54 protein-coding genes (2 of these 54 cut by a window edge) are annotated in these 57,671 nt (G+C 38.9%); 25 read left to right on the top strand and 29 right to left on the bottom strand.

Annotation, left to right across the window (positions count from 1 at the left end; all coding sequences use genetic code 11):
- Positions 1–59, top strand: partial view of a tryptophan--tRNA ligase gene (gene trpS / locus PCNPT3_RS13205; RefSeq protein ID WP_015466350.1) — the end only. 943 nt of this gene lie to the left of the window's left edge; 59 of the gene's 1,002 nt are visible here — the last part of the coding sequence; its start codon lies off the left edge, out of view; its stop codon occupies positions 57–59.
- A gap of 91 nt (positions 60–150) precedes the next feature.
- On the opposite strand, the gene PCNPT3_RS13200 is transcribed toward trpS, so the two are convergent.
- A complete protein-coding gene (locus PCNPT3_RS13200; protein WP_015466349.1) occupies positions 151–1,047 on the bottom strand; it encodes a dihydrodipicolinate synthase family protein in 897 nt (298 codons plus the stop codon).
- Positions 1,048–1,319: 272 nt separating this feature from the next.
- On the opposite strand from PCNPT3_RS13200, the gene PCNPT3_RS13195 reads away from it, so the two are divergent.
- The 4 genes from PCNPT3_RS13195 (at position 1,320) to nanQ (ending at position 4,485) form a co-directional block, all read left to right on the top strand.
- Positions 1,320–2,195: a MurR/RpiR family transcriptional regulator gene (locus PCNPT3_RS13195; RefSeq protein WP_015466348.1), complete on the top strand. Its 876-nt coding sequence runs from the start codon at positions 1,320–1,322 to the stop codon at positions 2,193–2,195.
- A 202-nt stretch (positions 2,196–2,397) separates the two neighbouring features.
- Positions 2,398–3,102 carry an N-acetylmannosamine-6-phosphate 2-epimerase gene (locus PCNPT3_RS13190; RefSeq protein WP_015466347.1) on the top strand — a complete coding sequence of 235 codons (705 nt, stop codon included), beginning with the start codon at positions 2,398–2,400 and terminating at the stop codon, positions 3,100–3,102.
- Positions 3,099–3,962, top strand: a complete 864-nt coding sequence (locus tag PCNPT3_RS13185; protein ID WP_015466346.1) for an N-acetylmannosamine kinase — start codon at positions 3,099–3,101, stop codon at positions 3,960–3,962. The genes PCNPT3_RS13190 and PCNPT3_RS13185 overlap by 4 nt, the downstream gene beginning before the upstream one ends.
- Positions 3,963–4,017: 55 nt before the next feature.
- Positions 4,018–4,485, top strand: coding sequence for an N-acetylneuraminate anomerase (gene nanQ / locus PCNPT3_RS13180; RefSeq protein ID WP_015466345.1), 468 nt, complete (start codon positions 4,018–4,020; stop codon positions 4,483–4,485).
- Positions 4,486–4,536: 51 nt separating this feature from the next.
- Here nanQ and gloA read toward each other — a convergent pair whose 3' ends face one another.
- From gloA to plsY, 3 genes are all read right to left on the bottom strand, one after another.
- A complete protein-coding gene (gene gloA / locus PCNPT3_RS13175; protein WP_015466344.1) occupies positions 4,537–4,938 on the bottom strand; it encodes a lactoylglutathione lyase in 402 nt (133 codons plus the stop codon).
- A 44-nt stretch (positions 4,939–4,982) separates the two neighbouring features.
- Positions 4,983–5,420 (bottom strand): c-type cytochrome, encoded by a 438-nt coding sequence (locus tag PCNPT3_RS13170; protein ID WP_015466343.1) that lies wholly within the window; start codon positions 5,418–5,420, stop codon positions 4,983–4,985.
- Positions 5,421–5,505: 85 nt separating this feature from the next.
- Positions 5,506–6,102: a glycerol-3-phosphate 1-O-acyltransferase PlsY gene (plsY, locus tag PCNPT3_RS13165; protein WP_015466342.1), complete on the bottom strand. Its 597-nt coding sequence runs from the start codon at positions 6,100–6,102 to the stop codon at positions 5,506–5,508.
- Positions 6,103–6,380: 278 nt separating this feature from the next.
- Here plsY and folB point away from each other — a divergent pair, with 278 nt between their 5' ends.
- The 3 genes from folB to PCNPT3_RS13150 all read left to right on the top strand — a co-directional run bounded on the left by folB (position 6,381) and on the right by PCNPT3_RS13150 (position 8,101).
- Positions 6,381–6,734 carry a dihydroneopterin aldolase gene (folB, locus tag PCNPT3_RS13160; protein WP_015466341.1) on the top strand — a complete coding sequence of 118 codons (354 nt, stop codon included), beginning with the start codon at positions 6,381–6,383 and terminating at the stop codon, positions 6,732–6,734.
- Positions 6,734–7,222, top strand: a complete 489-nt coding sequence (gene folK, locus PCNPT3_RS13155; RefSeq protein ID WP_015466340.1) for a 2-amino-4-hydroxy-6-hydroxymethyldihydropteridine diphosphokinase — start codon at positions 6,734–6,736, stop codon at positions 7,220–7,222. Before folB ends, folK begins: the two co-directional genes overlap by 1 nt.
- 81 nt (positions 7,223–7,303) lie before the next feature.
- Complete coding sequence (locus tag PCNPT3_RS13150) at positions 7,304–8,101, top strand: undecaprenyl-diphosphate phosphatase (RefSeq protein ID WP_015466339.1); 798 nt, start codon at positions 7,304–7,306, stop codon at positions 8,099–8,101.
- A gap of 51 nt (positions 8,102–8,152) precedes the next feature.
- On the opposite strand, the gene PCNPT3_RS13145 is transcribed toward PCNPT3_RS13150, so the two are convergent.
- On the bottom strand, positions 8,153–9,379 hold the full coding sequence (locus PCNPT3_RS13145) for a multifunctional CCA addition/repair protein (RefSeq protein WP_015466338.1): 1,227 nt from the start codon (positions 9,377–9,379) through the stop codon (positions 8,153–8,155).
- A 72-nt stretch (positions 9,380–9,451) separates the two neighbouring features.
- Here PCNPT3_RS13145 and PCNPT3_RS13140 point away from each other — a divergent pair, with 72 nt between their 5' ends.
- The 3 genes from PCNPT3_RS13140 to PCNPT3_RS13130 all read left to right on the top strand — a co-directional run bounded on the left by PCNPT3_RS13140 (position 9,452) and on the right by PCNPT3_RS13130 (position 12,648).
- A complete protein-coding gene (locus PCNPT3_RS13140) occupies positions 9,452–11,032 on the top strand; it encodes an AAA family ATPase (RefSeq protein WP_015466337.1) in 1,581 nt (526 codons plus the stop codon).
- On the top strand, positions 11,032–11,721 hold the full coding sequence (locus PCNPT3_RS13630) for a general secretion pathway protein GspB (RefSeq protein ID WP_015466336.1): 690 nt from the start codon (positions 11,032–11,034) through the stop codon (positions 11,719–11,721). Before PCNPT3_RS13140 ends, PCNPT3_RS13630 begins: the two co-directional genes overlap by 1 nt.
- A gap of 555 nt (positions 11,722–12,276) precedes the next feature.
- Entirely contained in the window at positions 12,277–12,648 is a 372-nt protein-coding gene (locus PCNPT3_RS13130) for a hypothetical protein (protein ID WP_015466335.1), read from the top strand.
- 196 nt (positions 12,649–12,844) lie between these two features.
- On the opposite strand, the gene PCNPT3_RS13125 is transcribed toward PCNPT3_RS13130, so the two are convergent.
- The 3 genes from PCNPT3_RS13125 to PCNPT3_RS13115 all read right to left on the bottom strand — a co-directional run bounded on the left by PCNPT3_RS13125 (position 12,845) and on the right by PCNPT3_RS13115 (position 15,536).
- Positions 12,845–13,462 carry a TIGR04211 family SH3 domain-containing protein gene (locus PCNPT3_RS13125; RefSeq protein WP_015466334.1) on the bottom strand — a complete coding sequence of 206 codons (618 nt, stop codon included), beginning with the start codon at positions 13,460–13,462 and terminating at the stop codon, positions 12,845–12,847.
- Between the two features lie 106 nt (positions 13,463–13,568).
- Positions 13,569–14,834, bottom strand: a complete 1,266-nt coding sequence (locus tag PCNPT3_RS13120; protein WP_015466333.1) for an inorganic phosphate transporter — start codon at positions 14,832–14,834, stop codon at positions 13,569–13,571.
- 21 nt (positions 14,835–14,855) lie between these two features.
- Positions 14,856–15,536, bottom strand: coding sequence for a TIGR00153 family protein (locus PCNPT3_RS13115; protein ID WP_015466332.1), 681 nt, complete (start codon positions 15,534–15,536; stop codon positions 14,856–14,858).
- A gap of 220 nt (positions 15,537–15,756) precedes the next feature.
- Between PCNPT3_RS13115 and PCNPT3_RS13110 the strand changes: the two genes are divergently transcribed.
- Positions 15,757–17,259, top strand: coding sequence for a CYTH domain-containing protein (locus PCNPT3_RS13110; RefSeq protein ID WP_015466331.1), 1,503 nt, complete (start codon positions 15,757–15,759; stop codon positions 17,257–17,259).
- Between the two features lie 169 nt (positions 17,260–17,428).
- Positions 17,429–18,619 (top strand): methyl-accepting chemotaxis protein, encoded by a 1,191-nt coding sequence (locus PCNPT3_RS13105; protein WP_015466330.1) that lies wholly within the window; start codon positions 17,429–17,431, stop codon positions 18,617–18,619.
- Between the two features lie 46 nt (positions 18,620–18,665).
- Here the strand turns inward: PCNPT3_RS13105 and PCNPT3_RS13100 are convergent, their stop codons facing one another.
- From PCNPT3_RS13100 to PCNPT3_RS13085, 4 genes are all read right to left on the bottom strand, one after another.
- Positions 18,666–19,043, bottom strand: a complete 378-nt coding sequence (locus PCNPT3_RS13100; RefSeq protein ID WP_051043816.1) for a hypothetical protein — start codon at positions 19,041–19,043, stop codon at positions 18,666–18,668.
- On the bottom strand, positions 19,009–19,656 hold the full coding sequence (locus tag PCNPT3_RS13095) for a hypothetical protein (RefSeq protein WP_015466328.1): 648 nt from the start codon (positions 19,654–19,656) through the stop codon (positions 19,009–19,011). Before PCNPT3_RS13095 ends, PCNPT3_RS13100 begins: the two co-directional genes overlap by 35 nt.
- Before the next feature lie 65 nt (positions 19,657–19,721).
- A complete protein-coding gene (locus PCNPT3_RS13090) occupies positions 19,722–20,405 on the bottom strand; it encodes a PspA/IM30 family protein (RefSeq protein WP_015466327.1) in 684 nt (227 codons plus the stop codon).
- A 12-nt stretch (positions 20,406–20,417) separates the two neighbouring features.
- The gene (locus PCNPT3_RS13085) at positions 20,418–20,831 is read right to left on the bottom strand and encodes a YjfI family protein (RefSeq protein ID WP_015466326.1); all 414 of its coding nucleotides are present in this window, start codon (positions 20,829–20,831) and stop codon (positions 20,418–20,420) included.
- Positions 20,832–21,164: 333 nt separating this feature from the next.
- Here PCNPT3_RS13085 and glnE point away from each other — a divergent pair, with 333 nt between their 5' ends.
- Positions 21,165–24,029 (top strand): bifunctional [glutamate--ammonia ligase]-adenylyl-L-tyrosine phosphorylase/[glutamate--ammonia-ligase] adenylyltransferase, encoded by a 2,865-nt coding sequence (glnE, locus tag PCNPT3_RS13080; RefSeq protein ID WP_015466325.1) that lies wholly within the window; start codon positions 21,165–21,167, stop codon positions 24,027–24,029.
- A gap of 144 nt (positions 24,030–24,173) precedes the next feature.
- Here glnE and lpxL read toward each other — a convergent pair whose 3' ends face one another.
- The 5 genes from lpxL to dnaB form a co-directional block, all read right to left on the bottom strand.
- Entirely contained in the window at positions 24,174–25,097 is a 924-nt protein-coding gene (gene lpxL / locus PCNPT3_RS13075) for an LpxL/LpxP family Kdo(2)-lipid IV(A) lauroyl/palmitoleoyl acyltransferase (RefSeq protein WP_015466324.1), read from the bottom strand.
- A 182-nt stretch (positions 25,098–25,279) separates the two neighbouring features.
- Positions 25,280–26,683, bottom strand: a complete 1,404-nt coding sequence (locus PCNPT3_RS13070) for an AMP-binding protein (RefSeq protein WP_015466323.1) — start codon at positions 26,681–26,683, stop codon at positions 25,280–25,282.
- Entirely contained in the window at positions 26,668–27,624 is a 957-nt protein-coding gene (gene menC / locus PCNPT3_RS13065; protein WP_015466322.1) for an o-succinylbenzoate synthase, read from the bottom strand. The genes PCNPT3_RS13070 and menC overlap by 16 nt, the downstream gene beginning before the upstream one ends.
- On the bottom strand, positions 27,621–28,694 hold the full coding sequence (gene alr / locus PCNPT3_RS13060) for an alanine racemase (RefSeq protein ID WP_015466321.1): 1,074 nt from the start codon (positions 28,692–28,694) through the stop codon (positions 27,621–27,623). The genes menC and alr overlap by 4 nt, the downstream gene beginning before the upstream one ends.
- Entirely contained in the window at positions 28,695–30,095 is a 1,401-nt protein-coding gene (gene dnaB / locus PCNPT3_RS13055) for a replicative DNA helicase (protein WP_015466320.1), read from the bottom strand.
- Positions 30,096–30,736: 641 nt separating this feature from the next.
- On the opposite strand from dnaB, the gene PCNPT3_RS13050 reads away from it, so the two are divergent.
- The 7 genes from PCNPT3_RS13050 to PCNPT3_RS13020 all read left to right on the top strand — a co-directional run bounded on the left by PCNPT3_RS13050 (position 30,737) and on the right by PCNPT3_RS13020 (position 39,449).
- Complete coding sequence (locus tag PCNPT3_RS13050) at positions 30,737–31,498, top strand: substrate-binding periplasmic protein (protein WP_041771314.1); 762 nt, start codon at positions 30,737–30,739, stop codon at positions 31,496–31,498.
- Positions 31,499–31,557: 59 nt separating this feature from the next.
- Positions 31,558–32,184 (top strand): YigZ family protein, encoded by a 627-nt coding sequence (locus PCNPT3_RS13045; protein ID WP_015466318.1) that lies wholly within the window; start codon positions 31,558–31,560, stop codon positions 32,182–32,184.
- A gap of 4 nt (positions 32,185–32,188) precedes the next feature.
- A complete protein-coding gene (locus PCNPT3_RS13040; protein WP_015466317.1) occupies positions 32,189–33,646 on the top strand; it encodes a TrkH family potassium uptake protein in 1,458 nt (485 codons plus the stop codon).
- Positions 33,647–34,180, top strand: a complete 534-nt coding sequence (gene hemG / locus PCNPT3_RS13035) for a menaquinone-dependent protoporphyrinogen IX dehydrogenase (RefSeq protein ID WP_015466316.1) — start codon at positions 33,647–33,649, stop codon at positions 34,178–34,180. It abuts the gene before it with no gap.
- Positions 34,181–34,196: 16 nt separating this feature from the next.
- Positions 34,197–35,645, top strand: coding sequence for a sensor domain-containing diguanylate cyclase (locus PCNPT3_RS13030; RefSeq protein WP_015466315.1), 1,449 nt, complete (start codon positions 34,197–34,199; stop codon positions 35,643–35,645).
- A gap of 158 nt (positions 35,646–35,803) precedes the next feature.
- Positions 35,804–37,612, top strand: coding sequence for a DNA helicase RecQ (gene recQ / locus PCNPT3_RS13025; protein ID WP_015466314.1), 1,809 nt, complete (start codon positions 35,804–35,806; stop codon positions 37,610–37,612).
- Between the two features lie 166 nt (positions 37,613–37,778).
- A complete protein-coding gene (locus PCNPT3_RS13020) occupies positions 37,779–39,449 on the top strand; it encodes a DUF2813 domain-containing protein (RefSeq protein ID WP_015466313.1) in 1,671 nt (556 codons plus the stop codon).
- 8 nt (positions 39,450–39,457) lie between these two features.
- Here the strand turns inward: PCNPT3_RS13020 and PCNPT3_RS13625 are convergent, their stop codons facing one another.
- From PCNPT3_RS13625 to nfo, 3 genes are read right to left on the bottom strand one after another with little or no spacing between them, the layout of a single operon-like run.
- Positions 39,458–39,871, bottom strand: a complete 414-nt coding sequence (locus tag PCNPT3_RS13625; protein WP_015466312.1) for an META domain-containing protein — start codon at positions 39,869–39,871, stop codon at positions 39,458–39,460.
- Entirely contained in the window at positions 39,871–42,015 is a 2,145-nt protein-coding gene (locus tag PCNPT3_RS13010; protein ID WP_015466311.1) for a RelA/SpoT family protein, read from the bottom strand. Before PCNPT3_RS13010 ends, PCNPT3_RS13625 begins: the two co-directional genes overlap by 1 nt.
- 47 nt (positions 42,016–42,062) lie before the next feature.
- A complete protein-coding gene (gene nfo / locus PCNPT3_RS13005) occupies positions 42,063–42,905 on the bottom strand; it encodes a deoxyribonuclease IV (protein WP_015466310.1) in 843 nt (280 codons plus the stop codon).
- A gap of 790 nt (positions 42,906–43,695) precedes the next feature.
- On the opposite strand from nfo, the gene PCNPT3_RS13000 reads away from it, so the two are divergent.
- Positions 43,696–43,947: a DUF3624 domain-containing protein gene (locus PCNPT3_RS13000; RefSeq protein ID WP_015466309.1), complete on the top strand. Its 252-nt coding sequence runs from the start codon at positions 43,696–43,698 to the stop codon at positions 43,945–43,947.
- Here PCNPT3_RS13000 and PCNPT3_RS12995 read toward each other — a convergent pair.
- The 5 genes from PCNPT3_RS12995 to PCNPT3_RS12975 form a co-directional block, all read right to left on the bottom strand.
- Positions 43,919–45,016 carry an anhydro-N-acetylmuramic acid kinase gene (locus tag PCNPT3_RS12995; protein ID WP_015466308.1) on the bottom strand — a complete coding sequence of 366 codons (1,098 nt, stop codon included), beginning with the start codon at positions 45,014–45,016 and terminating at the stop codon, positions 43,919–43,921. The genes PCNPT3_RS13000 and PCNPT3_RS12995 overlap by 29 nt on opposite strands.
- A 1-nt stretch (position 45,017) precedes the next feature.
- Positions 45,018–46,385, bottom strand: a complete 1,368-nt coding sequence (hemN, locus tag PCNPT3_RS12990; RefSeq protein WP_015466307.1) for an oxygen-independent coproporphyrinogen III oxidase — start codon at positions 46,383–46,385, stop codon at positions 45,018–45,020.
- A gap of 17 nt (positions 46,386–46,402) precedes the next feature.
- Positions 46,403–46,882 (bottom strand): DUF2489 domain-containing protein, encoded by a 480-nt coding sequence (locus PCNPT3_RS12985; protein WP_015466306.1) that lies wholly within the window; start codon positions 46,880–46,882, stop codon positions 46,403–46,405.
- A gap of 12 nt (positions 46,883–46,894) precedes the next feature.
- Positions 46,895–47,479 carry a Der GTPase-activating protein YihI gene (gene yihI, locus PCNPT3_RS12980; RefSeq protein WP_015466305.1) on the bottom strand — a complete coding sequence of 195 codons (585 nt, stop codon included), beginning with the start codon at positions 47,477–47,479 and terminating at the stop codon, positions 46,895–46,897.
- A 240-nt stretch (positions 47,480–47,719) separates the two neighbouring features.
- On the bottom strand, positions 47,720–48,322 hold the full coding sequence (locus tag PCNPT3_RS12975) for a c-type cytochrome (RefSeq protein ID WP_015466304.1): 603 nt from the start codon (positions 48,320–48,322) through the stop codon (positions 47,720–47,722).
- 188 nt (positions 48,323–48,510) lie between these two features.
- Here PCNPT3_RS12975 and yihA point away from each other — a divergent pair, with 188 nt between their 5' ends.
- Positions 48,511–49,176, top strand: coding sequence for a ribosome biogenesis GTP-binding protein YihA/YsxC (gene yihA, locus PCNPT3_RS12970; protein ID WP_083900346.1), 666 nt, complete (start codon positions 48,511–48,513; stop codon positions 49,174–49,176).
- A 30-nt stretch (positions 49,177–49,206) separates the two neighbouring features.
- On the opposite strand, the gene PCNPT3_RS12965 is transcribed toward yihA, so the two are convergent.
- Positions 49,207–51,189, bottom strand: a complete 1,983-nt coding sequence (locus PCNPT3_RS12965) for an ATP-binding protein (RefSeq protein ID WP_156801541.1) — start codon at positions 51,187–51,189, stop codon at positions 49,207–49,209.
- 283 nt (positions 51,190–51,472) lie between these two features.
- Here PCNPT3_RS12965 and prlC point away from each other — a divergent pair, with 283 nt between their 5' ends.
- Positions 51,473–53,524 (top strand): oligopeptidase A, encoded by a 2,052-nt coding sequence (gene prlC, locus PCNPT3_RS12960; protein ID WP_015466301.1) that lies wholly within the window; start codon positions 51,473–51,475, stop codon positions 53,522–53,524.
- A gap of 138 nt (positions 53,525–53,662) precedes the next feature.
- Here the strand turns inward: prlC and cobO are convergent, their stop codons facing one another.
- The gene (gene cobO, locus PCNPT3_RS12955) at positions 53,663–54,256 is read right to left on the bottom strand and encodes a cob(I)yrinic acid a,c-diamide adenosyltransferase (RefSeq protein WP_015466300.1); all 594 of its coding nucleotides are present in this window, start codon (positions 54,254–54,256) and stop codon (positions 53,663–53,665) included.
- Positions 54,257–54,371: 115 nt separating this feature from the next.
- Positions 54,372–55,676 carry a Na+/H+ antiporter NhaA gene (gene nhaA / locus PCNPT3_RS12950; RefSeq protein WP_015466299.1) on the bottom strand — a complete coding sequence of 435 codons (1,305 nt, stop codon included), beginning with the start codon at positions 55,674–55,676 and terminating at the stop codon, positions 54,372–54,374.
- Between the two features lie 443 nt (positions 55,677–56,119).
- On the opposite strand from nhaA, the gene PCNPT3_RS12945 reads away from it, so the two are divergent.
- Positions 56,120–57,328, top strand: coding sequence for a DUF945 family protein (locus tag PCNPT3_RS12945; protein WP_015466298.1), 1,209 nt, complete (start codon positions 56,120–56,122; stop codon positions 57,326–57,328).
- A 314-nt stretch (positions 57,329–57,642) separates the two neighbouring features.
- Here the strand turns inward: PCNPT3_RS12945 and PCNPT3_RS12940 are convergent, their stop codons facing one another.
- On the bottom strand, positions 57,643–57,671 hold the end of the coding sequence (locus PCNPT3_RS12940) for an MBL fold metallo-hydrolase (RefSeq protein ID WP_015466297.1). Its footprint extends 601 nt past the window's final position; only the last 29 of its 630 coding nucleotides appear in the window; its start codon lies beyond the right edge, outside the window — the gene reads right to left on this strand; the stop codon is at positions 57,643–57,645.

Below are 57,671 nucleotides of genomic sequence, written 5' to 3'. Positions count from 1 at the left end.
AGCGCGCAGCTAAAACGCTTGCTGTTGTTTATGATCGTATTGGTTTCTTACCTAAATAAGAAGCACTTCGCTGAGCTTTAGAATAGGTTCGCTAAAACATAAAAACGCTATTTAGCTCGTTTTTTGTTTTAGCGAATTAAAGGCCTGCAATTATAGGTTGATAAACCCAGCATCTTGCATGCGTTTTACAACAGTCTTACGCTGCTCTGATGTTAATGGTGTTAAAGGTAAGCGAGGGTCGCCAACGTCTATCCCATGTAAACTCATGGCCGCTTTACCGGCTGCAACGCCACCAAATTCAACCAGCACACGAATTAATTTAATCACTTTGCTCATATCATCAAAAACGGCTTTTTGGTCGCCACGGTTAAAGGCGTCTATGATGTTATAAAAAAGAGGGGCTGCATAATTATAGGTACTGCCAACCGCACTTTTAGCGCCAACGGCTAATGCACCGGGAAGAAATTCATCTACGCCAAATGGGATATCAAATTTTCCATCGCAAACGCGTAAGCAACGTTGATATTCATATAAATCACCGCTATTAAATTTAAGCCCTGATAAATTTGGAATACAGGTATCGGCTTTGAGCAAGAAGGCTTCCATATCAACAGTCACACCTGACATACCAGAATGATAATAATAAAAACCTTTAGATGGAGCGGCTGCTGCGACGACCTTGCAATAATTAACGAGTTCATCGACAGATCCCGGCTTAAAGAAGCAAGGCCCAATAACGGAGGTAGCGAGAATATCTAACGTCTCTGCATGACGCGTTAATTCTAATGTGTCGATAATACTTAATGCACCTGTGTGCACAATAATATCAAGTTTATTTGCACAGGCCTTAACCCATGTTTGTGCAATTTCTTTACGCTCTGCAACCGAGCAATGTATGCCTTCACCGGTTGTTCCACAAATGTATATTCCACTAATTTTATTGGCGATCAGATGCTTAGCAATTTGTTTAATGGCGTCATGATCTACCGTGTTGTCTTTGTTAAAGGGAGTGTGTGGTGCCGCGATTAATCCAGTTAATTTTTTCATAAAAGGTCCTTAATACCCAAAGAGAAATTAAACTCCGTTTTTGGTCTTAAATTTGGAGCTTAGGTTTTCATGGTAAAGGCTAGTATTTTTTTTCACAATCTTAGTTGTAAGTATTTTAAGGAACTGTGATCTTAGTAACCATTATGAGGCGTAGCAGAAGCTTCGACAGCGTCAAATTAACAAACAGATCTTTTGCGCTTTAGGAGAATTTAATAAAAACAAAATATGTGTATACTGCCTATTATTGAGTCGCATATGAATAGGGTTATTAAATGTTAGGATCACAAGAAAAAATTAGAGCGGGTAAAGTACTAGATACTATCAGTAGTTTATATGCCAGTTTAACGCCTTCTTCTAAGCGCATTTCTGACTATATATTAAGTAATGGGAACGAGGCTTGTAAGCTATCCATTGGCGAGATCTCCAAAATAGTCAATGTGGGTGATGCTACCATTATTCGTTTTTGTCGTACCTTAGGCTTTAAAGGCTTTCAAGAATTTAAAATGGAACTGGCAATAGAGTTTTCACATATTAATCAGCAAGATAAGTCTATATTTGATGGGAATGTGACGGCAGATGATGATGTGCAAATGATCAGTCAGAAATTAAAGCGATCGATTAATAATGTGCTGAGTGAAACGATTAATTTACTTGATTTTAATGTCATAGAAGAAATAACCGCACATATAGTAAAAGCCGAAGCTATTTATTTTTTTGGTGTGGGTTCATCAGGATTAGTTGCCGAAAGTGCTAAGCATAAATTTATGCGAATTGGCTTACGAGTCGATGCATTAACGAATAATCACTTTATGTATATGCAGGCTTCCTTGCTAAAAAAAGGCGATATAGTGATCGGTATTAGCCATTCAGGTTATTCGAGTGAAACAATCAAAGCGTTAACATTAGCTAAAGAGGCGGGTGCAGTGATCATTGCAATTACCCATAATCCGCGTTCGACATTAGGTGAATTAGCAGATCATGTTTTGGTCAATGGTAATAGACAAGGGAAGTTACAAGGTGATTCAATTGGCACTAAAATATCACAAATGTTTGTTTTAGATTTATTGTATACGGCGTTTATCAAAGAAGATATAGAGCATGCGGAAGAGAATAAGCTAAAAACAACGCAAGCACTAAAGGCTAATTAATCTATTGAGATACCGTTTTTATCGATGTATCCCATCATTACACCCATCGAAGCTCGTTTATTTCAACATTTCACGCTCTCATCTTTGATTTTATAATGATCTAGTTCTCAATTAAAATATTAAGTAATTGAAGTTTTACTCCAAAGATAACAACATGAAGTAAATATTTACAAGTTGTTCAAATTTTGGAGTTTAACTACATATGAAAGATAATAGCGCTTGTCTTATTGCCTTACAGCAAAGTTTTGTAGCATCATGTCAGCCTGTTGACTTTGGCCCTATGGATGATCCTCGTATTGTTTCTGCTATGGCACAAGCTTGTATCAACGGTGGTGCGAGTGCCTTACGCATTGAAGGCATTGAAAATATTAAAGCGGTTCGCGCCCATGTTGATGTCCCGATTATTGGTATTATAAAAAGAGATCTAAAAGATTCTGCGGTGCGTATTACTCCTTTCATCGAAGATGTGATTGCATTAAAAGAGGCGGGTGCCAATATTATTGCGATTGATGCAACGCATAGGCCTCGCCCGACATCGGTTGCAACCTTGATCAAAGAAATACATGCACAGGGTTGCTTGGTCATGGCAGATTGTTCCGACTTTGAAGACGGTGAACGCAGTCATCAGCTTGGTGCAGATATCATTGGCACGACACTTTCGGGTTATACGGGTAAGGTTATCCCGATTGTGCCTGATTTTTCTTTAGTAACACGGTTTAGTGAACAAGGTTATTTTGTGATGGCAGAAGGCCGCTATAATTCGCCTGGACTTGCTAAACAAGCGATGCAGGCGGGAGCCTCTTGCGTCACGGTAGGCTCTGCTATTACGCGTATCGAACATATTTGTGGTTGGTTTAAAGATCAAGTGCAATTAGGACGTATTACGCCGTGTGGAGATGGCCAATGAAGACTTGCTTAGCGGTTGACATTGGTGGGACAAAAATAGCAGCAACACTTATTCGAGATGGCGTACTAACGCGCAGAATGCAGGTGAAAACGCCAGCCTCATCCAAAGCGGTTGCTTTAGATGGTGCGTTAAAAGAGCTACTTTCGCCTTTACTGAGCGATGCCGATTATATCGCGATTGCCTCTACGGGTATTATTCATAATGGCATTATTAGCGCATTAAACCCTTCTAACCTTGGTGGCTTAAAATCCTACCCACTTAAGAGTAGTATTGAAAAATTTTCAAGCCTCCCTGTTTTTATCTTAAATGATGCACAAGCGGCAACTTGGGCAGAGTTCCAGCATTGTCAGGTACAGAATATGGCCTTTATTACTATTTCAACGGGCGTAGGGGCTGGCATTGTTATTAATAATAAATTATTAACGGGCTATCGTAGTATAGCGGGCCATGCAGGGCATATGCTTGCCGATCCCAATGGCCCCATGTGTGGCTGTGGACGTAAAGGTTGCGTCGAGAGTATTGCCTCTGGTACGGCTATTGGCAATGCCGGAAAGTCTTTTTGGGGCGAGTCATGCGACGGTAAAATGGTAATGCAAAAATGTCAGGAAAATGATCCTAGAGGTATTGAAATTATTGAGAGATCAGCGCAAACCATTGCCAATATGATCGCAGATTTAAGTATTAGTTTAGACATAGAAGTCTTTAAAATCGGCGGTAGTGTTGGCTTAGCAAGCGGGTATATCGGGCGAATTCAAAATCATTTATCGACAATGCCGGCGGCTTTTCACAGTGAGATTCAGCGCGCTGAATATGGTGCGGATGCAGGATTGGTCGGTGTATCACTGTGGGCACAAGAATAAAAAAGATGTTTTTGTTGAATTTTCAATGAGATCACATAGATAAGGAAATAAGCTCATGATATTAGGCCATCGCAATGATGAAGCGTTATATAAGTTATTACCAAGTGCCTTGCAAAGTGCGTTAGATTTTTTAAATAAAACCGATCTAAAGGCACTTTCACTGGGACGCCATGAAATACAGGGTGAAGATATTTTTGCTAATGTCATGTCTTTTGATAGTGTGCCCGCCTCGCAAAAAGAAGCCGAAGTGCATCAACAATATATAGATTTACAATGCTTGATAAGTGGTGAAGAAAAAATTGAATTTGGGCTGGCGGCGCATTATGAATTATCGCAAGCTTATGATAAAGAAAATGACTTTGCTTTAGTTGTGAATATTGAAAATAAAAGTGAAGTGGTTTTATGTGCAGATATGTTTGCTGTCTTTTTTCCCGGACAGCCACATAAACCGGGTTGTATTGTTACTGAGAAGGCTAACATAAAGAAAATTGTGGTGAAAATTCATCGTAAACTATTGGGCTAGTACATAAACTAAAGGTAGGCGATATAGATATATTGCCTACCATTTCTATTTTTAAAGTCCGCTCGCAGCATCTTTTTTATCAATTAGTTCAATCATATACCCATCAGGATCTTTGACAAAAGCGATAACCGTCGTGCCGCCCTTAACAGGGCCAGGTGCACGTGTAATAACACCTCCTAGCTGTTGTATTTTTTTACAGGTTGCATAGATATCGTCACATTCAATGGCAATATGGCCATAGGCATTACCCATATCGTAGCTTGTCGTGCCCCAATTATAAGTCAGCTCTAATACCGTATGTTGGCTTTCATCCGCATAGCCTAAAAAAGCCAACGTATATTGGTACTCTTTGTTTTCAGATTGACGTAACAATTGCATGTCTAAAACTTGGGTATAGAAAGTTATCGACTTTTGTAGATCCGTTACGCGTAACATAGTGTGTAATAAACGCATATATTTTCCCTGTTAGCATCCTTTAAGATGCTTTATATTTTTGTTCAATTCATGTTTTTAGTTAAGAATTTTACCGTATCCGCCATTTCATCATCGCTACAATCCATACATGTGCCTCTCGCAGGCATCGCATTAAAGCCTTTAATCGCATGCTCTAACAATTTGTCCATACCTTGTGCAAGGCGAGGCTCCCAAGCTGCTTTATTACCTTTTACAGGGGCGCCTGCAACACCGGTGGCGTGACATGCGACGCAATAACTATTATAAACTTGCTCTCCAGATCGAGGCTCTGCGGGTTTTGCTGCTATCGTTGCGACATTATGAGTACCTATTTCGCCATCTAAGTAAGCACTGCCTATGGGAGAAATACGATCTCCAATGGCTTCTTGTGCTGTTTTAGAGAGAGATTGTGCCGTCGTAGTAAAACTGAAAATGCTCATCGTTAAGCCGATCAAACAGGTGATGCGTTTAATTAAATACACTAGGTTAACTCCATATATGGCGAGAATGTTGTGAATTTGTTAATTATAACGAGCTTATTAATAACTACCAATGTCTTTATGGCTATTATTGTTTCCAGTTCACTATTTTTTTCTCTTTTCCTGATAATAAGCGTTTTATGTTACTTACATGACGCAATAAAATTAAAATTGAAAGCATTAAAACCGGTAAAGTAAACTCGGGCTTGATCTGTTCAATAATAATGGGCGCTGCAATTGCAGTAATAATGGCAGCTAAAGATGCATAGCCGCTGATGGCTAAGGTCAGTAGCCAAGTTAAGACGAGTAACCCGCTCATATTGGTACCTAAAGGCAACAATACACCAAGACTCGTTGCCACACCTTTGCCTCCTTTAAATTCAAAATAAGGCGGGAAAATATGACCTAAACAGGTGGCGATACCTATAAATCCAATGCACAGCGGTGAAAAACCAAGGAAATAGGCAAGATATACGGGAAGGGTGCCTTTTAAAAGATCAAAAATAAGCACTGCACTGGCAGCTTGCGCATGATGTAGACGCAACATGTTAGTGCTTCCGGGATTTTTTGAGCCCGCTAGGCGGGGATCTTCCCAACCTTTTATGCGGCATAATAAAATCGCACCATTTAGGCCTCCAAGGAGGTAGGAGCAAAAGATAAAGAGTAGACTGATGAGTATAATCATTTGTATTTATTTTTCTCTATCATGTAAAATAAGACGTAATGTTATCTATGTTACATTATGTCTCTTTTTTGTTCAATTGACGTGTTTAATGCGTAATAGCAAAGGAACTAAAAAGTGATCCGTTTTGCTTGTTGAAATTATCCCTACCAGCGTTGTGAGTTTTGAAGTGAGAACAACACTCTCCTGCAATTCACGCCTTGCTAGTGTTAATTTTTCCTGCGCAACATATGGAAGCTAAATTAATTCTTTTGGTATAAGAATATTTTAAAGGATCCAAAATGGATATTGTTTTTATTAAGCAGTTAGAAGTCATTACTACCATCGGTGTCTATGCATGGGAAAAGTCATTACAGCAAAAGCTCTATTTTGATTTAGAGATGGCATATGATAATAAACCAGCCGCCTTAAGCGATGATATTAATTTAGCCTTGAATTATTTTAGTGTCGCCACAGCAGTGAGTGAATTTGCACAGAAAAACCAGTTTGAGCTTTTGGAAACAATGGCTGAAAAAGTGGCGCAACTTATAATGCAAGATTTTGGCGTTAAATGGATAAAGTTAACGTTACATAAACCGGGAGCCTTACCTCAAGCACAAAGTCTAGGGGTGAGTATTGAACGCGGACAGCGTTAGTGGCTCGCGTATTTATAGGTGTTGGCTCTAATCTGCATAGATTAAAGAGTGTGCGCGCAGGTCTTAAGTTATTACAAGCAGAGTTTACGAATTTTAGCCATTCTTCCTTATATGAAAGTGAAGCAGTGGGTTTTAAAGGAGGCACTTTTTATAATTTAGTCGTGGCATTTGATACCGACTTAAGCGTGTCAAGATTGCAGCTAATTTTAAAAGAGATAGAAAAAAAACTGGGACGAAAAGACAACGCAATAAAATTCTCGGCGCGCAAGTTAGATCTTGACCTGCTCCTCTATGATAACTTGGTCGATGTAACGATCAATGTGCCACGTGCAGAAATCACCAGTAATGCGTTTGTTTTAAAACCTTTGAAGGAGCTTGCTCCCTTATTAGTGCACCCGACGTTAAATAAAACATATCAGCAACTTTGGCTTGAATATCCACAACAAAAACAAAAGTTATGGATATTAGAGGTGAACTTAATACAATAATCGTGGTATATACCCATGATATTTTAATATGCAAAATCAGTACACCCACAGTCTTTTTAAATTTTTATGTAAAGGATCGTTATGACCACGTTTCAAATTGTAGTACTTGCCTTGATCCAAGGCTTAACTGAGTTTTTACCTATTTCGAGCTCAGCACATCTTATTTTACCTTCTATTTTATTAGATTGGCCGGATCAAGGTTTAGCGTTTGATTTGGTTTTAAATATAGGCACATTAGGTGCGGTGCTTATCTATTTTCGACGTGACATTGGGCGTATGTGCGGGGCTTGGTGTTATTCGTTAAAAACCAAGCAACAAACGCCAGACAGTAAGCTGACTTGGTGGATTTTGTATGCGACTCTCCCGGCCGCTGTGATTGGATTTTTAGGTAAGGATCTGGTTGAAATGTATCTGCGCAGTGGTTATGTGATTGCTGTGACGACGTTAGTTTTTGGTTTGTTACTCGGTTGGGCAGATTTTCGTGCTAAACGCATCAAAACAGAGCATCAAACAGGTTTTAAAGGTGCCATGATCATCGGTTTCGCTCAGGTTTTAGCCTTGATCCCTGGCACTTCTCGATCGGGTATAACGATCACTGCTGCCTTAATGTTAGGTCTGACACGAGAAGCCGCCGCACGTTTTTCTTTTTTAATGTCAGTGCCTATTATTGCCATGGCATCGGGATACGATCTTCTTAAATTTATATTATCTGAGCAAAGCGTCGATTGGCAGGGGTTATTGATTGGTGCTGGGGTCTCGTTTATTAGCGCTATTTTATGTATTCATGTTTTTTTAATTATTTTAAATAAAATGGGTATGTTGCCTTTTGTGATATACCGCGTCTTACTGGCTGCTCTTTTATTTTATGTGCTGAGCTAAAACAATTATTTAATGAATGACGACACGTTTATAACGTATCGTCATCTTTGCTTATTGAAGGTTATTTTTATATTGTTGTACGGCCTGAATACGTGCAATAAGTAATGCCTGTTTAATTTCTTGACCTTGAAATCCTTGGGCAATGATCTCTTGCACACTGACATCTTTAGCCACTAAAAAGGCTTGCCAAACATGATCTGCACTGGGGTATTCATTCTCTTCAAAACCGAGTCGTCCTTTTGAATCTGCAATACAGCATTCAAGCATTTGTAAGAACCGTGACGGTTTACGCCATGCATCACACTTATCCATAATATTAAGTAATATAGCCGCATCAAGCGTCACTGCGCTGTGTATTAAGGTGTGGTGCTCACTGACTAATAACGCTAAGTCGCGATATTCATTCGGGACTTTTAAACGCTGACAAAAAGCGCGAATCACTTTTAGTCCAAGCTCGCCATGACCTTTATGACTCGGCCATAACTCGGGCGGTGTCAGCGCTTTACCTAAATCATGTACTAAACATGCAAAACGAAAAGCGTTATCATTAGATAGTTTTGTCGCTTGTTTTACGACCATTAAAGTATGGATCCCTGTATCTATTTCAGGATGCCAGCGTTTCGGTGCCGGTACGCCAAAAAGATTTTCTATTTCAGGAAATAAAATACTTAAAGCCCCACATTCGCGTAGTACAGAAAAATATATTTGCGGATCGTCTGTGGCTAATGCTTTATCCGTTTCTTGCCAAACGCGCTCAGAAGTCAAAGATTCGAGCTCACCACTAAGGCTCAACTGGCGCATTAAAGATAAGGTTTCAGAGGCGATACGAAAACCTAAATGATAAAATCGCGCAGCAAATCGTGCAACGCGTAAAACCCGTAAGGGATCTTCACAGAAGGCGGGAGATACATGGCGTAATATTTTATTTTTTAAATCATTTTGTCCATGGTAAGGATCAATGATTTTACCGTCGTCAGAACAAGCCATTGCATTGATAGTGAGATCGCGACGCTGTAAATCTTCGACTAAACTGACATCTTGTCCTGCATAACAGTCAAATCCATGATAACCCGGTGCATTTTTACGCTCGGTACGCGCTAATGCATATTCTTCACCTGTTGTTGGGTGTAAAAAGACAGGGAAATCTTTACCCACTTGCTTATATCCCAGATCTAATAACATTTTAGGGGTTGCGTTGACGACCACATGATCACGATCTTTGACTTTTAAGTCTAATAGTTTGTCACGGAGCGCACCTCCGACTAAAAATATTTGCATTGTTTTCCCCTTTATCAGCTATTTAGTTATTATAAGAGAAATATTCATTCGTCACACGTTTTAGGGTTTTTAATGTATCAACATTTTTTTGCGCTAAAGGAATTGCCTTTTTGTATCGCACCCGATCCAGATTTTCTATTTTTAAGTGAACGCCATAAAGAAGCGTTGGCACATCTTAATTATGGTTTACAAGGAAATGGGGGGTTTGTCCTATTAACCGGCGAAGTCGGCACGGGAAAAACCATTGTATGCCGGGCTTTATTAGAGGCTTTACCTGATCATATCGATATTGCTTGTATTGTTAACCCAGCCTTAAATGAAATAGAGCTGTTAGCGAGCGTGTGCGATGAATTTAACATTGATTATGATGTAGATAAAAACAGTTTAAAATTACTCTTTGATGCAATACGACATTGGATGATGAATAATTTAGCGCAAGGACGACGCGCTATTATTTTGATTGATGAAGCGCAGCACCTTTCCTTTGCAGTATTGGAGCAACTGCGTTTATTAACGAATATAGAATCGAATAATAACAAGCCATTACAAGTTATATTGGTCGGCCAAACAGAGCTTCAGCAAAAATTAAAGTCCGTTGAGTTTAGGCAATTAGCACAGCGTATCACCGCGCGTTATCATTTATTACCGCTTTGCGCTGCACAATGCGCCAATTACATTGAGTTCCGTTTGCACGTTGCCGGTGCACATATGCCGATTTTTGAAAGCATGGCATTACAGCAAATTTATAGATACACCCAAGGCGTCCCAAGATTGATTAATTTATTATGTGAGCGCTGTTTATTGAGTGCTTATTCGCAAAATAAAGAGTCTATCAATACAAGCCTGGTAAAAAAAGCAGCTTCTGAAATGCAGTTTACTGCGAGTAAAACGTTATTTAGTCAGTATGGGAGAGCGTTATTATTCGTTATATTAGGCGTTTTGGTTGTCTTTAATTTGGCGAAGATTAAAAATAATGCAACACAATTTTATCAGCATTTTTCAATGTCAGAAACAGTACCCAATAAGGCTTCAATAAGTAATAACTTTCATTGGTTTTCAGATCATCAAACGCTTGACTTGAATAAAGGGAACTATGCAGTCGCACTAAGCACCCTGTATGCCATTTGGGGATACGAAGTGCCATTAGAGGGTATTGATTGCACACAAGGCGAACGGGTGAGTTTGGTGTGTTTTTCTAGGCGCAGTAATATGAGTGAATTAGCGCGCTTAAATTACCCCGCAATTTTGAAATTAAATAATGCAGATCAAAGCGTTTATGTTGTGTTATATAAAATCAAAGAAGACTACCAGTTACTTTTAGGCTCGCAACTGATCAGCGTATCGGAAGCATGGTTGCAGTATTATTGGGACGGCGACTTAACGTTATTGTGGAAAAGACCTTTCAAGGAGAAAGGAGTGCTTAAATTATCTCAGCAAGGGGAGAATGTGCGCTGGTTAAAACAAACGCTATCGACATTGCAGGCGGTAGATCTCGGTAATGATGATTATTTTGATCCGGCGCTCGCATCAAAAGTGCAACAATTTCAGGAAACGCAGCAGTTAAGCCAAGATGGGATCGTGGGCTCGCGTACTTTAATGCTATTAATGCAAGCGCTTAATCCACAGTCTCCAAAATTACAGGAGGTGCTGTAATGTCGACTATTTTAAAAGCTCAGCAAAAAAAACAGGGTAGAGTAAGCATCCCACTTAGCCATAATACGTTCAAAGGGAAAAGTTGGATCTTATGGGGATTAGTCACTTTTGTTGTCCTTTTGAGTGTTGCTTTGTACGATGCGTTGCATCAAAAACACCTTCCGTTAACAGTCGCAGAGCCCATCCCATTAGAAGAGAAAACGTTTAAAGCCGTCTCTATTGTACATTTTGTAACTCAACCTTTACCCCTGGCCGCCAGCATTGATGTGGCACCTGTTATTTTGAATTCGAAAGTAGTGCCACTACATTCACCAAAAGACACGAAAGAAATTGATTATAAAGGTGTCTCTGTAGGGTTGACGTCACGCTTTAAAGCTGCATTATTAGATCCGAGTGATAATGTAGATATACAGGAAGAAGTGTTTGAGAGTGGTGTTAGCAGCTCAGATTTGAGTGATATGCCCCGTGATTTTCAGCGCTTAGTACCCGTTATTCATTATGATGCGCATATGTATTCCTCGTTAGCCAGTGAACGTTTTATTAAAATAAATGGTAAGCGTTTAAAAGAAGGTATGTTTGACAGTACGGGTAAGTTGCAACTGTTAGAGATACAACCCCAGCTCAGTATATTTAGGGTTAATAACCAAAGTTTTAGTTTGCAATCCTTGGTGGATTGGAAGGGTTTTTAGCGTTTATTTAAAGAGCAATACACCTTCCGCATATCAGTATCTTTAGGGTTAATAACCAGAGTTTTAGTTTGCAATCCTTAGTGGATTGGAAGGGTTTGTAGCGTTTATTTAAAGAGCGATACACCTTCAGCATATCAGTATCTTTAGGGTTAATAATCAAAGTTTTAGTTTGCAATCCTTAGTGGATTGGAAGGGTTTGTAGCGTTTATTTAAAGAGCGATACACCTTCAGCATATCAGTATCTTTAGGGTTAATAATCAAAGTTTTAGTTTGCAATCCTTAGTGGATTGGAAGGGTTTGTAGCGTTGATTTAAAGAGCGATACACCTTCAGCATATCAGTATCTTTAGGGTTAATAATCAAAGTTTTAGTTTGCAATCCTTAGTGGATTGGAAGGGTTTGTAGCGTTGATTTAAATAGCAATACAGCTTCGTCACTAAGTATCTTTAGGGATAGCGCTCAACGTTTTAGTTTGCAACCATTGTTGAGTTGGAATGGTTTGTAACTTATAAATAAGTAGGTTTTTTTAGTATTGTTAGGTATTAAAGAGGAAATAATGAAATATCTCAAACTTGTCTTTTGTTTGGCATTATCAATGACTTACTCAAACGTCGTTATGGCTGATAACTGTGAAAGTGTAAAAATTAAAGTATTAGATGCTTTGGCTAAAACTGTTGATGTTAGTGTAGATGAAGTCGCTATTGATAAAACATTTTATGATCAAAGCTTTTCTGTTGATGTATTAGATATCATAAATGTAGTGGTTGATGTACAAGAGGCTCTTAACGTTGAGCTTAAAGACGAAGATGTTGTCGACCCGATGGTTTATTTTGATGACGTTGAATTTGAGCCTAGGCTGAAAAGCAAGGTAACGGTTAAAGAGTTCCAATATGTTGTCTACAAAGCGTGCGTTAAATCGCTCAGTTAGAAGTTGGTTGTAAAAAAACACCTGATAATTTTTTCAAGAGGGATCCGCAATGCGTGGCATTTTTACTATGCATTGCTCACCCTTTACAAGGCGTTATTTAGCCAGTATTGAGTCTCTTCAAGGTAGAAAACCTGCAATATTTAGTAGATTGCAGGCTTTGTAACGTATCAGCAAGTAGATTGCGGAGTGTTATTATTTACCAGCCACCACTTTTACGTTTTTTGCGACGTGGTAAGAAGGGTAGCAATAAGCCGACTATTAGGCCAAAGAGCAATACCCCACCGCCATTAAGCATCCATTCCATTTGAACGCGATCTTCTTTTGTATCTTGCAGAAGATCTAGTTCTAAATTTTTAGCCTGTAAATCTAAAATTGTCTTTTCAAGTGCGCTTTTATCGTTACGCAAGCTAAGAATAAGTTCATCGAGATCGTTATTAGACTGCGCTTTGACTGCTAAATTATTTTTATTATTTTCAATGGTTGCACTTAATTTATTTTGCGCCGCTAGCAACTCTTTTTTAACGGCTGGAAGCCGTGTTTTAGCGGGAGGGGTAGTTTGTAGTTCATTATTTTTTACCCAACCCTCTCTACCATTCGGCAGTTTTATTTTCATAAATTTGCTGTTGCTATCGTATTTTAATGTTTTCAGTGGTGTACCCACTTTAACAGTACCCGTAATTCGATAGTCTAAGCCAGGACCGGAGTGTAAGTAGATAAAGATATTATCGCTGACATAACGAGTTGCTGCAGATAGACTAAATGAAAAGGTTAGTGTAATTGCGACAAGAAGGTATTTAATTGTTTTCAAAAACATATTTCCTGTTAAACAGTATAAACGAAGCGCTATTCTAAAAGTAATTTCTAAATAGGTATATAAAAAAAAGAGCGTAAACTCTTTTTTTTATAGATAGATCAATCTTTTAGCCAAATACCGCTTTCAGTATATAGAAGAATATAATAGATAGACCCGCCCCAATGGGTAAGGTGACGACCCAAGATATCACAATATTACGGATCACGTTTAAATTTAGTGCCGCAATACCGCGTGCCATACCGACCCCTAAAACAGCGCCTACTAATGTTTGCGTTGTAGAAATAGGTAAACCAGTACCAGACGCAATCACGACGGTAGAGGCGGCAGCAAGTTCCGCTGCAAAGCCACGACTAGGCGTTAAATGGGTAATACCACTACCAATCGTTGCCATAACGCGTTTTCCAAAAATAGCTAAACCCAATACAATACCAACACCACCTAAAGGCAATATCCACCAAGCCAGAGGAGCTTGTTTGGTGATCTCGCCATTTTGACTAACGATACTGACGACGGCTGCAAGAGGCCCAATAGCATTAGCAACATCGTTAGATCCATGTGCAAAGGCCATAGAGCACGCGGTTATAACCATTAACACAGCAAAGATTTTTTCGACATTAGCATAATGCATTTCTTTATCTGCGAGTGGATCAATTTTAACGCGGTTAATAAAGAATTTACCAACAATAGCAACCACTAAGCCTACGATAGCAGCCAGCATAAAGGCTTCTGAAAGCGAAAAATGTAAACCAACATGTTTAAGACCTTTGATGATAGTCACTAAAGACAACATAAAGCCTGCCATAAACATGTAGATAGGCACATAACGTTTCGCGCTAGCAATCGGGTCAGGGGTATTAAAAATAAGTTTTTGTGAGCTTACAAAAATGAGAAAAGCGATCACGCCTGAAATTAAAGGTGTAATGACCCAACTACCAATGATGCCACCCACAGCACCCCAAGATACACTGTCAACACCAACACCCACAGCGGAAAATCCGACAATAGCGCCGACAATCGAGTGTGTGGTAGAAACTGGCCAGCCATAATACGAAGCCACTATTAGCCATGTGCCAGCTGCCAGTAAGGCTGCTGTCATACCATATACGAGTAACTCGGGTTGGTTGACATAATAGCTAGCATCAATAATGCCTTTGCGAATAGTTGCAGTTACTTCTCCGCCGGCCAAGTAAGCGCCAGCAAATTCAAAAATCATTGCTATAATGATTGCTTGTTTAATAGTGAGGGCTTTTGAGCCTACAGAGGTGCCCATTGCATTTGCAACGTCATTTGCACCAATACCCCAAGCCATCAAAAAACCTACGGCGGCGGCAAAAATTACCATCGTGCTACCGTATGTAGAAATAATATCCATAATAAATCCTATTGAATAAAGCTAAGATCGAACTAAAATAAGTTCAAGCTGTGTTCCGATTAGTTCCGCGTGATCCGCGAGTTGTCCTACCCATTCTAAAATTTGGTAAAGAAAGATAATATCAATAGGATCGTGTTGTTTTTCAATTGAGTATAATTGACGGCGCAGTTGGATCTGCAAAGAATCCGTATCATCTTCGATGGATGCAAGCTCTGCGATCATCTCTGTGACAATGCGAACTTCGCGCCCTTTAAAGCCAGTTTCTAATAATTCATCTAATTCATTTATTGCTTTTTTTGCTTGATTAACAGAATCAATACAACGTTGCACATAAGGAATAAAATGCTCACACAGTTCAGCGGGGATCTGTAATTCACGGCCGTACATTCTACCTGCAATATCTTTAACCGTATTCGCAATGCGATCTTGACGATTTACAAGTTCGATTAAATCAATACGTGAAATAGGCATAAAGAGACCTTTAGGTAAGGTCATGCGTAATTCTCGTTTTAAATCATCCGCTTCTTTTTCAAGCGTTGAAATCTGCTTGCGAATTTTTTCGGCTTCAATCCAATCCGCTTTTGCACTTGCGTGTAAAAATGGGATCAATAAAGCGCTACAAGCCGCTACTTTATCAATGTGCAATTGAATCGGTTTAATTGGAGATTTTGCAAAAACTCCAAAGATTGAATTAACTGGCATGGTCGATCCTATTATTTGGTTATATAACCGTATAAATGATCCATTTTATTATTTAAAATAGTAAAATTTATCAATACATATTGAGCGCATGTTATCTTTCTTTTGCACACAATTGAACATGAATTTAGTATAATTGATAAATTATTATGGCATTAGACACATTGTTCTTCGCGGTAATTTTTTTAACTTAATGTAAATAAAGGGTTTTTTGGTAAATATTATGGAAATGGAAATAGAAATAAAGTTCCTTTTTAGTACGGAATTTGAACAAGAATTGGTTGAAACCATCAATCAGTACAATTTTATTTCAACAAATAGTAAAATTTTAAATAATGTTTACTTCGATACGCCGGATTTAAGTCTGCGGAAGATGCACATGGGATTACGAGTACGGCGTAGCGCTGATAGCATCGAACAAACGATTAAATTATCCGGTAAAGCGATGGGAGGTGTACATCAGCGACCAGAGTATAATGAGCCTCTTACAGGCACTCATCCTGTATTAAGTGCTTTCAGAGATAATATTTGGCCTGAAGGCTGTGATGTTAGTGCACTTGAAGCGCGTCTTATCCCTTTGTTTAGTACGGATTTTGAGCGTCGCACTTGGTTACTTGAAATGAGTGATAATACCTTAATCGAAGTGGCCTATGATAAAGGCTCTATCAGTACAAACACCGCTAGTATGGCGCTGTGTGAGATAGAGTTAGAATTAATAAAAGGCAATGTAGAGCAATTATTTGTTGTTGCGCAAAGCATTGCGACCTTACCCCAAACGCGGCTGAGTAACGTCAGTAAAGCACAACGTGGTTATATGCTGGCAGATGATCTTGTTTTTGAATCTTGCGCGTTAAGTTTTACGCCACTTCAGCCTGAAATGTCATTAAAAACAAGTTTACTGAGTATTTTACAACACGGTTTAGCACATATTCAATATCATGAACATTGCTATATGGGCAACACTGACAGTAAAGCACTCGTGGAAGTTTTAAGTGGCATTAAATTTTTACATCAAAATATTAAACTATACCAACCTGCTTTCCCTCATTTATTAAAAGCCAATTGGATTGATGATTTGCATTGGTTAGCACGCTCATTCTCATGGACAGAGTCGCATAAAGTGAATGCAAACCTGTTAGAGAACAAAGCCATTTATCTTCGTAAATTACCAAAATCAAAGCTTTTAGTTAAGCATATTCAGGTGCAAAATAGTCTTTTTCCTGATCCAGAAAAATGTGTGCGCATTTTAACATCGAGTCGTTATGCACAGTTTATTTTAAAGTTAACGCAGTGGTTGCTACAGTTTGAAAAACAACAAATTTCGTCAGAAAATGATGCCACTCTATTACAATTCTCAAGCCAATCTTTGACGACTATTTGGAATGAAATTCATGTTAAAATGGCACATGATCAAGACTTGCCCATGGCGCATTTCATGGATAATAAAGGTTTATTTGAAAGTGCATTATTAACAGATTTAAGTTTTGGTTGTTTATTTAACGGTGAAGATCGCAATAATTATCGAGAACTTTGGTTAGATATTAAACAAGGTATTGATGCACTTGAAATGCTTGAAGTGGTTTCCGATTATAGCGAATATGAGCTAAATAAGGAGATGCAAAGCGAATATATGAAATGGTTGCAACGTAAACAAGATGCATTATTAAATGCATTGCAGCAATCCCAGCAACAAGCGTTATTGAAAGAAGCCTATTGGGTACTGTGATCAGGTAAAAACACAAGCGGAAGTCAAAGGGCGCCTCAGATCACTATATTTTGTTAAACATATGTTTATAAAGAGATTAAAGTATATAAGTAGTTATTATCTAAGTATAATCTAGGGTCAGGTTTAAACACAGCGACGTGTTTGGGTGTCATGCAAATAAGGATGTGAAATGCAGAAAATTAAATTAAATCGAATAGAAAGTCTTATTGGAAACTTTTCCATTAATCAAAAAATAATGGTACTTTTTGGTTTTGCATTTTTTTTGTGGACATCTAAAAACGTAGCCTTGAATTTTTTTGCACAGAATATAAATGAATTAATAATAGACGTTCTTTTTATCGGGTGTTTTTTTCTGGGTGTTTCTTGGATTTTTAATATTGTGAAAAAACAATTGTTAAGTGTCGAGCGTGGTCTTATTGAGGCGATGGCTACGGATAGTTTGAGTGCTTATGAGCAAACATTACCAACAGAAGAAATTGGTAACCTCGGACGCTTTATTTGTTTGCAAGTGGTGCAAGTGGATAACACTTTTAAAACGCAAGTTACAAATGCAACGAAGTTAGTAGAAACAACGGGTCAACTGACAACGTGTATGGAGATCATTAACGATTCCATGGAAGAAGAGTTCGCACAAGTAGAGTTACTCGCTACTGCTATGACGCAAATGACTTCAAGTGTACAAGAAGTCTCACATAATGCGCAGGGGGCATCTTCTGCAACGACAGAGGCTACTGACGTCGCTCAGCAAGGCAGTCAGTTTGTGGATGCGACGATCAAAACGATTAATTCATTATCGCAAAATATTGGCGCTTCTGCACAGGCGGTCAATGATGTTGAATTAAAAGTGGAAGGTATTGGCAGTGTGGTTGATACGATCCGTAGTATTTCAGATCAAACAAATTTACTTGCATTAAATGCTGCCATTGAAGCTGCTCGTGCGGGCGAAGCAGGTCGAGGCTTTGCGGTCGTTGCTGATGAAGTGCGTAATTTAGCTAAACGTACCCAAGATGCAACTATTGAAATTCAAGGTATGATTGAGCAATTACAAAATAGCGCTCAACAAGCTGTCGGCTTAATGGGAAAAAGTGTACATGAGGCGGATACCAGTGTGGAGCAAGTGACTCAAGCGGGTACAAAATTAGCGGGTATTGTTGCAAAAGTACATGAAATTTCAGATATGAATTATCATATAGCGTCGGCAGCTCAAGAGCAAAATACAGTAGTTGCTGATATTAATGAAAATTTAGATCAAGTCAAAGAGGTGGTTGAAGGCTCTGTTGTTATTTTAAAAGAGGTGACTGAGATGACCCAAGAAATGATGGTTTTTGCAGAGCAGATCAAGGTTGCAATGCAACGCTAAATTTTTTGTATTCTAATAAAAAGCACCTTTATAAGGTGCTTTTTGTTTAATCAGGTGTGTGTAAGCTACTGTCTTTTGCAAAATTAGTGAGTTCTTCTATCACTGATTTTTTTATTTCTAGTTGCTCTTCCGCCGGAATATCATAGCGCTTACTGAGCTGTTGGTAATCTTCATTATTAAGACTGACCGTTAAACGAGGGCGTTTAGGCTTTTTATGCGTACTTAGGCCCAATAAAAAACGGATCTGCTCCGAAGGGCTAATGCCTTTATCTAATGCGCTCCGTCGTATGCTGTATTGTAATCGTGTATCCATATCAAAGGCGATTTGCACCGCATTGACCACTTTCACCGATTGTTGCCATTTTTTAGGCAATTCTCTCGTTGGCACGTTATTCTCCTTTTGCCCATAACTCCGCAATTTCATTGATCGGACGTAAATAAGATAAGTATATATCGGTATCGCCATTTTCAAAAATAAAGATCTCAATACTCCGTTTCTCTTCGCCTCCGGTTAATGTGTAATATTCGAATTCGCGTCCGTGCTCATCTTCTGTAAACTGAGGAGGAGGGCTATTACGAAAATCTTGTTGATGATAATAACCCGTGGTCATAAATTCTTGCTGGATATAGGTGTCACTGAGCATGTCTGCATAGCTATGTTGTTTGAGTAAAGAGGTTAAGTGTGCATTACCGGGCGCTTCAAATATTTCTGAAAAATCTTGCATGTCAAACAACGCCTCAACATCAGCGCGTGTTAGTAATAAACTGAGTTGCATTAAATGTTGTGCATTATTAGGAAAGCTAAGATAGATAAGTTGCGCTGAACTGCCTTGTGCGACTATTTGTGAATAATGTTGGTGTTTAAATTCAATACTGTTGATATTGATAACTTGTAGTTGTTGTTTGCGCATGACTTCTGGTAGCGAAAAACTATCACTAAAAGTAAATATATCATTTAGTTGTAGATCATTAGGGCGTGTTAGTTGACGTGTTTCAGGTGTTTTTTTTTTGTTGAAGAGAGAGGTGAAAAAATTCATAGGGGCTCCTAAAATAGAAAATCACACACTAAGATCAGACCTAGTGTGCGATTGAAAAGGCGATTTTATTTGCTCTTTAAACGATCTAAAATAGATTGTGCAGAGGAGGCTTTTGCGCCAATACCGGCTTCTTTTAGCTTGTTTTTGAGTGATTGATCTGTATCTTCTGACTCAAGTTGTTCAGCCGCTTTTAATTTATCATCAAATAGTGCTTGCTTGGCTTTAATTCTTTCTAAAGAATCTTTAGCATTTAGTAACTTAGAGTTACTCGCCGTAAAATTGTCAGTGATAGCAGAGGTCGCTTTTTGAACGCTTTCTGTGGTTTTGATCATGCTTAATTGACGTTTATAGTCCATTAATTGGCGTTCACTTTTTTTGATTAAGTCTTTTAAACGCTGTGCATTTTTCAAATAGCTTTCATTTGCTTGTTGCTGCTCGCTATGGCTCGTTTCGAGTTCACCAATTTTTTCTGCCACTTCGATAGCTAAGGCTTCATTGCCTTGATCTAAAGCTTGTATCGCATAACCTTCATGCTCTTTTATACTGTTTTGTAACTGTGCAAGTTCACGCGCGGTTTGCATTTGTTTCGCCATCACTTCAGTGAGGTTGCGCTTCGCAATAGTGATGTGTTTTTCACTATCACGGATCTCTTGTTCAAAAATACGCGTTGAATTAGCATCTACAATAGCTTCTCCAGCTTCGCGTGCTCCACCTCTAACTGCGCTCATAATTTTTTTAAATATACTCATAAGATCTCCGAATTAATTTAAGTAACTGTCCATGGCGCTTATGACTTCTAAGCTATTATCACTTAAAGTGACGATTTCTAATTCAATATCTTCTAGGCTGGAATGGATAGATAATGCGCCAAAAACGACATATTTATTACCCACTTTAGCAAAAGAAGAAAGGGGCATAGGGATATTCATTTCAAGCATGGCTTCCATCATATTTGCTTTTAAATCAGTTTTTATCTCTTCTTCTCCCCAGAGATAAGCAATACACAATATTTGATTATCACTGATAGAAAGAAAAATAGGGATCTCTTCACGGCCAATCACATCGACTTGTAATACATCAATCTCACCATCAATAGGCGTACAATCAAAATTAAAACCAGTTTCTGTTTTATCTTCTAATTGATTTAGATGAATGGCAATTTTATGAATATTCATAACACTCCTTAATAGCGTTTGACATTAAATGTCTTTACGCTGTTTAATTTAGTATCCTTGGCATTATATGTCAAGTGCTTTGTCGTCTATTTAAGCGCTTTGTTTATACACTTATGTATTCATGGTAATTATTACGCTTTATATTATATACCCATGTTACCTCAAGATGCTTTATCAGGCGCTGTATTTGTGAAGGGTTATTTCTTATGCTGAATCGCTTTATTAATATGAGGCCCCCTCTGCTTTTTTCAATTATAAAATTAACTTATTACTGATCATTTTTAGTGCAACTGTTAAATTAGGTTTTATTGTTTTCTGATTGGATAATTGTCGATGCCTCTATTACAAGCTTGCTCAATAAAGCATTATAAAAACTTGCTGCAAACAACAGATCTTTCTTTTTTAAATCATAATCAACAACTTGAGCTAAAAAAGGTATTAGGCCTTAGTGATTTTATTGCGGATGCTTTATTAAAAGAAGAGGGCTTATTAAGCTCAATTATTGACAGTGGATTTTTAGACAATGTGCATCGCCTTGATCAAATCAAGGCGGAGCTAACACATCTATTGGCGACGGTAAAAGATGAGGTGCAGTTGCACCGCGTTTTACGGAAATTTCGACGTCGGCATATGTTGGTTATTGCATGGCGAGAACTATTACAAAAGTCGACATTAACAGAAAGCTTTATGCATTTGTCTTATTTAGCCGAGCAACTCTTGGAGCAAAGCCTGAACTGGCTGTATTTAAAAATGTGCACAGATTTCGGCGTACCGATGAGTGAAGAGGGCGAACGCCAATATTTGTACATTTTTGTGATGGGGAAACTCGGTGGCAGAGAATTGAATTTTTCGTCTGATATCGATTTGATCTTTTGCTATCCCGAGCGCGGGCAAACAGTCGGTGCGCGTAGAAGCATAGATAACCAACCTTTTTTTATTAAACTAGGGCAGCGTTTAATTGCCGCGTTACATCAAGTAACGGTCGATGGCTTTGTTTATCGCGTGGATATGCGCCTACGTCCTTTTGGAGATTCCGGGCCTCTGGTCACTAATTTTTTATCGATTGAAGATTATTATCAAAGCCATGGGCGTGAATGGGAGCGTTATGCGATGGTTAAGGCGCGCGTGATCGGCGAGTCTGGACATTATAAAGATGAGCTAGAGCGGATGTTAAAGCCCTTTGTTTATCGGCGCTACATTGATTTTAGTGCGATTGAATCGTTACGTAAAATGAAAGCAATGATAATGGCTGAAGTGCGCCGTAAGGGGCTAAAAGATAATATAAAACTGGGCATGGGCGGGATCCGTGAGATTGAATTTGTCGCCCAATCTTTTCAGCTTATTCGGGGTGGCAGAATTAAGGAATTACAATGTCATGGCTTACAAGAAACATTAGCGGTACTGGTAGAAATTGGCGAGTTACCGGCGCTACGAGCACAACACTTACTGGATGCTTATCATTTTTTACGACGTGTTGAAAATATATTACAGGAAATAGGCGACCAGCAGACACAAACATTGCCGGAGAATGAACTCGATAGAGGTCGTTTGCTTGACGTCTTAGGATTTACGCAGTGGGATGATTTTGCTGATCACTTACAAGCATTAATGCGCTCTGTGCATGAAGAATTCAATTGGGTGGTTGGTGAAAGCGAAGAAGATCAAAAAACTCAGGCAGAAGAACTTTTAGAGCTTTGGGCGCACCCTCTTGAGTTATCTGAAATGTGTGCGATTTTAGTTGAAAAAGGTATTGATAATAGCTTAGTTGAGCCAATGGCAGAGCAATTATTAACATTTAAAAAAGAGATGGATAAGCGCCCTATTGGTCCTCGAGGGCAAGAGACGATCGAAAAGCTATTGCCTAAAATAGTGACTAAAGTGTGTACTTATAAGCATGCGATAGAATTGATGCAACGTATTAGGCACTTATTATTAAAAATAATGTGCCGCACTGCTTATTTAGAACTACTCAATGAAAATGAGGGCGCATTAAATCAATTACTGAGATTATGCCATGCTAGCCCTCGAGTGAGTGAGCAATTAGCCTATTATCCCATTTTACTCGATGAATTATTAGATCCTCAGCACCTCTATAACCCCACAGCACTGAGCAATTATAAACAAGATCTTCGCCAATTTATGCTTCGTATCCCGAGTGAGGATATGGAGCAACAAATGGAAGGCTTACGCCAATTTAAGCAGATGCAATTTTTATATATAGCAGCTGCCGATATAGTCGGTGCACTTGAACTTCCTAAGGTCAGCGACCATCTTACTTATTTAAGTGAAGCTTTAATGGAGTATGTGGTGCATCTTGCTTGGGCGCATATGTCTGAAAAATATGGTCTGCCGAGTAACGTTTCAGGCACTGATAGACAAGGCTTTGCGGTGATAGGTTATGGAAAAATGGGGGGCTTTGAATTAGGTTATAGCTCTGATTTAGATATTGTTTTTTTACACGATAGCGAAACTAAGGGTGAAACGGATGGGCAACGCATCATTAGCGATCAACTTTTTTACGTACGCCTAGCGCAGCGTATTATCCACCTATTTAGTACGCGCACCAATGCAGGGATATTATATGAAATTGATATTCGCTTGCGCCCATCAGGCGATGCGGGATTACTGGTTTGCAGTATGCAAGGCTATCAGCAGTATTTGCGCAGTAGTGCATGGACATGGGAGCATCAGGCCTTAGTGCGCTCGCGCGCCGTTTTTGGAGATACGCAAATTATGAATGCGTTTAACAATGTGAGAGGTGAAGTATTAGCACAGCGAAGAGATGTTGATAAACTTGCTCATGAAGTCCAAAAAATGCGCCAAAAAATGCGCAGTCACCTTGATCGGGCGAAGCAGGGTGAATTTGATCTTAAGCAGTCAGCAGGCGCAATGGTTGATATTGAGTTTATTGCGCAATATTTGGTACTTGCTAATGCACATCAGGCAGGGGATGTTTTGTTACGCTATTCTGATAATTTACGTATTTTTGAAGCCTGTCAGAAGCTTGACATATTGAGTGCGGAGCAAGCAAAACTGTTAACGGATGCATATTGTCAATTTCGAGACAGCGCACACCGTTTAACCTTATATAAGCAGACTCGTATCGTAGAGGCATCTTTATTTGAAAATGAAGCGCATGGCGTGCTAAAAATATGGGATCAGTTTTTTAAGCGTGAAGGTATGGAAGGATCTGTTTAAGTAAAACCAAACAGATCATCGCTAAGAGGCGTTCAATAGTAACGCTATTTGAGCTGCTCTTTGTTGTGATTTGTTGTTATAAAGCCTTATTGATACCGAGGAGTGATGCTCAATTGAGCATCACTTGTGTTGCCTTTTGAAGTCTCATAGGTATAAAGACGCTTCACCATCAGGACGCGTTTTGAAGCGTCTGTGCATCCACATATATTGTTCATCACATTCTAAAACCATATTTTCAATCTGTTGGTTCGTTTGTGCTGCGTCTGCTTGTGTATCTTTGCTTGGAAAATTTTCTAGCGCCTTATAAAAGATCAGTTCATAGCCTTGAGATGCCGGTAAGCGTTTTAAAAATACAGGGATCACACAGGTATTTTTAATACGCGCTAAAGTGCTGGTGCCAGAAACTGTATTGGCATTTTCAACAGCAAAAAAAGGTGCAAAAACGTTACTACGATGCGGGCCATAATCATGATCGGGAGCGTACCATAGGGCGTTACCTTTTTTTAGTACGCGGAGCATGGATTTAAAATCAGTGCGATCTAACATGGCTTTATGTTCACGCATCCGACCTTTATAAAACCAATAATCTAATACCGCATTACTATGCGGGCGATACACGGCGTAACTTGGGTGTAATAGACCTAAAGCGCGCGCGCCCATTTCGATCGTTAAAAAATGTGCCCCCATAAAAAGGATGCCTTTATCTTGTGCATTGGCTTGTTGTAGATGCTCAATACCCGTTATCTTTAAGCGTTTATGTACGCGCCACGATGGCCAAAACCACGCCATGCCCATTTCAAAGAGTGCAATCCCACTGTTTTCAAAGTTACGTTTTACTTTTTCTTCTATTTCGAGAGTACTGAGGCTTGGAAAACACAGCGCCAGATTACGCCTTGCTATTTGAGCCCTTTTTTTCACGATAAAATAAGCGCCTCTACCCAGCCATTTCCCTAAAAACAAGAGGCATGAGTAAGGTAATAATGAAGATAAAAAGAGCAGTAAAATAGAGATCCAGGCTAGCCAGAATTTAGGATGACAGAAGCTGAGTTTTAATTTGTATTCGCGCATAGGATCCAACTTGTTTTATGGGATATAAATATTCTACCGAATTATGCGGGAAAAACCTGTGTTGTCTGCATTATTCTTTTATATTTTATATTATATATCCATGTTAGCTCAATATACGGGAGAAACGGCTGTTTTAATATTTTCTTAAGATTGCAGTTTTTTGGTTTTTTTTTACGTTATTGTTACTCTGCTCCTATTTCATTTTTATGCTGCTCTGCGTAGACACGGAGTTCTTTTAATGAAATTTTAAATCCAATTTGAGGAGGTAGTGCAAAGTAATGTATAGGATGTAAAAAAGAGGCTAGTTTGTTTTTTAAGTCTCGTTTGATTGTTTTTGTTGTCGGCTCTTCTGCTCGCCAGGTTATAAAAGCGACAGGGCGTTGCCCAAACTGCAGGTCTGTAATAGGGACAACATAGGCTTGTTCGATATAGGTGAGATTTAACAACAAGGCTTCGATTTTTTCAGGCTGTATATTTTCACCGCCACTGATAAATTGCCTATCTTTACGTCCTAGCACGGTGACGTGATGATTGTTAAGGCTCCCTGCATCTTTGCTTTTAAACCAGACGTTATCGTTAATGAGGCTGCTTGCGACCTGATTTTTAAAATACCCCATAAAACGTGTTTTACCACGTAATAATATTTCATTATTGTCTATTTTCAATTGTCGATACATTAAAACAGACAGATTGGTGTCATTCGTGGATGTGGCTATTTGTGAGCTCATTTCTGTGCTGCCATAACTTAAATGGAACACAAAACCGCGTTTTTTAGTTTCAACTAGCAAAGCGTCAGAAAAAGCACTTCCCCCTAATAAAATATGCTTGATAGATAATCCCTTTTCTTGAAATTCGGGATCTTTTAGTAAGCGATATAATTGGGTGCTTACTAAAGATAAATGGGTTATTTTTTGTTGTTTCAGCAGGGATACTGATAAACAATTAGGGCTTAAAAATAGGGTGGCACCGGCTAATATAGTGCGCATCACGGTGGCATAACCACTAATATGAAATTGTGGTAAAGAAAGATAATTTATATTGGGCGCGCGCAGTGCAATAATGCTTAATGAGCCAAGTGCGCTGTAATAATGGTTTCTGAAATTGTGCATGACCGCTTTTGCTTGGCCACTACTGCCAGAGGTAAAAATAATATTACAAATATCTTCACTGTTGATGTGTATATCATCAAGGGCGGTAGCATTAGCGAGTTCCTTTGAGATCGTGAAGTCTAATAGCAAGGTTGATTGTTGATCGTTAGCACTGGGATCCCATATTTTAGGATTGGCTAAGATATCGACACGTTGCTTGATTTCAAGAGGGCTAAAGCGTGCATTAAGCGGACAAAATATAATGGCATAACGCAGGCAACATAGTTGCAGTATGACTAAGGATAAGGCGTTCTTTTGTATCGCCACCAATCGGTCTCCCGCCCTTACATTTTGCGCTGTTAATTGTAACTGCACACTTTCGATGTAAGCATCTAGTTGTAAGAAGGTCGTTGACTCTTTATCCTCAATAAATGCAATGGCATTAGGGGTTCGTTTCGCCCAATAGCGTACCGGGCAGAGATTTAGTTTTTGTGCCATATACACTCTAAATGTTGTATTTTATTTTCAAGATCTCTATTTTTTGCTAGGGGAGCCGCTTGAAAATATTTTAAGGTGTCGATACCGAGAGAAACGCCTGCTACGCAAGAGGTATTTTCAGCTAAATAACGAATTTGTTGTAGTGCCACGCTCGATTCGAAGCTCGCGCTAAGGTTAATATGCAAGTTATCAGTTTGCGCAATTTTTACCCATTTTAAAATACAGCCGAGTAATGAAGGTTTTAATATTAACGCTTTAATGTAGGGGTGGGGTTGATAAGTAAAACAAGGATCTTGTAACGTTTCATCAAGGGCTAAGGAAATATGATAGGACTGTGCGAGTGCTATATTTTGCTGATGAATTAGTGTGGGCTCTTCAATATAATCTAAGTGTATAAGTGGGATCTGAGTGAAAAACTGGGCTGCTTGAGCATAACTCCACGCTTGATTTGCATCACAACGGATCTGGATGTTGTTATTTAAGTTAATAAGCGCATGAAATAACGCAATATCCTCTGTAAGCGAGGCCCTTGCGACTTTTATTTTGACTAATCGAGGGCAACCAAGGGCTTTATATTGTGCTAGTTGTGAGTAAATATCACCTTGTAACAAGGGCGTTGAGATTATTTCATTATTAGATTGATAACCGAGTGGGATTTTTTGTAAAGCGCAATTTAATGCAAATTTAACACTTGGATAAAGGCGTGCTTGATTGACTAAAGGCGGGATATTCTGCTCTAGTAGGTTTATTATTTGTGTTTTTGCTTGTAGTAAGCTTTCTTGGCTAAAACCGGGTAAAGGGCAGATATCGCCCCAGCTTAGCCGTCCATTTTCGTCGCTAAGTTGCAGTATACAGCCACTGCGCTGGGTTAATAAATGGCCTTTAAAGTCGAGGCTCGAAACAAAGGGAATTTGATAGTGGAATAATTTCCATTGCATCATAAATATTGTAATTCAACGCGCGCTGTTAATTTTGTGATCAGCTCATAGGCAACGGTGCCCATGTGTTTAGAGACCCGTGTCGCCGACAGACCCTCACCCCATAACGTCACATCATCACCAACTTTATCAGTGCAATCAAGGCCTAAGTCGACGGTCAGCATATCCATCGAGACGCGTCCAACGAGAGGCACTATACGGCCATTAACCAGAATAGGCGTGCCTTCAGGTGCCATGCGCGGGTAACCATCTCCATAACCGACAGCGACAACACCGAGTTTAGTGTCTTGAGGGGCTACCCAGTTTGCACCATAGCCAACGGCTTCGCCTTTCTTATGTTCACGTACTGCAATTAAACGTGATTTAAGCGTCATTACCGGTTGTAATGAAAACTCTTCGGCCTCTTTATCTGCAAAAGGAGAGATACCGTATAAAGCAATACCAGGGCGGATCATATCGGCATGTGATGTTGGCCAAGCAAGTGTGGCAGCCGAGCTTGCAAGTGAATTTAAACCACTATCTTCTTGTATTTGCACTTTAAATAATTGAATTTGTTTTTCAGTGATGGGGTTATCGAGTTCATCTGCACAGTTAAAATGGCAAATCAAATTAATAGGTAGTTTGACATTTTTAGAGTGCTTTAATAGTTGATACATCTTTTTGAATTGATGTGCATGAAAGCCTAAGCGATGCATTCCAACATCGAGTTTTAACCAAATGGTTAAGGGCTTATCGAGCGTTGCACTGATCAAGTCTTGTACTTGCTCTTCACTGTGGATCACCGTTTGTAGATCATGTTGTACTAACAAGGGTAAGTTCTCTTTTGCAAAAAAACCTTCTAACAACACAATGGGCGTTTTAATGTGCGCATGGCGTAACACTAATGCCTCATTAAAGCGTGCGACGCCTAAGCCATGAATGTCTGTTAAGTTTTTTGCAATTTCGATCATCCCATGACCATAAGCATTGGCCTTAATAATGGCCAATATCTTACTGTTTGGCGCTTGTTTTTTAAGTACCTTTAAATTGTGTTGTAAGGCCTTAAGATTAATGATTGCACGTGTAATATTCATCTAATCTTCTCCGTGGTAAGCCGTACCCGTATAATCATCAAAACGTGAATAGCGCCCCTGGAAGGTTAAGCGAATTTTACCAATCGGTCCATTACGTTGCTTACCGATAATAATCTCCGCGATACCTTTATCGTTACTGTCATCGTTATAGACTTCATCACGGTAAATAAACATAATTAAATCAGCATCTTGCTCAATCGCTCCGGATTCACGTAAATCTGAGTTAATAGGGCGTTTATCGGCACGTTGCTCTAGACCACGGTTAAGTTGTGACAGTGCTATCACTGGGCATCGTAGTTCTTTCGCCAGTGCTTTTAAGGAGCGAGATATTTCTGAGATTTCTAATGTTCGGTTTTCACTTAAAGATGGGACGCGCATGAGTTGTAGGTAATCGATAACAATTAAGCCGATACCATTATGATCGCGTGCAATTCTGCGCGCTCGCGCACGTAACTCTGTAGGGGTGAGGCCTGAACTGTCATCAATAAACATTTTACTTTTGTTGAGTAAAATAGACATGGTTGAAGATAATGAAGCCCAGTCATTTTCGTCAAGTTGACCAGTCCTGATTTTACCTTGATCAATACGTCCCAAAGAGGCAAGCATACGATTCATGATTTGCTCAGCTGGCATTTCGAGCGAGAATATGAGTGTGGGCTTGTCAGAGTTGAGGGCTGCGTATTCTGCCATATTCATGGCAAACGTTGTTTTGCCCATAGAAGGACGCGCCGCCACAATAATTAAATCGCCAGGCTGAAATCCTGTGGTCATTTGGTCTAAATCATTGTATCCAGAAGAGAGGCCGGTAATGCCATCACGAGGGTTTTTGCAAAGATCATCAATTTTAGCCACGGTGGCTTTTAAGATATCTTTAATGGGCAGTGGGCCCTCACTTTTATTTTGTCTTGCTTCTGCAATTTGGAAAACTTTTGTCTCTGCAAAGTCGAGTAAATCAGCACTATTACGGCCTTCTGTTTCATAACCGGCTTCTGCGATTTCATTGGCGACTCCAATTAATTCTCGGACAATAGCGCGCTCACGAACAATATCCGCATAATTGTTAATGTTAGCGGCACTTGGCGTATTTTGTAATAACTCGGCAAGATAGGCAATACCACCTACTGTTTCTAATACTTGGTTATTTTCGAGTGATTCAGAGAGGGTCACCAGATCAACGGGTACATCTTCACTGCTTAGTTTCTCAATCGTTGCAAATATAGTGCGATGCGCGCGATGATAAAAATCACGTTCAACAACACGCTCCGCAACATCATTCCAGGCATCATTTTTGAGCAATAAGCCACCAATGATCGCTTGCTCTGCTTCAAAAGAATGAGGCACCGTTTTAGTGCTTGATAAGGGTTGCTTCTTTGATGTTTTATAAAGGGCTTTATCTGCCATGTCTTATCCTGATCTAATATTTTAATGATGTGAATGCGAGTGTATTACTATTATTTATCTGTTTCTTAAATACATGAGATGCTTAAGCTTGATGTTAAGTACTTAAATTATAAATATTATGCTGGTGAAAGTAACTTGCAAGGTGTTTATTATCTTAATATATACCTTACAACTGCCCTTTGAGGCGCTAGCTCAAATACCCTTATCTGCGTTGTAACTAATGAAAATGGAATAACCATTAACAAGGGGGGTACCTTGAACTGCTATCAAGCGAGTGTCTAATAACGCATCTTAAGATAACACGGGTATACACCGGCAGTGTGCTCTGCAAAGGCAGAATGATTCGCTATACTCTAACAAAATCACGGCTTAAGATCACGGCTCTTTATGTTCTTTTTTTAGGTGTTATTTTGCATTATATAATGATTTTTTTCAGCACCACTTTTTAATTTTGAAAGGCGTTTGAGCTAATTCTATAATCATTTTTTGTGACGTTAATATTTTAAGAAATTTTAGGCGCCATTAATGTATTAAAAAAACCCAATCATGTTGACAGAATATTTAGATTCCCCTGTCTTTTTTTAGGGTTTAACGTCATGATTAGTACGTTAAATAGGATCAACGGGAGACATGCAGTGAAAATGTTAGCTAATTTAAAAAAGAGTATGCTTTTTCTTATTCTATTTGTTTTTTCCGGACTGACTTGTGCTCAAGATTTCCATGTTGCCATTGCACGTTGGGACCCTTTTATTATGATAACAAAGGGTAAAGCCACAGGAATTAGCATCGATTATGTACGTGAGCTCTGTCGGCGTTTAGGCGTTAATTTGGTGTTGCATGAACTACCATGGTTAAGGGCGATTAGGATGTTTGAAAGGGGTGAGGTTGATGCGATGGTTAACTTATATTTTACGCAAGCGCGCACCTCAACGATGACTTTCGCAATACCTTATTATGAAAATATGAATATGCGTTTTTATACGTATAAAAAGAGTGGTGTGCGCATTAAGCAACACGCAGATCTTTATCAGTATGAAATAGGTGCGGTAGAGTATGCAGCTAACTATCCAAACTTTGATTTAGATGCAAAAATAAAAACGCATGCGACAGCCTCCGATGAGCATGCTTTAAAAATGTTATTACACCATCGTTTTAAATTGATCATCGCAGCAGAAATTCAGATGGATCATATGCTTGATAATAGTGATAATAGCGAGCAAATCGAAAAGCTGGATTATGCGCCGTCTCAAACATCGGCAGTGCACATTGCGTTATCAAAAAAATCAGCATTTATAAAAGAGTTACCGAGAATAAATCAATACACACGTGCCATTCTTGAAGAAGGTTTAATAGAAAGTTATGCAAAAAAGCATATTAGAAAGCATACTAAAGCGCACAAATAATGTGCAAGTATTTATAATGTTGGCTAAGCGCCCTCCTTATCTACTTGGAGCGTATAAGCGTGCTTGATGCTTACCCGATATTAACGCAAGATCTTAGTTATAAAGAAGAGATCAAAAAAAGCCGTTTTATTACCTATTTAATGCATGCACTAGGTAAAGAGCAGGCGATGCTCGCGCTACAGAAAATTAAGCGTTTGCATCCGGATGCGCGTCATTATTGCTGGGCTTATATTGCAGGGAGCCCGAATGACAGTGTACAAATGGGGTGCAATGATGATGGCGAGCCTAAAGGCACCGCAGGAAAACCGATGTTAAGTCTGATACAAGGGGCTAAAATAGGTGAAGTCCTTGCGGTCGTTGTTCGTTATTCGGGAGGAATAAAATTAGGGACGGGCGGTTTAGTACATGCCTATTCAAACGGGATACGCCAATTAATAAAAACAATGCAGGTGCAAGAAAAGTGCTTTTATGCGCAATATAAACTGCAGTGTGATCATGGTCAAATGGCGCTTATCGAAAATGTTTTAAAGGATTATTCTGCACATATTGTAGACATTGAATATACGTATCAAGTGGATGTTATTTTGGCGATTGATGTACGCCAATGTGCCTCTTTTTTACTTAAAATCGCATCATTAACACAAGGGAAAGTGTATGTTACAAAAATTACAGACACAGTGGAATAGCTAGATGGCATTTCGTTCGATAATACGTATCGTAGGTTTACTCATTGGTTTATTTAGTTTAACAATGTTGCCACCCGTCTTCGTCGCGTCTATTTATCAAGACGGTGGTGGGGATGATTTTTTAGCCGCCTTTGCGGTGACGCTGTTTATTAGTTTTTTACTTTGGGCGCCTAATCGGCATAAAAAAACAGAATTAAGAGTGCGCGATGGATTTTTGATCGTGGTGATTTTTTGGATAACCTTAGGCAGTGTTGGTGCCATCCCTTTTTTAATGAGTTCGCGTATTGAAATGAGTGTTGCCAGTGCTTTTTTCGAGTCTTTCTCGGGGTTAACAACGACCGGTGCGACGGTGATTGAGTATTTAGATAGCTTACCTAAATCCATCCTTTTTTATCGGCAAATGTTGCAGTGGTTCGGTGGCATGGGGATCATTGTATTGGCAGTGGCCATTTTACCTATGCTGGGTGTGGGGGGGATGCAGTTATATCGTGCAGAGACGCCGGGGCCAATCAAAGATACTAAAATGACGCCACGTATCGCTGAAACGGCGAAAGCACTTTGGTATATTTATCTGTGTTTAACGGTGGCTTGTATGTTGGCATTTTGGCTGGCGGGCATGAGCCTTTTTGATGCGCTTGGGCATAGCTTTTCGACTGTGTCTATCGGTGGATTTTCTACTCATGATGCCAGTATTGGTTATTTTAACAGTGATATTATTAATACTATTACGGTTGTCTTTTTACTGATATCTGGGGTTAATTACGCGCTACATTTTAGCGCGTTCTCCGCACCAAAATTTTCGTTAAATATATACAAAAGAGATCCTGAAGTGCGTATGTTTTTGTATATACAAATCATATTAACGTCGATTTGCTTTATCACCCTGATGAATCATCAAGTGTATACCTCGATAGAGCGCACTTTTTCACAAGCATTATTTCAGGCTGTTTCAATTTCGACTACCGCAGGATTTAGCACTACGTCCTTTTCTAATTGGCCCTTGTTTTTGCCGGTGTTACTGGTTTTATCGAGTTTTATCGGTGGCTGTGCAGGCTCAACGGGAGGCGGTTTAAAGGTTATTCGCATTCTATTGCTTAATTTACAAGGACTGCGTGAGCTAAAACGCCTTGTTCACCCTAAGGCCGTGTATAAAATTAAACTGGCGAATAAAGCGGTGCCAGATCGCGTCATTGAAGCGGTGTGGGGATTCTTCTCAACGTATGCATTAGTCTTTATTGTGTGCATGTTGGCGCTGGCGATGACGGGTATGGATGAGCTGAGTTCTTTTTCTGCTACGGTTGCTATGTTAAATAATTTAGGACCCGGACTCGGGCAAGTCGCCGTGCATTTTAATGAAGTGAATGAGAGTTCAAAATGGATAATGATCATAGCAATGTTATTCGGTCGATTAGAAATATTTACATTATTGGTGTTATTTACACCTGTTTTTTGGAAGAATTAAATGACAATGAAAACCTTAGTTTTATATTCATCTGTTGATGGACAAACTTTGAAAATAATTAATTATATCAATGAATTTATTGAGGGAGAAAAGGATTTATTGGATATTGATCAGGATCCAGACATTAATTTTGAGCAGTATGACAAGGTTTTGATCGGCGCGTCGGTGCGTTATGGCGATGTGCGTAAAAACGTTTTAACGTTTGTGAATAAACATCACTTAGCATTAGATAAGCTACCGCATGCTTTTTTTCTGGTTTGCTTAACGGCAAGAAACCCAGAAAAAGCGAAAGTTGAAAATAATACGTATATGCAAAAATTTATCAAAAACTCACAATGGCAACCTAAGCTTAGTGCTGTTTTTGCAGGCGCGCTTCTTTATTCTAAGTATAACTGGTGGCAGACCCTGATCATCCAGTTGATCATGAAAATTACCGGGGGCAGTACCGACAGTAGTCAAGATATAGAATTAACAAATTGGTCTACAGTTAAAGTCTTCAGTCAGCAATTTTCTAGGCTGCCTATGCATAAATAATGGCTAAGGAGGGCGGATGAACATTAAACAGAAAATGTTTTTTGGGGTGGTAGCTCTCATTGCTTTTGGTTTTGCCATCAGTGCTTTTTCAAGTTATAAATTTCATCAAGAGCGTGCTTTGCATGCTTTTAAAGATACAATCCTCGCTTTTACGCTAAATTACATTGATGCAGGGATCCGTGTTGAGTTATTAACCCCTATTATCATTTCCTCCTTAATGTCTGAGGATCCTTTTGTGCGACAATGGGCAACGAATCTACCAGAGAATAAAAATAAAATGGTGGCCTATCTTGCGCGGATGAAAAAACGTTATGCATTTACTAATGTTTTTTTTGTCTCTGAAAAAAGTGCTGATTATTTTTATTCTGAGGGCATACATAAGAAAATATCTGAAAAGTCGGATCGGGATAAATGGTATTACCGATTGAAAAATAGTCCTTTCCCATCGAATATTAATATCGATAAATCTATTAATATCGATAAACCGATTGATGGAAACGATGGGTTATATATTTATGTCAATTTTAAAGTACAAGATAAATTTAAAAATCTACTGGGAATTATCGGTGTTGGCGCCAATGTTGATGAAATATTAACGCGTTTTGATCATTACAATACGAAATATGGGTATCATATATATTTGCTTAACCATGAAGGTAAAGCGCTTATTTCTAATCCGAAATCTGAGCGTAATAATTTTGTTTTTCCAGCTGCGCAATTAAAGAAATTTTATCAACAAATAAAAAAAGACCCTAATAGCCCCTTTTTCTTTGAAGATAAAAGCAAAAAACGTTTATTTAGTTTACGTTATATAAAAAAATTGAATATTCTTATTTGCGTCGAAATCCCTACTTATAATATTTACCCTACCTTTATCAATACGTTTACCTTTAACCTAATAAGTAGCTCATTACTATTATTGTTAATTGTTTTTATTGTGATAATACGTATAAATCGTTATCAATCTAACTTAGAAAACGTCGCTTATCGTGATGTGCTCACGGGATTATCAAATCGTTATTTTTTCACCCTGCAGTATCCTATCGAAGTGAGTCGTTTACAGCGCACCTCTCAGAGCATGGTGCTACTGATGATTGATATTGATTTTTTCAAGCAAATAAACGATACGCAAGGACATTTGCAGGGCGATAAAGTCTTAAAGCAATGTGCGAAAGTACTAAAAGATGGCTTACGGCCTACGGATATATTAGTGCGCTGGGGAGGCGAAGAGTTTATTGGCTTATTACCTGATAGTTCACTCGATGAAGGCGTTAAAGTAGCTGAAAGACTACGCTTTTTAGTTGAAAACGATGCACTTTTGATCTCGCTGAGTAAAAGTGTACTTACGGTGAGTATTGGTCTGGCGTTGTATGATCAAGATAAAAGCATGGATGGACATATAAAAATGGCGGATCAGCAATTGTATCTGGCCAAGCAACTAGGAAGAAACCGTATTGCTTATTAATTTGAGAGTAAAGTATCTCCTCAGTGCACCTTAAAAAAGGTGGAATATGAGCATAAAAGAATATTATTTTAATAAATAAAAACGTTAACCTTGTTAAGAAATCGAATTGTCTCTCAATATTGTATACAATATATTTTTTATCGTTAAATGAGTCGTGTGTGAACGTACCTTCATTAGCAAGCGCTGAGCAAATATTATTTGATTGTTTTGGCTATAAGAGTTTTCGAGCTGGGCAAAAAGAAGTCATAGAGCAACTATGTGCGGGTAAAGATGCGTTAGTGGTGATGCCAACGGGTGGCGGTAAAAGTTTATGCTTTCAAATACCTGCTTTAATTCAGCCTGGGATTTGTATTGTGATTTCACCTTTAATTTCACTGATGAAAGATCAAGTTGATACCTTACAAACATGTGGTGTTGCGGCCGCTTATTTGAATTCGAGTCTTTCTTACCCTCAGCAAAATCAAATCCTCAATGATATGCACCAAGGTAAGCTTAAGCTCTTGTATATAGCACCAGAGCGCTTGTTACGTCATGATTTCATGCAACGCTTAAAAACATTAACCATTAACCTTTTCGCGATAGATGAGGCGCATTGTATTTCACAATGGGGGCATGACTTTCGCCCTGAATATGCATTACTCGGACAATTAAAAATACATTTTCCACAGGTGCCATTAGTAGCGCTGACAGCAACGGCAGATCACGCCACACAAAAAGATATCCTTGCACGGTTACAATTTAACGATCCCCTTTTATCTATTCACAGTTTTGATAGACCCAATATTGAATATCTCTTAATAGAAAAGTATCGACCCTTGATCCAGCTGTTTAATTATTTAGCGGAGCATCAACACGAAAGTGGCATTATTTATTGTACGAGTCGCCGGCGCACTGAAGAGATCGCGCAAAAATTACAGGGAAAAGGTTTGAATGCACGTTGCTACCACGCTGGGCTTGAGCTTAGTGAACGACAGTTAGTGCAAGATAAATTTATTAAAGATGAAGTTGATATTGTGGTGGCAACGGTCGCTTTTGGAATGGGTATTGATAAGCCTAATGTGCGTTTTGTGGTGCATTATGAGATCCCTAAAAATATAGAATCATATTATCAAGAAACGGGCCGTGCGGGACGTGATGGACTGCCCGCTCAGGCGATGCTTTTTTATGATCCAGCCGATCCTGCACGTGTACGTGCGATGCTTGAAAAAAATGAGAATGAAGAGCAACGGCGTATTGAATTACATAAATTAAATACAATGGTCGCTTTTGCTGAAGCGCAAACGTGTCGGCGCCAAGTTTTACTGAATTATTTTGGCGAATATAGCCGTAATGCGTGTGGTAACTGTGATATTTGTCTGGATCCTCCTAAGCGTTATGATGCGCTAGAAGATGCGCGTAAGGTTTTATCTTGTGTGTACCGTAGCGGGCAAAATTTTGGCATGCACCATATTGTCGAAGTTTTAAGAGGGGCAAAAACCGCCCGCATCAAAAGTTTAGGCCATGATAAGTTAAGCGTTTATGCGCTGGGGGCAGAGCAAAGTACGGAGTATTGGTTAAGTTTATTAAGACAATTGATCCATTGTGGCTTATTGATGCAAAATTTAACGAGGGGCTCTGCATTGCAATTAACGCCAGCAGCGCGCCCGATATTACGTGCCGAGTTACCTTTACAGCTTGCGGTGCCACGTTTACAAATGGTTAAAAGCAGTAAAAATAAAAAACGTTTAAGTTTGGCTTCGGATAATAAATTATTTGCACGTTTACGCCAATTACGCAAACAGATAGCAGACAGAGAAGATCGGGCGCCATATATGATCTTTAGTGATGTTTCACTGTCTGAAATGAGTGAAATAATGCCGACCAATCAAAGTGAATTTTTAAATATTACGGGGGTTGGTCAGATAAAATTAGAAAAATATGGTGTAGAGTTTTTACAGATAATTAAAGAATATGAGGCATCGTCATAAAGGTTTTACGCACATGTTATATTTTAAACAGATAACATGTGCTATTTAGCGCGAAAAACATATTATTAAGCTAGTCTCATCATATAGTTAACCTTATTGTCATTTTTTCACAAATTCATTAACGTTTATTTTCTTTTAGTCTCGATTGAGATAAAAAGGAGCATCAATGCTACTTGATAAAATAGAAATCGTCGGCTTTAGAGGGATCAATCGTTTATCTTTACAGATTAAGGAGCTTAATGCTTTTTTAGGTGAGAATAGTTGGGGGAAATCGAGTCTCTTTGATGCGCTTTCATTATTCTTATCGGGCAGCAATAAAAGTTATAAATTTACAGCGGAAGATTTTCATCAGCCCCCTAATGAGACACTCGCGCCAGCTAAATCCATCCATTTAGTTTTTACTTTCAAAGAGCAACATCAAGGCGAGTCGTTAGAAAATCGTTATAAAAGTATTTATCCAATATGGAATCAAGAAAAAAAGGGTCTACGTTACATTTATTACCAAGTAGATGCTGAATATAATGCGTCTTCTAACCTTATTACGCGCCGTTATTTTTTAAATAATAAGGGAGAAGAGAAATTTAGCGGTGTAACCGACCTCGCTTCATTAGTAAATGAATTCTTATCTTTTGTGCCGGTGCTGCGCATGGGCGGAGAGCCTCAAAGGGTGCAACAAGATGATTGTGAAGCTACAAGGTGTAGTCAACGAGAGCGCAGTGAAGCGCGCATAAGGCATATCTTTACCAACCTAACACACTCTTCTCAGCAATTATCTGATAATCAGCGAGGGCAGGGCTACGAGGCGCTCGCTTATTTATTTGATCACTATCTCTTTAAACGTTATGCCGGTATTGATCAGCATGGCATCGATTTTAAACATGACATTCAGACGCCACATGGTTTTTCATTTTCCGTTTTAACGGACTTTAATGCGTTGCTAAAATCGGGCAATAAAAAAGATCGTGCGATGCTGCTACTTATTTTAGGTGAATTTTTACAAGCGCGGGGAAATCAGTTGTTACGCCGTGGGGCAACCCCTATCTTATTATTAGAAGATCCTGAAAATGATTTACACCCAGTAAATTTAGCTATCACTTGGCGTTTTTTCTCCTTGTTACCGATGCAAAAATTAGTGTTTACCAACTCGAGTCAATTACTCTCCTTTTTTCCACTAAGTCGTATCCAGCGCTTAGTCCGTTACCCCGAGGTAATTAAAAGCTATGCTTTGAATGTCGAGAACTTTTCGGACTCAGATCTCCGTAAAATAACATTTCATGTGCGAATGAATCGCCCACAAAGCTTATTTGCGCGTGCTTGGTTATTGGTAGAGGGTGAAACAGAAACGTGGTTATTAACAGAGCTTGCTCGCCTTTGCGATCAGCATTTTATTGTAGAAGGTGTGCAAATTATAGAGTTTGCGCAATGTGGACTGTCGCCATTAATTAAATTGGCGCAAGATTTAAACATAGAATGGCATGTTTTAACCGATGGTGACATGGCGGGGCAAAAGTATGCTTCACGTGTCGTTGAAATGCTACATTCGGGGGATCCGTTAACCAATAGACTGACCTTGTTGCCAGCTTTCGATATTGAACATTTTTTATTTGAAAATGGTTTTGCAGATGTTTATTACCAGGCGGCGGGTTTAAACAATAGGGAATTGGGGAGTTTAAGTCGACAAAAAGTGATTTATAAAGCAGTACATAAACACTCAAAACCAGAGTTGGCTTTAGCGATTACGAGTGCGGCTTCTGAGCGAGGAGCAGATTCCATTCCGCCATTATTAAAGCGTTTATTTGCGCGATTGATTGGATTAGCAAGAACGCAGTCAGGTTAAGCTAATGCTTATTTAGACTCGCTTTCAGGGCTACTTAATTGATAAATTAAAGTGTATTTTTCACCACTAAGCGTTAGTTGTGTGCCACTTACTTGTATCTCTGACCAATTGCTTAAGGTTTGAGAAACTTGCATTTCAACTTTATTCACAGGAGGCACACACATTTTACGTGTACTACCCATTTTTTCGATACGGATGTTTTTATCTTGGGTAACGACTTCACCAAAGAAATTATTACACGCCAGTACGCCGTGCGCACGACCGTCTGTATCAATTGATAAATTACTGTGGATCTTACTATTAATACTTTGACCATCAATGCTGCTGAGTGTCCAGTTACTTGGTTGTAATTGAGTAGCCTTATCTTGGCAGGCAAATAATAACGTGCTTGCAAGTAAAGCGACTACATGACGTTTCTTCATTATATCTCTCCTTTAGTTTGTTTTTTTTGATTACTACGTTTGACACTTTTTACGCTCGATAATTTTTTTATCTGGCGCATTATACGTGATAAATGGATGCGATTAATGACAGTGATCGTAATATTAATCGCGTACAGTTCATTAGAAAGCTCAGTTGTTTGTAAGCCTCCCACATTCGCATTACTTTTTGCAATAATGGTAAATAGTTTGGCAAGGCCTGCTTTATGGTTAACCATCAAGATTTTAAGATCGCTGGCATATTCGTATTGATTCATAAAGTTCATATCCCATTCGATAGGGATATATTTATCGCGTTCATTTTCAAATCCTGCCACATTGTGACAATTCTTCAAATGTACGACAAGGCCTTTTCCTGAGCTGGCATGGGCAACAATCGGATCCCCCGGCAAAGGTTTACAACAGTTTGCATAGGTTATCATCATATCTTCAGCACCTTTAATAGCGCTTTGTCGATACGGTTGTTTATGTACAGATTCAGTTAGTTGGTCAGAATTCCCTCGTAAACGACGCGCAATGATCATGCTTAATAACTGCCCTTTACCAATGGCATTTAAGAGACTATTAAAATCTGCAAGGCGATGATCTTTGATCACGCTGTCTATATTTTCTTGTGGAATATCTGCTAAATTCGTTTGATTTAATGCTTGTTTAAGTAAGCGTCTGCCATTGGGAATACTGACATCATCTTCTTGTTGCTTTAGAAACTGGCGAATACTGCTACGCGCTTTATGTGTGGCAACAAAATTCAACCACGTGGCATTGGGCTGTAAGTTTTCACGCAGAATGATTTCTATTGTTTGCCCACTTTCGAGCTTATTACTCAATAAGGAATATTCATTATCGACTTTTGCACCAATGCAGCGATGCCCAACCTTAGTATGCAAGGCATAAGCAAAATCAACGGCAGTGGCATGGGCCGGCAGTACCAGTATCTTGCCTTGTGGCGTTAATACATGGATCTCATTGTTACCCAGTTCAGCTTTAATATTTTCAAGTAAAATGAGTGAGTTCGTTGAGTTCTCATCAGGTTCACTGAGTCCTTGAAACCAATTTCTAGTTTGTAATTGGGCGATGATATTTGAATCACCTCCACCATTTTTATAACTCCAATGGGCAGCGATCCCTTGTTTAGCGACCATATCCATATCGTGTGTTCTAATTTGGATCTCAATATTAACGCCATGATGGGTTATCAATGTGGTATGTAGCGATTGATAGCTATTGGCTTTTGGTATGGCAATATAATCTTCAAAAAATTCTAATTTAGGCTGATATAAATGGTGCATTTGCCCTAAAACGCGATAACAGGTATCGAGATCTTTAACGATAATACGAAAAGCATAAACATCCATCACATCGTGGAACTGGCAACCTTTTTTACGCATTTTTCGATAAAGACTATATAAATGCTTTTCCCGGCCAACGACTTTGGCTTCAATACTTATATTATCGAGTTTGAGTGATATTTCATCACAAATACGTTGAATAAAATCTTTGCGGTTACCACGTGCTTTGCTAATGGCCGCTTTTAATACGTAATAGCGACTGGAATTAGAGGCTTTAAAAGCCAATTCCTCGAGTTCATTTTTTAAGAAGTGTAGTCCGAGTCGGTCCGCTATCGGGGTAAATATTTCAAATGTTTCACGCGCAATGCGTTTACGTTTATCGGGACGTAAAGAGTCTAAGGTGCGCATGTTGTGCACCCGATCGGCAAGTTTTATTAACATCACCCGAAAATCTTTCGACATCGCGATCAACATTTTACAAATATTCGAGGCTTGTGCTTGTTCGCGATTTTTAAAGTTAATTTTATCGAGTTTGGTGACGCCTTCAACTAATTCGGCGACAACAGGGTTAAAGTTATCGCTTAATTGTTGATAGGTAGCGTCTGTATCTTCTAGGACATCATGTAATAATGCAGCTGCCAGCGCATCCGGATCTAGCTTCATGGAGGCTAATATACTGGCGACAGCAACCGGATGAGTAATATAAGGCTCACCGCTTGCGCGAGTCACGCCTTGATGTGCTTTTGCTGCGAAATGATAAGCGCGCTCAATGAAATCACATTCATCAGGCGTTAAGTAGGTTTGTATCACATCATGCAAGGCATTAAAAATCAGCATTATTGACTCTAAGTTAAAGGAATGAGCGTGGCGAAGTAAACATTATGTTATTTCGCCCATTGTTGTAATTGTCGTATTTCATCAGCCCAAATGTCGGGGTTTGATGTCTCTAAAACCATTGGTATAGCGTCAAAACGACTATCTTTCATAATATACTCAAAACAAGGCCAACCAATTTCGCCTACGCCGAGAGAGGCATGTCTATCTACGCGACTACCTAAAGGCACTTTACTATCATTGATGTGCATCGCACTTAAATACTCAAAGCCAACAATATCAGAAAAGGCTTGGAACGTATCTTCACAGGTTTGTGTCGTTCTTAAATCATAACCGGATACAAAAGTATGGCAAGTGTCTAAACATATGCCGACACGACTTTTATCTTCTACATGTTCAATAATGGTGGCTAATTGTTCAAATTTATAGCCTAAGTTGGTACCTTGGCCTGCTGTGTTTTCTATGACAGCTTTGACATTTTCGGTTCGCTCTAATGCCCAGTTGATGCTTTCACTTATACGTAGTAAACAATCATTGACAGGTATTTTTTTAAGGTGGCTACCGGGGTGGAAATTAAGCAGTGTGAGTCCGAGTTGTTGACAACGTTGCATTTCATCGACAAAAGCAAGACGTGATTTTTCTAAGGGCTCAACTTCGGGATGCCCTAAGTTTATTAAATAGGAATCGTGTGGCAAAATTTGCTCGGCAGAATAGCCATAGAGTTTACAGGCAGCTTTAAATTTTTTAATGCTGTCTTCATCAAGTGGCTTGGCTTCCCAGCGACGTTGATTTTTAGTAAATAACGCAAATGCAGTCGCGCCAAGATCATGAGCATTTTTTGGGGCATTAAAGACCCCCCCTGAAGCACTGACATGTGCACCGATATATTTCATTGAACATCCTTACTAACGTTAATGCATTTACTGATCTTAATTTTGGATAACGATCATACCTATTTATATTACAGCAACAGATAAAGTCAACCGCCTCTTTATAGGTAGGAACGTAAAAAAGCGTATAGGTATGTGTCTATTTTATACCTTTTTTTGTGATCGTTGCACCTTTTATGCACTGTAAGCTGGGTATATAAATGTTTTATTAAGTCTCGCTTATGACAGGGAGCCAGTATATATAACCATTATCAATCAAGATACTTTACCGTGTTGTAAACTTGATCCGAGAAGCATGCAAATAGGATAATAAGGCGTTGCCCTTATTGAATTTTTATCTTCAATAATAATGGGCACATACTTAAAGCATTAGTTAATATTTATTGGCCTTTATACCCATGTTATTTCAAGGTGCTTTGTCAGGCACAAGCTGGTAACCAGAGCAAGGCGTAACATGAACGAATGGTTATTCCCTTTGTGATTGTTGCAACGCAGGGGGGGGTGTCGAGCTTGCGCCCCGAAGGGCAAGGTAACTCGCACCCATCTGCGTTGTTATAAAATCTCGACTTAGAACGACTAGGCTTCAATTTTATGCCTAGCATCTTGGCACGATTTTCCTTGCTGACTTTGCACCTTGAAATATCATGGGTATATATGCGTTGCAATGAGACTATGTTATTAAAGCAGGCCCTCTTTGGCTTGCTGATTTTGCATCTTGAAGTATCATGGGGAGAGAGAAGAAAAGAGTGCAGATATATTTTTTTTGTAACGTAGACAAATAAGGTGAACCTTGATGGGCTGTAAGGTATGTCTGGAAGATAAATTTAAAGAGAAGCTGGGACGATGCCGATCCTGTATTACCTTAAATGTTGTTTTATTATTGGGCAGTGCATTATTGTGGTACGTATTTTTTTTAGATGATGTAACTCAAGTGGCGAGTATTGCGTTGTTATTTACTGTCTTTGCGAGTGCTTTATTGATGCTCGCCCATGTGGCCGCATTTATTTATTATCAAGTTACGCAAGATAAACACAACCCAAAATAGCATCTTGACGTGCACCGGTGACGCAATGTAATTCAATGTGTTTTTCTAACATGCGCTGCTCTGCAAGCCAAGCAAAAGCCATGCCTTCAACATACATAGGATCAACACCCAAAGCGTGTGTTGTTTGTATTTTCTGAGTGTTTAATATTTCGCTTAAGCGTTGCATTAATAAAGGGTTTAATGCGCCTCCTCCACAGACAAAAATATCGGCGTGAGCACCTTCCTTTAGTATCTCTTCACTAATACTTAGCACCGTTAATTCACATAAAGTGCGCTGCACATCTTCGTCGCGATAAATATTTTTTGCTATGATATCGATAAGCCAAGCCACATTAAATTTTTCACGGCCGGTGCTTTTAGGCGCCGCCAGTGTGAAGTAGGGATCGGCAGAGAGCTTTGCGAGTAAATCAGGTAAAACATGGCCCTGTAAGGCGAAAAGTGCATCTTTATCAAAGGTTTTATTCTTACATCGGTTTATCCAAGCATCCATCAGGATATTACCCGGGCCGGTATCGTAACCTAAGCTACTTTTCTGAGCATCCAAAATACTAATATTAGCAATGCCGCCAATATTTAAGATAATGCGAGGCGCTTGTGAGTCTGCAAATAAGGCTTGATGAAAAGCGGGAACAAGGGGGGCACCTTGTCCACCATACGCCATATCCATGCGCCTAAAGTCACTAACACAAGGGATCCCTGTTTTGGCTGCAATAAGGTTTGCATCACCAATTTGTTGGGTAAAAGGGTAGGCACCTAAAGGGCTATGAAACACGGTTTGTCCATGGCTACCGATGGCGCAGATTTGTGTTGCGAGTAGTTTACTTGTTGCTAATAAGCTATTGATAGCGTCAGCACAAAGCAGTGCAAATTGATGATCTACTTCACCGAGCGTTTGCAAATCGACTGTTTTGTCTTCACAAATACGTAATATATTTTGGCGCATTGAGGCGGGTAAAGGCACCGCATCTTGGGCGACTTGTTTAAAGCCTGCCGGGCTACGCTCTGCGATCACAATATCTAAGGCATCTAAACTGGTGCCGGACATTAAACCAATATAATACTTATTCATATCAGATGACTCGTGAAAACTGCTGTTGACGCGCTTTATGGCGTAAATAGACGTCAAAACTCATACAAATATTACGAATAAGTAAGCGTCCTTTGGGGTGCACGGTAATATATTGGTTATCAATGCTGAGTAAGTCATCCTTAATAAAGCATTGTAATAACTTGATATCTTGTGCAAAGTAATCGTTAAAATCAAGGTTAAAGGTAGATTCTATCTCTTTGATATCAAGCTTAAAATTACAGATCAGTTTTTTGATCACTTGGCGGCGGATCAAGTCATCTTGATTCAGTGCTACACCGCGCCACTGCGCGTGTTTTTTATCTGTAATTTGCTGATAATAAACAGATAACACTTTTTGGTTTTGTGAATAACAATGCCCTATTTGACTAATTGCAGAAACACCGAGACCTAATAAATCCGCATCTTCTTGTGTTGTATAGCCTTGGAAATTACGATGTAATGTACCTTCTCTTTGGGCAATGGCCAGTTCATCATCGGGTTTGGCAAAATGATCCATACCAATAAACTGATAGCCAGACTGCGTTAAAAATTCAATGGTATATTGAAGCATCGCTAATTTTTCAGCCGGTTTCGGCATGTCTTCATCATTTATCTTACGTTGGGCTGCAAAAATAGAGGGCATATGTGCATAATTGAAGATAGACAGGCGCGCCGGATCGAGTTCAAGGACTTTATTTAAGGTATGCGCAAAAGTGTCTTTGGTTTGCAGAGGTAACCCGTAAATCATATCCAGGTTTGTTGATTGAAATCCTTGTTCTTTCGCGCGCTGTAGAAGTTGCTCTATAAAGGCTTCATCTTGCTCGCGATTAATGGCTTTTTGTACTGCTTTATTAAAATCTTGCACCCCTAAACTGAGGCGATTAAAGCCCTCTTTAGCAAGTAAATCAATCGTACTGAGCTCAAATTTTCGAGGGTCAACTTCAATACTAAGCTCAGCGCCTTTAGCAAAGCTAAAGTGGGCACGCAGTATATCCATCAAACGTGAAATTTGAGCGGGTAATAAGAAGGTCGGCGTACCACCACCCCAATGCAACTGCGTCACTAAGCGGTTTTTAAAGTGTGGTGCTTGTAGTTTAATTTCTTGCTCAAGGTGATCTAGATACACGTCCGCTTTTTCTTGATGGCGAGTAATGATCTTATTACAACCACAAAAATAGCAAAGTTTATGACAAAAAGGGATATGTACATAAAGAGATAAAGGCTTTTCAGGGAATACCTTCGTTGCCTCTAGAAACTGCTTATAGTCAAAACTTTCATTAAACTCGAGCGCTGTAGGGTAAGAAGTATATCGAGGTCCACTGTAATTATATTTCTCGATAATTTTTTGATCCCAAACCAACTGTTTCATTTATCTCTCTCTTTTATCTATATCGAAAATGTACTTAATACTTTTGTTTCTTTTAGAATGGCACTTTCAAGTTCGGTTTCCAAAAGATGGCGTTGCTGATCTTCTTTTTTGAGCTGTTTTTTATCGATGCTCTGACGGCCCGCGTGTGTTGCAAAATCTTTTATTTTTTCAAATAACTGCGCGAGTGCAGGGTAAGTTGAATCGATATCAATTTTTGGTTCAATGAGCAAGGTTTCTAACAATACGTTTAAACGGATAGCTGCCTCTGAAATATTACACTGCTTTTCAGATGTTGCACGTGCAATTAAGCGAATGCTGGCACAGATATTTTCATTACGTAGCTGCTTTTGTTGATTGCTTTGCAGCTCTTGTTGTATTTTATGCTCTGCAATTTGGTTTTTTTGTTGCTTTATCTTACGCACCAAAAAAACCACATACACAGTAAGAGCGATAATAATAAGTGTCGCGAATATAGATAATACGATGAGCAGGTTCATACCTTTATCTCTTTATTTGAATTCATCAAGGGCTGAGCTAGCATCTTCAAATTGTTGGATCAGATCTTCTTCACCATCTTCATCGATCCAGCCTAGTTTTGTCATTAATACTTGATGGCGGGCCATTTGCTTTTCTACCCATATTTGGTCAGCATCATCAATACTTTCTTCGCTGTCTAATTGTTCGAGTAGGTCATTTAAACGCGGATCATTTTCTAATAATTCGAGTTCTTTTGCCGGTGACAGTTTATTTTCAACCGTTTCGTTGATAAGTTTCACTTTTGGCATTGGTTGTGATTTTTTTACTTCTACTTTTACTTTTGCTTTTACATCTTTGCTGACATTAATTACTTCTTTCTGGCCTAATGAAATTGCTTTTTTGCTACCAAGACGTTTATGGTTAAGATCGTTTTGTGCATGTTGTTGTGCACTTTTGGCGCTTTGATGTACATTACGAGCACCAGATTTATTGCCTTTTAATTTGCCTTTACGTTTACGCTCTTTAGCCTCTTGTGCTTGTGATGACGTTTCCTTACGTTTGCCGGTATAACCCTCTTGTGAGTTTCCTGCTGTTCGACTTTTTTTAATACGAGACATAATTTATAACCTTAATAATGAGTGATCCGGCTAAGATCAATAGTTGCGCAGAATAGCAGAATTAGCGCGTTTAAAAAAGCGTATATCTATTCATATTAGTGTAGAAATAAATACATTAACGGCCAAACATTAAAAGGTACTGAAAATTTTCACTCTATGTGGCTAAGAATTTAATCTTCATTATCTTGATAAGGTCAGTACGCTTCTTGTATGTTGATAATAAAGAAGCGTTTTTTTAGTTTAATGCAGTGCAGCTATATATTCAGAGAGTAATGTTATCTCTTTGTCCGTGAGTTTGGCTGCGATGTCAATCATCATGCCGTTCATATCATTATCACGGGCTTTATCGCGAAACAGATGCAGTTGTTTTGCAATGTATGCCGGATGTTGATTGGATAACTTTGGGAATTTTGCGAGATCTAAACCATTACCTCGAGGACCATGACATGCTGTGCAGGCGGGTAACGCGCGTTTAACATCACCTCCCATGTAAAGTTTTTGTCCCTGTTTAGCAATTTCAGCCGTGGTGCTTTCTTCAGTTGCTTGCTGACTGGCGTAATAAGCTGAAATATCTTTGATATCTTGCTCTGATAACATGGTGGCCATAGTATTCATGATCGCATCTTTACGCTGTCCATTTTTATATTGTAAGAGCTGCTTTTCTAAATAGCTGGCATGTTGTCCTGCTAATTTAGGATAAAGGTTTGAAGGGCTATTTCCATCAGCGCCATGACACGCACTACATGTGCTTATTTTTTCTTTACCGGCATTAATATCACCTTGTGCTTGTACTGCTGAGGTAAAACTAAGTAAGGCAAATAATGGGATCAATAGTTTTTTCATAACCATCCAGTTTAATTAAAGTATGTTTAAGCATGCATTAATACATCATGCTACAATGCCACAATACTCGCGAAACCATAAGGTGACTTCGAGAGCAGATGGATCTATTTGTGTTTAAATGTCGATCGCTGCGCGTATAAATTATAACGTAGTTTACACAACATTAATAAAACTAACAATTTTGCTACATGCCTAAAGCGAGGCCTACATTGGAATTTCAAAAAATACATTTTCAAAAAGCACATTTTTTAATTAGTGCACCAGATATTAAGCATTTAGATAAGCATTTGCCACCTGAAACCGGGATCGAAGTTGCATTTGCGGGACGCTCAAATGCAGGGAAATCCAGTGCATTAAATCGCTTAACACGCCAAAAGAGTTTAGCTCGAACGAGTAAAACGCCAGGGCGTACCCAATTAATTAACGTTTTTGAAGTCGAAGAAGGCAAACGTCTGATTGACTTACCGGGTTATGGTTTTGCTAAAGTGCCCTTAGAAATGAAGTTAAAATGGCAACGTTCTTTGGGTGAATACTTACAAAATCGAAGTTCATTGAAAGGTTTAGTTGTTTTAATGGATATTCGTCATCCTTTTAAAGAGTTAGATCAGCAACTTATTTACTGGGCTATTGATGCAAATATTCCGGTGTTGGCCTTATTAACGAAAGCCGATAAATTAAAATCAGGTGCGCGTAAAGCGACTTTATTAAAAATGCGCGAAGAAGCTAAAAACTTTGAAGGTGAAGTTGATGTGCAACTGTTTTCTTCATTGAAAGGCATTGGGGTTGAGATATTAGAGCAAAAGATAGCGCATTGGTATGCGCTTGAGGATCAACGTCAAGTACAAGAAGATTAAAAAAAAAAGACCTTTTAAAGGTCTTTTTTTTTAGGAAATAGCCTGCGTTTGATGGGGCATACTGATATGAAAGTGTACGCCCTGTTCACTTTCTAGCAATTGGATATCGCCATGCAACAGTTGCGTTACAATATTATAAATAATATGTGTGCCTAACCCACTTCCCCCAGAACCGCGTTTTGTGGTCACGAAAGGATCAAAAACACGCTGCGCTATTTCAGCGGGAATACCTTGGCCCGTATCACGATAATCAATATGTAATCGATTAGCCTTTAAACTGATATCGATATAGATATTGCGATCTGCTTGCCAATCATCAAAGCCATGCTCTAATGAATTAATGATCAGATTAGCGTAAATTTGGATAAAACTACCTGGCACACTAAAAATACTTAAATCATCAGGACATTCAATGTAAATATTGCTCTGTTTTTGTTTTATTTTATGTTTTAGAGACAGTACCACCTGTTCAATATTTTCACTCAGATTAAATAAATAATAGGCTTCACTACTTTGATCCACTGCCACTTGTTTAAAGCTACTGATCAAATCGGCAGCGCGCTTTAAATTCGAATTTAAGAGTAAGCAAGACTCGTTTAAGCGTGGCATTAATTTTTGAACATAGGAACGAGAAAGTGTTTTGTCATTAAATTTATTTTGGAAATCATTAACTTCATCAGCTAGAAACGATGCTGCCGTCACGCTTATTCCCACGGGAGTATTTATCTCGTGCGCAATACCAGCTACTAGTTCGCCTAAAGATGCCATTTTTTCAGACTCGACTAACGTTTGCTGGGTATTTCGAAGTTGAGTGAGTGTTTTAGTTATTTTTTTATGGCTTTCTGTTAAGGCAGCGGTGCGAAATTCTACCTTTTCTTCAAGCTCATCGTTAAGGCGTTGTATTTTAGACTCAACGTGTTTTTGTGCTGTAATGTCATGGCCAAAACCGATTAAATACTTTATGTCCATTCCTTCATAAATGGCCGAGAAGGTCCAGAGTAACGTATTGGTTTCACCAAGTTGGTCTTGCATCTTAATTTCAAGATTTTGTATTGGCTCATTACGGGTCAGTTTCTTTAGCAGGGAGATATGCTGTTTTGGTAATGAAAAAATACTCAGCCAATTTTTTTTATATAGCTCTTCTTGGCTATATCCAGTGAGGATCACCGCCGCGGGATTGATGCTTTCAATTGAAAAATTAGGGTTTAAGTAGCAGATCACTGAATTTGAAGCATTAATGATGGATTTTGATAAATCCCGCTCTTGTTGTAAAGCGATAATGGCAGCTTCTTTTTTTGTTAATTCTTCAAATATTCTGCTGCGTAGCTTATTGAAAAAGTTAACTAGGTCGTCTAATTCATTGTTTTTATCTGTCGATTTTTTTGCTTTTCCATCTAAAACTAAATCACTATTAGCCTCGTGTAGTTGTAGTGTGTGTGTGTAATGCGCTAGTTTATTAACGTGGCGAATAACAAAATAATAAATAATAAATAATACGCAAAAAGACACCAGCATGGTTTTAATCATTTGAAAGAATAAAAGAATAATTGAGCGCTTAATGAGGTGTGAGTAAACACTATCTAAGGAGGTGGCAACAAAGAGTGTGCCGATGGCTTTATTTTTATAGATCAAATCAAAGGTTTCACTGATAGCAAAGTCTTTTTTAAAAAGTCCTTGTTCATTGACTAATATTTCATTGCCATTTTTATCGAATTCACTCACTCTCACATATTGCATATCGGAAAGACTGATCATGGCTTTGAGTTGATTTTCAATTTTTGTATGATTCAAAGACCATAAATTAGTCGCTAATGGTTTCAAAACGACAGGGTGAATATGTGTGAGATTACGTTTGACGTGCTCTATATCTTCTTTAACATTCCAGCTTAGCTGGATAAGTGTCAGTATCAAAGCGAGCGCGGTACACGATAATAAAATATAGGTGAGCAAACGCATGGACAGGCTGTTTTCTGTTCTTAACCATTTGAAAAATGAAGTTATTGTTGTATTCATATTTAAAACCTACATCAGACACAATATTCTTTGTCATGGTGAATTTAGCGTTAATAAAGCAATAATATCGAGACGTTAAAGAATACGCTTGCTATCGAAATTTCTCTGGCGCTGTACCATAATCCGTTTTCTACTTATTGCCTAGTCACAATATATAAATTTCATGGCGACTTTTGCATATTGAGAGGCTCGCAGTGTAAACTGTATGCTATTGCTAATAATTGCAAGACCTCTAGCAAGCATAGCGTAAGTTTATTTTTGTAATGAAAAAAAGATGGAATATATGAATACTCAAAAAGAATCTGCACTGCAAAAAACAAATCAATTACCTTTATTTAGCCAAATCGACGTTACTGAGATTGTGAGTAGCGTACGTCATTGTATTGCTGAAAATAAACAATTAATGACGCGTTTATTAGATAGCGATGAGGTGTTTACTTGGCAAAACCTGATCATGCCTTTAGATGAGGCTGAAGATCATTTATCAAAACTATGGTCGCCCATTTCGCATATGAATGCAGTGGTGAGTGAGCCGGCGTTACGTCAAGCCCATGATGATTGTTTACCTTTATTTGCCGAATATGGCACTTATGTTGGTCAGCATGAAGGTTTATATCAAGCGTATTTAAGTATTTCAAAAAGCGTTGCATTTAAAAGTTTAAAAACAGAGCAACAGAAAGTGATTGAAGATGCTTTGCGTGATTTTACCTTAGCGGGTATTGCGCTTAGCTCTCACAAAAAAACACGTTATGGTGAAATTAAAACCCAACTTGCACAATTACAATCAAAATTTAGCAATCAAGTGATGGATGCAACATTGGCTTGGAGTAAGTTGGTTAGTGATGTTGAGCTATTAAAAGGTTTGCCTGAAAGCGCACTACAAGGCGCGCAGCAGGCAGCTAAAGAGAAAAATTTAGACGGTTATTTATTCACTTTAGATATTCCAAGTTATTTACCCGTACTTACTTATGCTCAAAATAGAGAGTTACGCCAGGAGCTGTATACGGCTTTTGCAACACGCGCATCTGAGCAAGGCCCTAACGCGGGTGAATTTGATAATACAGATAGTATAAATAGTATATTAGCTTTGCGCCACGAGCTTGCTGTATTACTCGATTTTAATGCTTATAGCGAATATAGCTTGGCCACTAAAATGGCGGAAACGCCAGAGCAAGTCATTGACTTTTTAACTGATCTTGCAAAAAAATCAAAATCACAAGCACGCTCTGAGCGTGACGCCGTGTTTGCACTTGCGAGCAGTAAAGATAATATCGAGCATTTAGAAGCTTGGGATATGAGTTACTACTCTGAATTATTAAAGCAGCAACGTTATCAAATCTCTGATGAAATGGTGCGCCCTTATTTCCCTGAAGATAAAGTTGTGAGTGGTTTATTTGCGGTCGTAAAACGTTTGTTTTCTATTGAAATTAGCGAGCAATTTGAGTTTGATAGCTGGCATAAAGATGTACGTTTTTTCCATATCTATAATACGAAAAAACAACATATTGGTAGTTTTTATTTAGATCTTTACGCGCGTGAATTTAAACGCGGTGGTGCATGGATGAATGATTGCCGCGTCCGTCGCCGTCAATGTGATGGGGCGCTACAATTACCGGTTGCTTACTTAACGTGTAACTTTAATAAGCCAGTCGGCAATAATCCTGCTTTGTTTACGCATAATGAAGTGATCACTTTATTCCATGAATTTGGTCATGGTTTGCATCATATGCTCACCAAAGTTGAATCTGCAGGTGTATCGGGTATTAACGGTGTGCCTTGGGATGCGGTGGAGTTACCGAGTCAATTTTTAGAAAACTGGTGCTGGGAGCCAGAGGCATTAGCCTTGATATCCGGACATGTAAAAACGGGCGAAACACTCCCTAAAGAGTTACTTGATAAAATGCTACAAGCCAAAAACTTTAATAGTGGGCTAATGATGTTGAGACAGTTAGAGTTGTCTTTATTTGATTTTACTCTGCACTGCCAAGATGCAAAAAAGGATAGCGGTTTTGTGATGCGTGTTTTAAGTGAAGTGCGCGCACAGGTTGCAGTGCTTAGCACGCCTGAGTTTAATCGTTTTCAAAATAGCTTTAGTCATATCTTTGCGGGTGGTTATGCGGCGGGATATTACAGCTATAAATGGGCTGAAGTTTTATCGGCCGATGCATTCTCTCGGTTTGAACAAGAAGGTATCTTTAATACTTCAACGGGACATGACTTTTTAGAGGCTATCCTTGAAAAAGGGGGCAGTGCCAGCCCAATGCAATTATTTAAAAACTTTATGGGGCGTGAGCCAAGTATAAAGGCGCTACTTCGCCATAGCGGTATTGAATAAGCATATTGCATAACTGAGTAGGGATGCGTAATGCATCCCTACTAATACCAAAGAAACTAAAAAGCTTCCGTCTTGCTTGTTTAAATTATCCCTACCTGCGTAAGACCTGGACGCTTAATTAATTCCACTGCTATACGGCTACCATTCAATTCCTGGTTGCGCTTTGACGCCTTGTTTAAACGCGTGTTTTTCATCTAAAATCAAACTATAAGTGTCAACGGCTGCAATTAAATCTTGGCTAGGGCCTCTGCCTGTCAGTACGACATTCATTTTGTTAGGGCGATTCTTTAAAGCCTCTAATAAGCCATCAATCTGCAAATATTGGTATTTAAACATATAAGTTATTTCATCAAGAATAACGAGTTGATAACGCTCATCACTTAATAACTGTGCCGCTTTTTCCCAAGCTTGTTGTGCGCTTTTAATATCTTGCGCTCTATTTTGGGTTTCCCAGGTGAAACCGTCACCCATTGCATACCAATCCACATTTTCTTGTTGAGCAAAAAAAATCTCTTCTCCGGTGTGCATAGCGCCTTTTAAAAACTGCACTACAGCGACTTTATGCCCGTGCCCAAGCGATCGCGCCAACATACCAAAGGCGGAGCTACTTTTCCCTTTACCGGGGCCTGCAAGCAATATGCTGACGCCTCGCTCAATATTGGCTGCTGCTATTTTTTGATCTTGTTTTTCTTTTATAGCGCGCATTTTTTTTACATGTTTGGCGTCGTCCATTGCCTTTCCTCGATTGTGTTGTTTTATATTAAATAGCCTTTTAGGCCTGAGTAACTATAAAAAAAGCTTAGACACAAGTATGCATCTAAGCTTTTCATTTAAAATAACGCGGTTTTTACTCTATTATTTGTGCGGGTTTAGCGCGCATCAGAATAATGTAACCAATAAGACCGGATATGACCGAGGCTAATAACACGGTGACCTTGGCGATGATTTTAAATTCAGGCTCTTGGAATGCAAGATCGGTGATAAAAAGAGACATGGTAAAGCCCATTCCTGCTAAGAATCCGACGCCAATAATATGCGTCCAAGTGACTCCGGTCGGTAGCTTCCCAAAATTAAGCAGTGTTAAAGCTTTAGTAAAGAGATAAATACCTAACGGTTTACCAATAATCAGTGCAAAGGCAATACCTAATACAATGGGATTAGTTAGCTCTGCCAACATGGTTTTATCAATGATAACCCCTGCATTACCCAGTGCAAAAAACGGGACAATAAATAAAGTGGCTAAAGGATGAAGCGCTTTTTCTTTGAGTTGCAAAGGATTAGCAGCTTGATAGCTTAATGTTTTTATTTCTTTAAGTGAATGTATCGCGTGTTCACTCAGAACATCTTCCTCACATTGGCGCTCTTTTTCTAAACCTTGTAATAATAATTTTGCTTTATTAAGGTAGCTGTCCATTGAAATCTCTCGGCGAGATGGAATAGTAAATGCCACCGCAACACCGGCTACAGTTGCATGTACGCCTGAGGCAAGAAAACTGATCCATACAATGACTAAACCAATAGTGTAATAAAACAGATGGTTACGTACGCCCATGCGATTGGCAACGCCTAAGATACCAAGTCCTAATAAGCCGACTAATAGCTCGTTGACAAATATTTGTTCGGTATAAAATAAAGCAATGACGATCACTGCCATTAAATCATCACCAATGGCCAGTGCCGATAAGAAGATTTTAAGAGATAACGGTACACGGCTACCAACAATTGCAAGTAATCCTAATGCAAAAGCGATATCGGTTGCCATTGGGATCCCCCAACCACCGGCGCTAGGAAGGCCGTTATTAAAGAAATGATAGATAGCAGCTGGGAAAATAACCCCACCAAGGGCCGCAAAAAGAGGTAACGCCGCTTTTTTTATACTTGAAAGCTCACCGTCGAGTAATTCTCGTTTTATTTCTAAGCCGATAAAGAAGAAAAAGATGGCCATTAAAAATTCATTGGCAACCTTATGTAGACTGATTTGATGTACTTTATCGCTTAACCCTGTTGAAATTTCCCATAGCGTATGATGCCAAACATAGTGGTAGTTATCAGGGACGATATTAGCCCATAATAAAGCGATTGCAGAGGCAATCAAAAGTAAAACACCCCCTGTAATGGGACTGTGCAACCAATGATGTTTATGTGAACTCATTATTTCTCCTGTAGAAGCAATTTAATTTTTATAGTCTATAGAGTAGACAAAATTATGTGTTTTGCGATGTATATAGCCATGTTACTTCAAAATGCTTGAGCAGGCGCCAGCCCGGATAGCAATTCAAGGCGCCAACCTTGTTAATGATCATCCCTTTTCATGGGCTGTAACGCATAAGTGACATGCGAGATAGCGCCCAAAGGGCAAGTCAAATTGAACTTGTCTTTGTTATTGATGTGTTGTTATAAAACTAACTAAGTTTCAATTTTATGCCGAGAAGCTAAGCCAAATTTGTTTTGCTGATTTTGCATCTTGAAGTATCATTGCTATATATTAGTAATCTACCGTATTTTCATTTAACTTTGAAGTTAAATCGTGACATTTTAAGTCAGAAAGTGACATTTTAAGTCAAAAACAGTTTGTTTTATTAACAGGAATTAAATATGAAAAAAGGATTAATCGGCGTAGTTGTCGTTGCAGCTCTGTTGCTATTGAGTACTTATTTTATGGGTGAAAAAGTACAAGAAGAAACCAATAAGCTCTTTGCGACGCCAAGTGCTAAGGGCATTTCGTACCAGATGATAAGTTATGACAAAGGATTTTTTGAATCAAACTTAAAAAGTACGGTAAGCGTGCAAGTTGATTTGGAGCCTGAGGTGACTTTTGTCATCAATACAGTGATAAGAAATTACCCTTATAAAGCAACGTTAACTAGCCAAATTAAATTTAAGTCAGCAGAGCTTAATAAAAAAGCAAAAGAGTATTTCTCTACATCGCAATGGTTAAGCTCAGAAATGCAAGTCACATTGTGGGAGCAACTCAGTGGTGATGTATTGATGGGGCCCGGTACTTATCAAAAAGGTAAAGAGATGCTGAGCAATAACGATTTAAATATTCATTATTCATTTAATTTAAAAGATCAATCTGGCTCTTTTTCTGTTGATTTAGCGTCTTTTAAAGCGACCAATGCATCAACGAATATTATTTTAGATAAATTGTTTTTAAGCTCTGAGTTTAATGCGAAATCAATGCGAGCGCCGTCTAACTATTTATTAAGTGTGCAAGATGTTCGTGGCAATATATTAAGTGAGACGTTCCATCTACAAGATATGATTTTTGAAGGTGATAGTAAGGCATCTGCCAGTGGAGATAAAATTAACAGTACCAATATGTTAAAAATGGCGTCTTATCAAGTGGGTGCGATTAAAAATATTTATACGGATAATGAGATCCAATTTAATATCAGCAACCTTGATGCCGATACGTTAGAGAAATTAAATGAAGCCACTGAAAACAGTGCAGACATTGAGGCTTTGCTCATTGAATTAGTACAAAAAGGCTTTGATGTTGATTTGGAAAGCTTAAAATCAACGACGCCTTGGGGAAATGTGCAAGGATCGTTAGCGCTTTCTGTGCAAAAAGGTGCATTGTTACGCAATATTATGCTTAACCCTTTTGTGTTACTTGATTATGTTGAGGGTAATGCGGATCTACGTTTAGCCGATGATTTTTTAAAAGAGCCTAGTTTTGCATTTTTATTAGAGCTTGCATTACGCAGTGAAATATTAAAAAAACAAGATGGTCAGTTGATCTTGGATGCACAGTTAAAACAAGGTGAGTTAGTGGTCAATGGTAAGAACTTCCCACTGTAATCGCGTTTAGATAATAATACCAAAGGAATTAATATAGCTTCCATGTATTGCGCAGGAAAAATTAACACTAGCAAGGCGTGAGTTGTAGGAGATAGTTGTTCTCACTTCAAAACTCACAACGCAGGTAGGGATAATTTCAACAAGCAAGACGGGTAACCTTTTTAGTTCCTTTGGTATAACAATGAAAAGGCGATAACTATTAACAAGGTTGTGCCTTGAAGGGTTATCGAAGGAGTGTTGATAAAGCCTCTGAAACATATGCAGATAACAAAAAGTGCGTTTATCGCCGGATTGTTATCTGCATAAAAGCGAGGTTAACGCAGATAAGGGTTGCTGCGTTTTT

Origin of the sequence: Psychromonas sp. CNPT3 (assembly GCF_000153405.2) — a bacterium.
In the GTDB taxonomy this organism is placed as follows: Bacteria; Pseudomonadota; Gammaproteobacteria; order Enterobacterales; family Psychromonadaceae; genus Psychromonas.
The sequence above is the reverse complement of the archived record's forward strand: the minus strand, read 5'-3'. Positions and strand labels throughout refer to the sequence as shown.

Coding starts and splice junctions, on each gene's coding strand:
- PCNPT3_RS13120 (WP_015466333.1), bottom strand. CDS start 14,834: ATGGATATTATTTCTACATACGGTAGCACGATGGTAATTTTTGCCGCC.
- PCNPT3_RS13100 (WP_051043816.1), bottom strand. CDS start 19,043: ATGAAATTGCGGAGTTATGGGCAAAAGGAGAATAACGTGCCAACGAGA.
- PCNPT3_RS13150 (WP_015466339.1), top strand. CDS start 7,304: ATGACCACGTTTCAAATTGTAGTACTTGCCTTGATCCAAGGCTTAACT.
- PCNPT3_RS13140 (WP_015466337.1), top strand. CDS start 9,452: ATGTATCAACATTTTTTTGCGCTAAAGGAATTGCCTTTTTGTATCGCA.
- PCNPT3_RS13085 (WP_015466326.1), bottom strand. CDS start 20,831: ATGAATATTCATAAAATTGCCATTCATCTAAATCAATTAGAAGATAAA.
- PCNPT3_RS13630 (WP_015466336.1), top strand. CDS start 11,032: ATGTCGACTATTTTAAAAGCTCAGCAAAAAAAACAGGGTAGAGTAAGC.
- PCNPT3_RS12985 (WP_015466306.1), bottom strand. CDS start 46,882: ATGAACCTGCTCATCGTATTATCTATATTCGCGACACTTATTATTATC.
- menC (WP_015466322.1), bottom strand. CDS start 27,624: ATGATGCAATGGAAATTATTCCACTATCAAATTCCCTTTGTTTCGAGC.
- PCNPT3_RS12995 (WP_015466308.1), bottom strand. CDS start 45,016: ATGAATAAGTATTATATTGGTTTAATGTCCGGCACCAGTTTAGATGCC.
- PCNPT3_RS13095 (WP_015466328.1), bottom strand. CDS start 19,656: ATGAATTTTTTCACCTCTCTCTTCAACAAAAAAAAAACACCTGAAACA.
- PCNPT3_RS13115 (WP_015466332.1), bottom strand. CDS start 15,536: ATGCCAGTTAATTCAATCTTTGGAGTTTTTGCAAAATCTCCAATTAAA.
- PCNPT3_RS13050 (WP_041771314.1), top strand. CDS start 30,737: ATGTTAGCTAATTTAAAAAAGAGTATGCTTTTTCTTATTCTATTTGTT.
- PCNPT3_RS12975 (WP_015466304.1), bottom strand. CDS start 48,322: ATGAAAAAACTATTGATCCCATTATTTGCCTTACTTAGTTTTACCTCA.
- alr (WP_015466321.1), bottom strand. CDS start 28,694: ATGAATATTACACGTGCAATCATTAATCTTAAGGCCTTACAACACAAT.
- PCNPT3_RS13185 (WP_015466346.1), top strand. CDS start 3,099: ATGAAGACTTGCTTAGCGGTTGACATTGGTGGGACAAAAATAGCAGCA.
- yihA (WP_083900346.1), top strand. CDS start 48,511: ATGCCTAAAGCGAGGCCTACATTGGAATTTCAAAAAATACATTTTCAA.
- PCNPT3_RS13010 (WP_015466311.1), bottom strand. CDS start 42,015: ATGCTGATTTTTAATGCCTTGCATGATGTGATACAAACCTACTTAACG.
- hemG (WP_015466316.1), top strand. CDS start 33,647: ATGACAATGAAAACCTTAGTTTTATATTCATCTGTTGATGGACAAACT.
- PCNPT3_RS13200 (WP_015466349.1), bottom strand. CDS start 1,047: ATGAAAAAATTAACTGGATTAATCGCGGCACCACACACTCCCTTTAAC.
- hemN (WP_015466307.1), bottom strand. CDS start 46,385: ATGAAACAGTTGGTTTGGGATCAAAAAATTATCGAGAAATATAATTAC.
- PCNPT3_RS13020 (WP_015466313.1), top strand. CDS start 37,779: ATGCTACTTGATAAAATAGAAATCGTCGGCTTTAGAGGGATCAATCGT.
- PCNPT3_RS13190 (WP_015466347.1), top strand. CDS start 2,398: ATGAAAGATAATAGCGCTTGTCTTATTGCCTTACAGCAAAGTTTTGTA.
- cobO (WP_015466300.1), bottom strand. CDS start 54,256: ATGGACGACGCCAAACATGTAAAAAAAATGCGCGCTATAAAAGAAAAA.
- PCNPT3_RS13145 (WP_015466338.1), bottom strand. CDS start 9,379: ATGCAAATATTTTTAGTCGGAGGTGCGCTCCGTGACAAACTATTAGAC.
- PCNPT3_RS13110 (WP_015466331.1), top strand. CDS start 15,757: ATGGAAATGGAAATAGAAATAAAGTTCCTTTTTAGTACGGAATTTGAA.
- PCNPT3_RS12965 (WP_156801541.1), bottom strand. CDS start 51,189: ATGAATACAACAATAACTTCATTTTTCAAATGGTTAAGAACAGAAAAC.
- PCNPT3_RS13625 (WP_015466312.1), bottom strand. CDS start 39,871: ATGAAGAAACGTCATGTAGTCGCTTTACTTGCAAGCACGTTATTATTT.
- PCNPT3_RS12945 (WP_015466298.1), top strand. CDS start 56,120: ATGAAAAAAGGATTAATCGGCGTAGTTGTCGTTGCAGCTCTGTTGCTA.
- nfo (WP_015466310.1), bottom strand. CDS start 42,905: ATGAAATATATCGGTGCACATGTCAGTGCTTCAGGGGGGGTCTTTAAT.
- nhaA (WP_015466299.1), bottom strand. CDS start 55,676: ATGAGTTCACATAAACATCATTGGTTGCACAGTCCCATTACAGGGGGT.
- prlC (WP_015466301.1), top strand. CDS start 51,473: ATGAATACTCAAAAAGAATCTGCACTGCAAAAAACAAATCAATTACCT.
- PCNPT3_RS13070 (WP_015466323.1), bottom strand. CDS start 26,683: ATGGCACAAAAACTAAATCTCTGCCCGGTACGCTATTGGGCGAAACGA.
- PCNPT3_RS13130 (WP_015466335.1), top strand. CDS start 12,277: ATGAAATATCTCAAACTTGTCTTTTGTTTGGCATTATCAATGACTTAC.
- yihI (WP_015466305.1), bottom strand. CDS start 47,479: ATGTCTCGTATTAAAAAAAGTCGAACAGCAGGAAACTCACAAGAGGGT.
- folB (WP_015466341.1), top strand. CDS start 6,381: ATGGATATTGTTTTTATTAAGCAGTTAGAAGTCATTACTACCATCGGT.
- PCNPT3_RS13030 (WP_015466315.1), top strand. CDS start 34,197: ATGAACATTAAACAGAAAATGTTTTTTGGGGTGGTAGCTCTCATTGCT.
- gloA (WP_015466344.1), bottom strand. CDS start 4,938: ATGCGTTTATTACACACTATGTTACGCGTAACGGATCTACAAAAGTCG.
- PCNPT3_RS13040 (WP_015466317.1), top strand. CDS start 32,189: ATGGCATTTCGTTCGATAATACGTATCGTAGGTTTACTCATTGGTTTA.
- nanQ (WP_015466345.1), top strand. CDS start 4,018: ATGATATTAGGCCATCGCAATGATGAAGCGTTATATAAGTTATTACCA.
- PCNPT3_RS13000 (WP_015466309.1), top strand. CDS start 43,696: ATGGGCTGTAAGGTATGTCTGGAAGATAAATTTAAAGAGAAGCTGGGA.
- PCNPT3_RS13105 (WP_015466330.1), top strand. CDS start 17,429: ATGCAGAAAATTAAATTAAATCGAATAGAAAGTCTTATTGGAAACTTT.
- plsY (WP_015466342.1), bottom strand. CDS start 6,102: ATGATTATACTCATCAGTCTACTCTTTATCTTTTGCTCCTACCTCCTT.
- dnaB (WP_015466320.1), bottom strand. CDS start 30,095: ATGGCAGATAAAGCCCTTTATAAAACATCAAAGAAGCAACCCTTATCA.
- PCNPT3_RS13125 (WP_015466334.1), bottom strand. CDS start 13,462: ATGTTTTTGAAAACAATTAAATACCTTCTTGTCGCAATTACACTAACC.
- PCNPT3_RS13090 (WP_015466327.1), bottom strand. CDS start 20,405: ATGAGTATATTTAAAAAAATTATGAGCGCAGTTAGAGGTGGAGCACGC.
- glnE (WP_015466325.1), top strand. CDS start 21,165: ATGCCTCTATTACAAGCTTGCTCAATAAAGCATTATAAAAACTTGCTG.
- lpxL (WP_015466324.1), bottom strand. CDS start 25,097: ATGCGCGAATACAAATTAAAACTCAGCTTCTGTCATCCTAAATTCTGG.
- PCNPT3_RS13195 (WP_015466348.1), top strand. CDS start 1,320: ATGTTAGGATCACAAGAAAAAATTAGAGCGGGTAAAGTACTAGATACT.